The organism is Paenibacillus sp. HGF5, assembly GCF_000204455.1.
Classification (GTDB): Bacteria; Bacillota; Bacilli; order Paenibacillales; family Paenibacillaceae; genus Paenibacillus_AQ; species Paenibacillus_AQ lautus_A.
Window position 1 is genome coordinate 57,318 of record NZ_AEXS01000167.1, and the last position, 55,868, is coordinate 113,185.

65 protein-coding genes and 1 other annotated feature (2 of these 66 cut by a window edge) are annotated in these 55,868 nt (G+C 51.1%); of the genes, 3 read left to right on the top strand and 62 right to left on the bottom strand.

The features are described from left to right. The 4 genes from HMPREF9412_RS27610 to HMPREF9412_RS27625 all read right to left on the bottom strand — a co-directional run. Positions 1-249: the 5' portion of a ubiquinol-cytochrome c reductase iron-sulfur subunit gene (locus HMPREF9412_RS27610; protein ID WP_015734548.1), read on the bottom strand. Its footprint begins 297 nt before the window's first position; 249 of the gene's 546 nt are visible here — the first part of the coding sequence; its start codon is at positions 247-249; its stop codon lies off the left edge, out of view. Positions 250-418: 169 nt separating this feature from the next. Continuing rightward, positions 419-856: a DUF2487 family protein gene (locus HMPREF9412_RS27615; protein WP_009595159.1), complete on the bottom strand. Its 438-nt coding sequence runs from the start codon at positions 854-856 to the stop codon at positions 419-421. A gap of 104 nt (positions 857-960) precedes the next feature. Further along, positions 961-1,140 carry an IDEAL domain-containing protein gene (locus HMPREF9412_RS27620; protein ID WP_009595190.1) on the bottom strand — a complete coding sequence of 60 codons (180 nt, stop codon included), beginning with the start codon at positions 1,138-1,140 and terminating at the stop codon, positions 961-963. 107 nt (positions 1,141-1,247) lie between these two features. Continuing rightward, positions 1,248-2,402: a hypothetical protein gene (locus tag HMPREF9412_RS27625; RefSeq protein WP_009595128.1), complete on the bottom strand. Its 1,155-nt coding sequence runs from the start codon at positions 2,400-2,402 to the stop codon at positions 1,248-1,250. A gap of 364 nt (positions 2,403-2,766) precedes the next feature. On the opposite strand from HMPREF9412_RS27625, the gene HMPREF9412_RS27630 reads away from it, so the two are divergent. Next, entirely contained in the window at positions 2,767-3,525 is a 759-nt protein-coding gene (locus HMPREF9412_RS27630; RefSeq protein WP_009595231.1) for a class I SAM-dependent methyltransferase, read from the top strand. 71 nt (positions 3,526-3,596) lie between these two features. On the opposite strand, the gene HMPREF9412_RS27635 is transcribed toward HMPREF9412_RS27630, so the two are convergent. From HMPREF9412_RS27635 to HMPREF9412_RS27850, 45 genes are all read right to left on the bottom strand, one after another. After that, the gene (locus HMPREF9412_RS27635) at positions 3,597-4,184 is read right to left on the bottom strand and encodes a histidine phosphatase family protein (RefSeq protein ID WP_009595148.1); all 588 of its coding nucleotides are present in this window, start codon (positions 4,182-4,184) and stop codon (positions 3,597-3,599) included. Between the two features lie 28 nt (positions 4,185-4,212). Continuing rightward, positions 4,213-4,815: an anti-sigma factor family protein gene (locus tag HMPREF9412_RS27640; protein ID WP_009595201.1), complete on the bottom strand. Its 603-nt coding sequence runs from the start codon at positions 4,813-4,815 to the stop codon at positions 4,213-4,215. Continuing rightward, a complete protein-coding gene (locus HMPREF9412_RS27645; protein WP_015734542.1) occupies positions 4,812-5,405 on the bottom strand; it encodes an RNA polymerase sigma factor in 594 nt (197 codons plus the stop codon). Before HMPREF9412_RS27645 ends, HMPREF9412_RS27640 begins: the two co-directional genes overlap by 4 nt. Positions 5,406-5,812: 407 nt before the next feature. Beyond that, positions 5,813-6,901, bottom strand: a complete 1,089-nt coding sequence (locus tag HMPREF9412_RS27650) for a prephenate dehydrogenase (protein WP_175320817.1) — start codon at positions 6,899-6,901, stop codon at positions 5,813-5,815. 53 nt (positions 6,902-6,954) lie between these two features. After that, the gene (gene hisC, locus HMPREF9412_RS27655) at positions 6,955-8,052 is read right to left on the bottom strand and encodes a histidinol-phosphate transaminase (protein ID WP_009595218.1); all 1,098 of its coding nucleotides are present in this window, start codon (positions 8,050-8,052) and stop codon (positions 6,955-6,957) included. Between the two features lie 40 nt (positions 8,053-8,092). Continuing rightward, entirely contained in the window at positions 8,093-8,899 is an 807-nt protein-coding gene (gene trpA, locus HMPREF9412_RS27660) for a tryptophan synthase subunit alpha (protein WP_009595142.1), read from the bottom strand. Further along, entirely contained in the window at positions 8,896-10,092 is a 1,197-nt protein-coding gene (gene trpB, locus HMPREF9412_RS27665) for a tryptophan synthase subunit beta (protein WP_009595226.1), read from the bottom strand. Before trpB ends, trpA begins: the two co-directional genes overlap by 4 nt. Next, complete coding sequence (locus tag HMPREF9412_RS27670; RefSeq protein ID WP_009595209.1) at positions 10,089-10,763, bottom strand: phosphoribosylanthranilate isomerase; 675 nt, start codon at positions 10,761-10,763, stop codon at positions 10,089-10,091. Before HMPREF9412_RS27670 ends, trpB begins: the two co-directional genes overlap by 4 nt. Positions 10,764-10,775: 12 nt before the next feature. Further along, the gene (gene trpC, locus HMPREF9412_RS27675; RefSeq protein WP_009595123.1) at positions 10,776-11,585 is read right to left on the bottom strand and encodes an indole-3-glycerol phosphate synthase TrpC; all 810 of its coding nucleotides are present in this window, start codon (positions 11,583-11,585) and stop codon (positions 10,776-10,778) included. After that, complete coding sequence (trpD, locus tag HMPREF9412_RS27680; protein ID WP_009595156.1) at positions 11,575-12,615, bottom strand: anthranilate phosphoribosyltransferase; 1,041 nt, start codon at positions 12,613-12,615, stop codon at positions 11,575-11,577. The genes trpC and trpD overlap by 11 nt, the downstream gene beginning before the upstream one ends. 19 nt (positions 12,616-12,634) lie before the next feature. After that, positions 12,635-14,188 (bottom strand): anthranilate synthase component I, encoded by a 1,554-nt coding sequence (trpE, locus tag HMPREF9412_RS27685; RefSeq protein ID WP_009595247.1) that lies wholly within the window; start codon positions 14,186-14,188, stop codon positions 12,635-12,637. A gap of 357 nt (positions 14,189-14,545) precedes the next feature. Further along, the gene (gene aroH / locus HMPREF9412_RS27690) at positions 14,546-14,920 is read right to left on the bottom strand and encodes a chorismate mutase (protein WP_009595253.1); all 375 of its coding nucleotides are present in this window, start codon (positions 14,918-14,920) and stop codon (positions 14,546-14,548) included. Between the two features lie 2 nt (positions 14,921-14,922). Continuing rightward, positions 14,923-16,017, bottom strand: coding sequence for a 3-dehydroquinate synthase (gene aroB / locus HMPREF9412_RS27695; protein ID WP_009595250.1), 1,095 nt, complete (start codon positions 16,015-16,017; stop codon positions 14,923-14,925). A 1-nt stretch (position 16,018) separates the two neighbouring features. Beyond that, entirely contained in the window at positions 16,019-17,188 is a 1,170-nt protein-coding gene (gene aroC / locus HMPREF9412_RS27700) for a chorismate synthase (RefSeq protein ID WP_009595116.1), read from the bottom strand. A 168-nt stretch (positions 17,189-17,356) separates the two neighbouring features. After that, a complete protein-coding gene (locus HMPREF9412_RS27705; protein WP_009595164.1) occupies positions 17,357-18,160 on the bottom strand; it encodes a CheR family methyltransferase in 804 nt (267 codons plus the stop codon). Between the two features lie 42 nt (positions 18,161-18,202). After that, positions 18,203-18,646: a nucleoside-diphosphate kinase gene (gene ndk / locus HMPREF9412_RS27710; RefSeq protein ID WP_009595207.1), complete on the bottom strand. Its 444-nt coding sequence runs from the start codon at positions 18,644-18,646 to the stop codon at positions 18,203-18,205. 119 nt (positions 18,647-18,765) lie between these two features. Beyond that, entirely contained in the window at positions 18,766-19,740 is a 975-nt protein-coding gene (locus tag HMPREF9412_RS27715) for a polyprenyl synthetase family protein (protein WP_009595187.1), read from the bottom strand. Positions 19,741-19,896: 156 nt separating this feature from the next. Further along, on the bottom strand, positions 19,897-20,499 hold the full coding sequence (locus HMPREF9412_RS27720) for a UbiX family flavin prenyltransferase (RefSeq protein WP_009595255.1): 603 nt from the start codon (positions 20,497-20,499) through the stop codon (positions 19,897-19,899). After that, complete coding sequence (locus HMPREF9412_RS27725) at positions 20,499-21,371, bottom strand: UbiA-like polyprenyltransferase (RefSeq protein ID WP_009595147.1); 873 nt, start codon at positions 21,369-21,371, stop codon at positions 20,499-20,501. Before HMPREF9412_RS27725 ends, HMPREF9412_RS27720 begins: the two co-directional genes overlap by 1 nt. After that, the gene (locus tag HMPREF9412_RS27730) at positions 21,364-22,122 is read right to left on the bottom strand and encodes a demethylmenaquinone methyltransferase (RefSeq protein ID WP_009595260.1); all 759 of its coding nucleotides are present in this window, start codon (positions 22,120-22,122) and stop codon (positions 21,364-21,366) included. Before HMPREF9412_RS27730 ends, HMPREF9412_RS27725 begins: the two co-directional genes overlap by 8 nt. Before the next feature lie 9 nt (positions 22,123-22,131). Then, positions 22,132-22,992, bottom strand: coding sequence for a heptaprenyl diphosphate synthase component 1 (locus tag HMPREF9412_RS27735; protein ID WP_009595141.1), 861 nt, complete (start codon positions 22,990-22,992; stop codon positions 22,132-22,134). A gap of 103 nt (positions 22,993-23,095) precedes the next feature. Continuing rightward, positions 23,096-23,647, bottom strand: a complete 552-nt coding sequence (locus HMPREF9412_RS27740; protein ID WP_009595239.1) for a hypothetical protein — start codon at positions 23,645-23,647, stop codon at positions 23,096-23,098. 112 nt (positions 23,648-23,759) lie between these two features. Continuing rightward, a complete protein-coding gene (locus tag HMPREF9412_RS27745) occupies positions 23,760-24,722 on the bottom strand; it encodes a 1,4-dihydroxy-2-naphthoate polyprenyltransferase (RefSeq protein ID WP_009595162.1) in 963 nt (320 codons plus the stop codon). Positions 24,723-24,843: 121 nt separating this feature from the next. Beyond that, positions 24,844-25,422, bottom strand: coding sequence for a DoxX family membrane protein (locus HMPREF9412_RS27750; RefSeq protein ID WP_036673808.1), 579 nt, complete (start codon positions 25,420-25,422; stop codon positions 24,844-24,846). Between the two features lie 176 nt (positions 25,423-25,598). Beyond that, on the bottom strand, positions 25,599-25,823 hold the full coding sequence (gene mtrB / locus HMPREF9412_RS27755) for a trp RNA-binding attenuation protein MtrB (RefSeq protein WP_009595134.1): 225 nt from the start codon (positions 25,821-25,823) through the stop codon (positions 25,599-25,601). Positions 25,824-25,908: 85 nt separating this feature from the next. Continuing rightward, entirely contained in the window at positions 25,909-26,181 is a 273-nt protein-coding gene (locus HMPREF9412_RS27760; protein ID WP_006209463.1) for an HU family DNA-binding protein, read from the bottom strand. 259 nt (positions 26,182-26,440) lie between these two features. Continuing rightward, positions 26,441-27,919, bottom strand: coding sequence for a stage IV sporulation protein A (spoIVA, locus tag HMPREF9412_RS27765; protein WP_009595160.1), 1,479 nt, complete (start codon positions 27,917-27,919; stop codon positions 26,441-26,443). 606 nt (positions 27,920-28,525) lie between these two features. Beyond that, on the bottom strand, positions 28,526-29,278 hold the full coding sequence (locus tag HMPREF9412_RS27770) for a hypothetical protein (protein ID WP_009595110.1): 753 nt from the start codon (positions 29,276-29,278) through the stop codon (positions 28,526-28,528). Positions 29,279-29,674: 396 nt separating this feature from the next. After that, positions 29,675-30,034, bottom strand: a complete 360-nt coding sequence (locus tag HMPREF9412_RS27775) for a 2Fe-2S iron-sulfur cluster-binding protein (protein WP_009595225.1) — start codon at positions 30,032-30,034, stop codon at positions 29,675-29,677. Between the two features lie 60 nt (positions 30,035-30,094). Next, a complete protein-coding gene (locus HMPREF9412_RS27780) occupies positions 30,095-30,685 on the bottom strand; it encodes a hypothetical protein (protein WP_036673810.1) in 591 nt (196 codons plus the stop codon). 43 nt (positions 30,686-30,728) lie between these two features. Continuing rightward, a complete protein-coding gene (locus HMPREF9412_RS27785) occupies positions 30,729-30,908 on the bottom strand; it encodes a DUF2768 family protein (protein ID WP_006209457.1) in 180 nt (59 codons plus the stop codon). A gap of 144 nt (positions 30,909-31,052) precedes the next feature. Further along, a complete protein-coding gene (locus HMPREF9412_RS27790) occupies positions 31,053-31,328 on the bottom strand; it encodes a stage VI sporulation protein F (protein ID WP_009595189.1) in 276 nt (91 codons plus the stop codon). A gap of 63 nt (positions 31,329-31,391) precedes the next feature. After that, positions 31,392-32,432: an NAD(P)H-dependent glycerol-3-phosphate dehydrogenase gene (locus tag HMPREF9412_RS27795; RefSeq protein ID WP_009595244.1), complete on the bottom strand. Its 1,041-nt coding sequence runs from the start codon at positions 32,430-32,432 to the stop codon at positions 31,392-31,394. Next, entirely contained in the window at positions 32,425-33,051 is a 627-nt protein-coding gene (gene plsY / locus HMPREF9412_RS27800; protein WP_009595194.1) for a glycerol-3-phosphate 1-O-acyltransferase PlsY, read from the bottom strand. The genes HMPREF9412_RS27795 and plsY overlap by 8 nt, the downstream gene beginning before the upstream one ends. Positions 33,052-33,062: 11 nt before the next feature. Further along, the gene (der, locus tag HMPREF9412_RS27805; protein WP_009595099.1) at positions 33,063-34,385 is read right to left on the bottom strand and encodes a ribosome biogenesis GTPase Der; all 1,323 of its coding nucleotides are present in this window, start codon (positions 34,383-34,385) and stop codon (positions 33,063-33,065) included. Between the two features lie 211 nt (positions 34,386-34,596). Next, entirely contained in the window at positions 34,597-35,814 is a 1,218-nt protein-coding gene (gene rpsA / locus HMPREF9412_RS27810) for a 30S ribosomal protein S1 (RefSeq protein ID WP_009595202.1), read from the bottom strand. Between the two features lie 120 nt (positions 35,815-35,934). Then, complete coding sequence (locus tag HMPREF9412_RS27815; RefSeq protein WP_009595120.1) at positions 35,935-36,525, bottom strand: lysophospholipid acyltransferase family protein; 591 nt, start codon at positions 36,523-36,525, stop codon at positions 35,935-35,937. Between the two features lie 21 nt (positions 36,526-36,546). After that, positions 36,547-37,221, bottom strand: a complete 675-nt coding sequence (gene cmk, locus HMPREF9412_RS27820; protein ID WP_175320818.1) for a (d)CMP kinase — start codon at positions 37,219-37,221, stop codon at positions 36,547-36,549. Positions 37,222-37,403: 182 nt separating this feature from the next. Further along, the gene (locus HMPREF9412_RS27825; protein ID WP_036673814.1) at positions 37,404-37,691 is read right to left on the bottom strand and encodes a DUF5359 family protein; all 288 of its coding nucleotides are present in this window, start codon (positions 37,689-37,691) and stop codon (positions 37,404-37,406) included. A gap of 65 nt (positions 37,692-37,756) precedes the next feature. Further along, complete coding sequence (locus HMPREF9412_RS27830; RefSeq protein WP_009595205.1) at positions 37,757-38,419, bottom strand: flagellar brake protein; 663 nt, start codon at positions 38,417-38,419, stop codon at positions 37,757-37,759. A gap of 212 nt (positions 38,420-38,631) precedes the next feature. After that, on the bottom strand, positions 38,632-39,981 hold the full coding sequence (gene ypeB, locus HMPREF9412_RS27835) for a germination protein YpeB (protein WP_009595103.1): 1,350 nt from the start codon (positions 39,979-39,981) through the stop codon (positions 38,632-38,634). A gap of 89 nt (positions 39,982-40,070) precedes the next feature. Next, positions 40,071-40,217, bottom strand: a complete 147-nt coding sequence (locus HMPREF9412_RS33045; protein WP_009595221.1) for a hypothetical protein — start codon at positions 40,215-40,217, stop codon at positions 40,071-40,073. A gap of 73 nt (positions 40,218-40,290) precedes the next feature. Then, complete coding sequence (prsW, locus tag HMPREF9412_RS27840) at positions 40,291-40,986, bottom strand: glutamic-type intramembrane protease PrsW (protein ID WP_009595146.1); 696 nt, start codon at positions 40,984-40,986, stop codon at positions 40,291-40,293. A gap of 57 nt (positions 40,987-41,043) precedes the next feature. Continuing rightward, entirely contained in the window at positions 41,044-41,655 is a 612-nt protein-coding gene (locus tag HMPREF9412_RS27845) for a genetic competence negative regulator (RefSeq protein WP_009595249.1), read from the bottom strand. A 201-nt stretch (positions 41,656-41,856) separates the two neighbouring features. Beyond that, positions 41,857-42,228: a hypothetical protein gene (locus HMPREF9412_RS27850; protein ID WP_009595177.1), complete on the bottom strand. Its 372-nt coding sequence runs from the start codon at positions 42,226-42,228 to the stop codon at positions 41,857-41,859. 93 nt (positions 42,229-42,321) lie between these two features. Between HMPREF9412_RS27850 and HMPREF9412_RS27855 the strand changes: the two genes are divergently transcribed. After that, entirely contained in the window at positions 42,322-43,248 is a 927-nt protein-coding gene (locus tag HMPREF9412_RS27855; protein ID WP_036673817.1) for a polysaccharide deacetylase family protein, read from the top strand. Positions 43,249-43,300: 52 nt separating this feature from the next. Here the strand turns inward: HMPREF9412_RS27855 and HMPREF9412_RS27860 are convergent, their stop codons facing one another. The 3 genes from HMPREF9412_RS27860 to HMPREF9412_RS27870 are packed head-to-tail and all read right to left on the bottom strand — an operon-like array spanning position 43,301 to position 45,112. Then, on the bottom strand, positions 43,301-44,119 hold the full coding sequence (locus tag HMPREF9412_RS27860; RefSeq protein WP_036673820.1) for a metallophosphoesterase: 819 nt from the start codon (positions 44,117-44,119) through the stop codon (positions 43,301-43,303). Next, entirely contained in the window at positions 44,116-44,526 is a 411-nt protein-coding gene (locus HMPREF9412_RS27865; RefSeq protein WP_036673822.1) for a hypothetical protein, read from the bottom strand. The genes HMPREF9412_RS27860 and HMPREF9412_RS27865 overlap by 4 nt, the downstream gene beginning before the upstream one ends. Next, positions 44,513-45,112 (bottom strand): CPBP family intramembrane glutamic endopeptidase, encoded by a 600-nt coding sequence (locus HMPREF9412_RS27870; protein WP_009595100.1) that lies wholly within the window; start codon positions 45,110-45,112, stop codon positions 44,513-44,515. Before HMPREF9412_RS27870 ends, HMPREF9412_RS27865 begins: the two co-directional genes overlap by 14 nt. A 225-nt stretch (positions 45,113-45,337) precedes the next feature. Continuing rightward, positions 45,338-45,567, top strand: a binding site (T-box leader). 192 nt (positions 45,568-45,759) lie between these two features. Here HMPREF9412_RS27870 and serA point away from each other — a divergent pair. Further along, the gene (gene serA / locus HMPREF9412_RS27875) at positions 45,760-47,352 is read left to right on the top strand and encodes a phosphoglycerate dehydrogenase (protein ID WP_009595252.1); all 1,593 of its coding nucleotides are present in this window, start codon (positions 45,760-45,762) and stop codon (positions 47,350-47,352) included. 112 nt (positions 47,353-47,464) lie between these two features. Here the strand turns inward: serA and HMPREF9412_RS27880 are convergent, their stop codons facing one another. The 10 genes from HMPREF9412_RS27880 to HMPREF9412_RS27925 form a co-directional block, all read right to left on the bottom strand. Continuing rightward, complete coding sequence (locus tag HMPREF9412_RS27880; protein ID WP_009595229.1) at positions 47,465-48,898, bottom strand: ATP-binding protein; 1,434 nt, start codon at positions 48,896-48,898, stop codon at positions 47,465-47,467. A 1-nt stretch (position 48,899) separates the two neighbouring features. Next, complete coding sequence (locus HMPREF9412_RS27885; protein ID WP_009595176.1) at positions 48,900-49,616, bottom strand: response regulator transcription factor; 717 nt, start codon at positions 49,614-49,616, stop codon at positions 48,900-48,902. 100 nt (positions 49,617-49,716) lie between these two features. After that, entirely contained in the window at positions 49,717-50,970 is a 1,254-nt protein-coding gene (gene ccsB / locus HMPREF9412_RS27890) for a c-type cytochrome biogenesis protein CcsB (protein WP_009595211.1), read from the bottom strand. Continuing rightward, complete coding sequence (gene resB / locus HMPREF9412_RS27895; RefSeq protein WP_009595213.1) at positions 50,957-52,660, bottom strand: cytochrome c biogenesis protein ResB; 1,704 nt, start codon at positions 52,658-52,660, stop codon at positions 50,957-50,959. The genes ccsB and resB overlap by 14 nt, the downstream gene beginning before the upstream one ends. Then, complete coding sequence (locus HMPREF9412_RS27900; RefSeq protein WP_009595122.1) at positions 52,657-53,184, bottom strand: redoxin domain-containing protein; 528 nt, start codon at positions 53,182-53,184, stop codon at positions 52,657-52,659. Before HMPREF9412_RS27900 ends, resB begins: the two co-directional genes overlap by 4 nt. A gap of 125 nt (positions 53,185-53,309) precedes the next feature. Then, a complete protein-coding gene (locus HMPREF9412_RS27905) occupies positions 53,310-54,065 on the bottom strand; it encodes a pseudouridine synthase (protein WP_009595165.1) in 756 nt (251 codons plus the stop codon). A gap of 21 nt (positions 54,066-54,086) precedes the next feature. After that, positions 54,087-54,425, bottom strand: a complete 339-nt coding sequence (locus HMPREF9412_RS27910) for a hypothetical protein (RefSeq protein WP_009595254.1) — start codon at positions 54,423-54,425, stop codon at positions 54,087-54,089. Between the two features lie 148 nt (positions 54,426-54,573). Beyond that, on the bottom strand, positions 54,574-55,107 hold the full coding sequence (locus HMPREF9412_RS27915; RefSeq protein WP_009595151.1) for a spore maturation protein: 534 nt from the start codon (positions 55,105-55,107) through the stop codon (positions 54,574-54,576). A gap of 6 nt (positions 55,108-55,113) precedes the next feature. Beyond that, positions 55,114-55,746, bottom strand: coding sequence for a nucleoside recognition domain-containing protein (locus HMPREF9412_RS27920; protein WP_009595212.1), 633 nt, complete (start codon positions 55,744-55,746; stop codon positions 55,114-55,116). Between the two features lie 59 nt (positions 55,747-55,805). Further along, positions 55,806-55,868 carry the end of a D-alanyl-D-alanine carboxypeptidase family protein gene (locus HMPREF9412_RS27925; protein ID WP_009595175.1) on the bottom strand. Its footprint extends 1,122 nt past the window's final position, so only the last 63 of its 1,185 coding nucleotides appear in the window; its start codon lies off the right edge, out of view; it ends in the stop codon at positions 55,806-55,808.

The following is a 55,868-nucleotide window of genomic DNA, read 5'->3' on the forward strand; positions in this document are numbered from 1 at the left end:
GAGCTCGAAATGGAATTCCTGTGGATCGTTGGTAATTTTGCTCTCTTCCGCGACTTTTACAAAAGACCCTTCTTCCTTATTTTGAAGAATCGGATCAACGGCAAAGCGGAGCATTGGCAAAACTACTCCAGCAGCCATATAAGCTGTGGCACCGCCCAACGTGTATGTAAGAAATTGTCTGCGGGACATCTCTTTCTGTCGGGGTGGATTGTGCGATTCTTCATGCTCGTCATTGTGGTTGCTGCTCATTCTGTGTTCAACCCCCTTTGTCAACCGTTCTTAAGTGTCATCAATGATTAAAATCACACGACTTACTAGGACATACTAATAATATCTTAGGCACCCAAGACCGTCAAGAATTTGAATCCCAAATTTGGGTTCGCTTCCAATAGCCCTTTCATAAATTGTTGGTTTTTTGTCACAATTCAACACGGCTTTCCTGCTGCCACATTTCGCTGATCTGTCCGGATACGATGGCAGGCATAGGGATCGAGTCGCTGCCTTCCAGCCTGCGGCGCGACAGGACAAGCGTACTTTCGGGCACATCCTCTATGGAGAGCTCGGAATCGGCTGTCATGACCACCACGAACTTAAAGCCGATGGATTTGACATTGTGACAAACTTCATTTAGAAGCTTCATATCTTCAGTATTTCCATATTGTACGGCAGGATATGTAACCAATCTTCCCTTAAACGGAATTTCTGCCATATCCATAAAATCCCGGAGCCGTTCCAGCGCGGCTGTCGCCTCCCATGGCGTTTCCGTACCCGAAAGTCCGGTGAACGGAATCAGGCAGGTATCAAAATAAGGTTTCAGCTCCGGCCACGTCTGCTCTTCCACTTCACTAAATTTCATGCAAGATACATTCCTTTCTGCTCACTCATCATGATTTTGTCTTCATTATACGAGTGAAAGGTCAGGTTAGGCAAAAAAAAGAAGAAATGCGATAAAGCATTTCTTCAATTCAAAGTCCTCAGTTCATCCGTCAGGGTTCGGAAAGCCACTTCGTCGCCGGAAGCCAGCGCTTCGTCGATTTCCTTGTACAGCTCTTCGCTCCGATGCTTGCGCAATGCCTCGTCCCACACCATTTCGGCCGCCAGACCTAACATAACCTCGTAAGTAACCTTCATCTTATCCATTAGGATGCACCTCCAAACTAAATTTGCGTATAGCTTATATTCTTTCCCTTTAATTGCTTAACTTCCAACATATTTACGGCTGCTGCGAACTTGTCCAAACAACCATGCTAGAGGATCAAATCATCATTCGAATCGCTGATATGTATGCCGGCTTCCGCTGCCTTCAATCCAAGCGCGGTCATTTTGTATGATGTTCCCATGCTCTGGCTCTCCCCTATTCTGAGCATCCCCAAATGCATCAGCATACGGATAATCCGCTGCTCCAAGATGTTTTGCGGACTATCATAATAGAAAGGACGGATTAGCCAGCCCAGCGATTCGTAAAGCGAGGCTGCCGTGACCCAATCTCTTGCGCATTGACTTATCCAGTAAACAAGAGAAGATATATTGGGAATTGCGCCTTTATACAGTCTTAACCAAAAGCGGAATATCTGTATCACGCTAACTTGATTTCCTTCCTCAAGAAACGAGGTTCCGGTTTCACTCAGGATCAACCGCGCATGGTTTTCCCTGATCCATTTTTTGGCGTAGGCATAATCGTACAGCAGCGCAAACCGGTCGGGATACTCAATGCAGGAACGACCATACCCGAACCGCCACGCTCCCTTGGTAATCAACGGCTCCGAAATATGCAGCGTACTCATGAGCTGCTGCTGATTGCGCCTATACATGAATCCTTCCTGGTTCAACTCGATATCGTGCCCGCCTACATATTTAAGAATCAGCTTGAGATCTTCAGCAGCTAGTCCCTGCTCATCCCGGTACGCCTCCGGATCATGCGGCAAACGCTCCAGATTTTGATGAAGCCGCTCCCGCAGCACATCGCGGAACCGCTCCTTCAAATCCGAGGGGACTTGAAACAAATACTTGGTCGAATGAGTAAAACCGTTAAACAGCCAGCCGCTCCGGCGATAACGTGCGACCGCCTCCCGCGGACTTTCCGTTTTGGCCGCAGCTGCCTTCTTGTTTGAAGAAGCTTTATCTTCTTTCTCCTCCAAATCCGCCGTATGACGGATGGCGGCCGTCAGTTCTTCCAGGCTGTAGCCTGTTCGTGTGTCAAAGACCAGATTGTTCAGAAAACGCAAATCGCTTGGTGACAAGCTGCTGACCTGCTCCTCGAAAAACTCTCTTCGCCCGAGCTTGGACAGGATGCTCTGGATCAGTTCGTGCTTCGAATTTCGCTTAGCGTCACAATCATAGTGATTCGCTATATTGCTAAGCTGTCCAATATCGGCATATGTGAGCATATCCGCTAGATTCATCTTCCATCGCCTCGCCGTTTTACAACCATTATGGGAAGGTTTTGGACTTTTGATACCTGATGCACCTCGGTTTGATGAAATATTTTTGATTATTTCTATATAGAAATGACTATGCTCTCTTATTAAATGATAGAATACATTCAAAAGGTTACAGGAAACAGCACTTGATGTTTTTATAACGAATACAAAATGAAGCCCAGCTTTTTTTTAAGACGGGCTGATTCCATTAATACAGGAGGATCACCATGATAAGAACGCCGGAACACGAAATATAACTTGGTGCGAATCGAATCCGCGGACCTCCCTTAAGAGCGTTTTATATGAAGAAACTTATTCATGATAAATGACTCGGAGGTTAAGAGAGATGATAAATGATGCTGAATTTTTAAACTTCATTCAAAACATGGATCACCATTTTTCGGGATGGGACTTTTCGCGTATTACCGCTTCCGGCCGCATGCAGTCCCACGCTCTCCCCTGGTCTTTGGGCAGCGCGGTGCTCCCTTTGATGCGAAATGCCGCTACGATGCTGGACATGGGGACGGGAGGAGGAGAATTCTTGTCCTCCCTGCAGCCGCTCCCCAAAACCGTTTATGCCACCGAAGGGTACAAACCGAACGTTCAGATTGCGAAACAAAGACTTGAGCCGCTGGGCGTAAACGTTGTCTATTTTGAAGAAGATTCCTCGCTTCCTTTCAAGGATCGTTATTTTGACCTGATCATCAATCAGCATGAATCCTATTCGGCAGCGGAAGTAAGAAGAATATTGAACGAGCGTGGGGTGTTCGTAACCCAGCAATCCGGCGGAACCGATTGTTATGGGATAAACGAATCGCTTGGCGTTCCGCTGAATGAAGAGTTTGCTCATTGGAACCTGGCGATAGCGGCTCAAGAGCTGCATGATCATGGTTTCAAGGTTACCTTCAGCCGCGAGGACTTTTTACCGCAGCGATTTTACGACATCGGCGCACTGGTTTATTACTTGATAGCGATTCCCTGGCAGATTCCGAATTTTACGGTGGAGCGCTATATCGAGCCTTTACATCATATTCACCGGATGATCCGGACCAATGGCTACTTCGAGGTCCAGCAGCACCGGTTTATTCTAATCGCCGAAGTGTAAACGTCAACCTAGCCAACATAAAGAAGGAGCCTTCCCGGCGGAAGGCTCCTTCTACTAATACACGCTCATATTTACGATTGGTTCGTCAACAGATGCTTGGTACAGTTAAACAGCAAGGGTGACCAGTCATCCTCTTTTCTCTCCAGGACGGTGAGCGACAGATTGCCGATCCGTTCGCTCAGAGCGCCACGGCACACCAGCTTGTATAACTGCGCTAAAAAACCGCCATGACTGACAACCAGAATATTGGCTTCCGGATGTTTATGCCACATATCATCGAGAAAGACAAGCCCTCTGGACTGAAGCTCCAGATCCGTTTCCTGACCCAGATCCAACATGTGCCAATCGGCACCGAACCGGGTTTCACGCTCTTCCGCTGTCAAGCCTTCCACCTGACCGTACTTACGCTCACGCAAGCGGTTATCCGGCGGCGCCAAGGGAATGTTCAGCATGGACGAAATGATCTTCGCGGTTTCTTCAGCGCGGGAGAGCCCGCTGCTGATCGCGAAGTCCCATCGGTAAGGCTCCTGCAGAAGTCTTTCCCCAAGCAAACGCGCTTGACGACGGCCTTCCTCATTCAGTGGTATGTCCGTTTGGCCTTGGATTTTGCCTAAAGCGTTCCAATCCGTTAATCCATGGCGAACCAAGCCGATCTGCATGCCGCCTCTCCTCCATCCTATCCATATTTTATCTTCTGACCCGATTTAGTCTTTTTAGGAAAAACAAAGCGCATCCGATTCCCAAAAGGGAAAGTATCATCCAGTATTCTGGCTGAGTGGGACTCATATCAACCACAAAAGGATCAATAATGCCGCTGTTGGTTTTTGGGATGTTGTAATCGTCCTTGGCATTCAAGCCTTGGGCCGTATCCGCTACTCCTGTAGGGATAATCCCTGTCGTTACGGCTTCCGGAACCGGATCAGGCTGATTGCCCGTCGCTGCAAAATAAACAAAGCTGCAAACGAACAAGGCCAGAAAACCGGCAATCATCAGCGTCAGCCGCTTCCGGAACACCCGGCTAACCGCCCGGCTCTTGGACGTTTCCTCCACCAGCCAGGGAAAATCGCGATAAATGCGGTCCATCACATTGCGGTTGATCTGTTCAGCGTCCATGTCGGGAAGCTCATGCTCCAAGGCATGAACCATGTTCTGGCTTTCCACCCACATTTCGTACTCCGCTGCACATGAACTGCAGGTTTGAACATGCGCAATCAGCCGTTGTCGCCGCAGATCGTTGTCCGGTAAATCCCAGACCGTTTCCATCAGCTCTTGGGCTTCATTGCAAGTCATCTGTTCTTCATCCCTCTCAGATCCTCAAAAACCGGCTCATAAAAATAGGGTTCGAGCTGAATTTTTACGCTGCCGCGGGCTCTGAACAACAGTGACTTAACCGAACTGACGCTTTGACCTAAAATATCTGCGATTTCCTGGTAATCCAGTTGATCATACTCCCGAAGAATCAGCGCCGATCTCTGCTTCTCCGGTAAATTGTTAATCGCTTCCCTTACCATATGTACTCGTTCACTGCGCAGGATCGCCTGCTCCGGAGCGACCTCCAGCGGCGCCACTGGCACGACCCCGCTCTCTTCCAGGGGCAATGTGCCGCTGCGATGCTTGCGAAGTTCGCTCAGCACGGTGTTGCGCGCAATGGTGTAGAGCCAAGTCGAGAAGGATGCATCCACTTCCCGGAAGGAATGCAGGCTCCGGAACGCCTTGTAGAACGTTTCCGAGCATAAATCTTCGGCCATTAGCTCCATGTGCGAGCTTTTTAACATATGATAGACAAATGCCAATATTTTTCTCTGATAACGCCGCATTAATTCGGAATAAAGTTCGGTATTGCCTTGCTTAATTTCTTGGATTAGTTGGGAATCCGTCATATGATTTTTCGTTCCTCCTTCACCCACCGGTGCCCATTCCTTGTCAATTCCACCTTCATGAGGAAAATCAAGGATTTGTGCAAAAGTACCGTCAAACCATATATAGTTACGCCTCATGTTGTCTGACTATTCTATGTATTTGGCAATTTCCCCAAATCTTCTACACTAGCACTCTAGCATTATAGCACATATTGGAGAAAAGTTCAGGTTTGTGGCAGAAGGTTTTCCACGGATAGGAAAATAGGCAAAAAAAATCCGCCTTCAACATTGAAGGCGGTTGCACAAAGTGCAATATTTTGGATAGGAGTGGAGAGAAACCATACTGTACTTTTATTATATGTATACGTTTTCATTTTGTCAACACTGAAAACGCATTTATTTCCGGTTGTTTAAAAACAACCGGAAAATTACTGATACACCGAGTGTCCTTGCGATAACAACAGCTCTTTAGCCCGCTCCTGTTCGATTTCATTGCGGAAGGAAAGCCTCATCACGCCCGGCACATCTTCCCGACTCTCGATAATCTGCATGTTGCTGAGGTTGATGCTGTTCGTCCCGAGCTCCGTCGCAATGCGGCCGATGATGCCCGGATGGTCAGGCACGTCCAAATACAGATCAAATTGGGACACAATCATGCCCTTGCGCCGCTCAGGCAGGACGCTGCGGAATTCTCCTGCCATGCGGAAAGCCTCTTCGATCGCAGCACCGTCCTTCGACTCCAACATATCCATGAATCGCCGGATCCCTTCATTCCAGTCTTGCAGCAGCGTCAGCATGACCCTGCGATTGTTTAATAGAATGTCCCGCCATACGACCGGGTCGCTGGAAGCGATGCGGGTTATATCCCGAAAGCCCCCTGCGGCCAAGGTGCGGTACAACGGATTATCGTCATTATAGGAGCTGATCTGATTGACTAACGCCACTGCGATCACATGAGGCAGATGGCTGATCGCTCCAACGATCTCATCGTGAAGTCTCGGCTCTACCTTCACAATATGGGCACGCGTGTGAGACAAAAGCTCTACAAGCACGTTCAGCTTATCCTGAGGGACATCGTCCGGCGGAGTAAGCACGTAATATGCATTCTCGAACAATACGGTGGAGGCAGCTCCAACACCGGACCGCTCCGAGCCCGCCATCGGATGACCACCGATGAAATACGCATCCTTAAGGGCAAGCTGGGACGCGCATTCGGCAATGCTTGCTTTGGTGCTGCCAACATCCGTAATAATGCATCCCGGCTTCAGCCGCATTTCGCTCAAACGTTTCATGTACATCTCAAGACTGCCTACGGGAACGCATAAAAAAATGACGTCCGCGTCTAGGGCAGCTTCTTCTACCGAAAGCGTAACCTTATCAACGACGCCTTTAGCAATGACCTGGTCGGCATATTCTTGGGTGTGGGCATAACCGGTAACGGTTATGCCAGGTTTTCCTTTGAAGTTTAAAGCTAACGAACCGCCGATCAAGCCGACGCCGAATATGGAAATTTGCATTGTCATGTTCTCTCTCACTCGTTTCAAGCTGCGATTATTGTTGTGTCATTCGATCAGGCTTGCGCATTCACTTCGCTCAGCACTTGTTCCAAAGCGCCGATAAAAGCCTTATTCTGTTCTTCGGAGCCTACGGTTACGCGAATATAGTTCGGGTACAGTTCAAATCCAGGCCGTACGATAATGCCTTTGCTAAGCAGAGACTTAAACACTTCGGTGCCTGGCTTCTTCACATCCACCATAATGAAGTTTCCGTTCGCAGGAAAATAAGATAGTCCAAGACGATCAAATTCCCCTTGTACGTAATGGATCCCATCGGCATTCATTTGACGGCATTTCGCTACGAACTCCTGATCTTTCAGGGCTGCCTTCGCCGCTACTTGAGCCAGGCGTCCCGTATTAAACGGCTCACGTACCCGATTGATCAAGGAAATGACTTCCTGCTGCCCGATGCCGTAGCCGATCCGGAGGGCGGCTAAGCCGTATATTTTGGAGAAGGTACGCAGGATGACCAGATTCGGATAACGCTCCATTAACTTGATGCTGTCCGGGTACGAAGCGTCCGTTACATATTCATAATAAGCTTCATCAAGCACAACCATTACGTGGGCCGGGACTTCATCCAGGAAAGAAACCAGCTCGCTTTCGGAAACGATGGTTCCGGTCGGATTATTCGGATTGCACACCCACACGATTTTGGTTTTGTCCGAAACGGCTTTGGCCATGCCCGGCAGATCGTGCTTACCGTCCACCAGCGGCACCTCGATGCATGTCGCACCTTCGATATCCGCGTTCGTTTTATACACCGAGAAGGTCTGATCCGCCATGATGGTTTCATCCCCCGGTTGCAGGAATGCCCGGATAATGAGGGCAATAATTTCATCGGATCCGCAGCCGAAAATAATCTGATTGCGTTCAATTCCCAGCTGGCCAGCAAGCTCCGCCGTTAAATCGGCCGCACTTCCGTCCGGATACAGGCTGAGCGTTCCCAGTTCGGCGGTAATCGCTTCGGTTGCGCGCGGCGAGCAGCCGTACGGATTCTCGTTAGAGGCCAGTTTAATGACGACATCCAGCCCTAATTCCTTTTTGACTTCTTCGATCGGTTTCCCGGGCTGATATACGGGAAGATTAACAATTTGCGCTTTCGGTTTCATACGATATTCGCCTCACCTTTCATAACTGCTATGGACAACACTATCCTTTTAATTGTGCCACAAACTCCCTGATTTGCAAAAGTCCCTGCTGTCTTGTCTCTTCCTTCTCCAGCAGAGGAATGGTTGATTCAATCTGACGCACAATCGCGCTGCCGACAACGACGCCGTCGCAGATTTTTGAGAATCTGGCCACCTGCTCACTGGATGAAATGCCAAAGCCGATCGCGATCGGCACGCTGCTGTACTGCCTTACCGTCTCAAGGAAAGACTCCACCCCCGAGTAAAAATCGGTACGCTCGCCAGTCACGCCAAGCGAGGATACGCAGTACACAAAGCCGGTCGCTTCGGAAGCGATGTTCGCGATCCGCTCATGGGAGGTAGGGGCCACCAGCGGAATCAGATGAACTCCCGCCGCGTGGGCGCGTTTCCGAACCTCCTCGGATTCTTCCACCGGAAGATCGGGAATGATCAAGCCGCTGATGTCATGCCTTACCACTTCCTCGAAGAAAACGTCCAGTCCGGTTTGCAGTACCGGATTGTAATACGTGAACAGGATGAACGGCAGCTTGCTGCCCCGCTCTCTTGCCAGGCGCGCTGTTTCCATGCAAGTGCGAATGGTCACCTTGCTCTTCAGCGCGCGCTCGGAAGCGCGCTGGATGACCGGTCCGTCGGCAAGGGGATCCGAGTAAGGAACGCCGAGTTCAATAATGTCGGCTCCCGCGATTTCAAGCTCATGGATGATATCCAGCGTCGACTTCACATCCGGATCTCCGACAGTGAGATAAGGGATCATGGCGGTCTTGTTTTGTTGCTTCAACGACGCAAAGGTCTGATCGATTCGGTTCATTCGGTTTTCCCTCCCGTGTAAGCCATGATGGACTCCACGTCCTTATCGCCGCGACCGGATAAATTAATCACGACGATATCGTTCTCGGTCCACGTTGATGCCATCTTTACGGCTTGCGCTACGGCGTGCGCGGATTCCAGGGCAGGAATAATGCCTTCCGTGCGGCATAACAGCTGCAGGGCATCAAGCGCCTCTTGGTCGGTTATCGGTACGTACTGCACGCGTTCAATGTCTTTTAAATAGGAATGCTCCGGACCAACGCCGGGATAATCGAGGCCGGCTGAAATGGAATGCGCCTCCTGTACTTGTCCGTACTCGTCCTGCAGCAAATAACTCATCGAGCCTTGGAATACGCCTTGTGTCCCCTTGGACATGGTAGCCGCATGAAAATCGGTATCCACTCCCTTGCCTGCCGCTTCGACGCCGATCAATCCGACTTTCTTGTCTTCAAGGAACGGATAGAACATGCCGATCGCATTGCTACCGCCCCCGATCGGCGCAAGAATGACGTTTGGAAGCCTTCCTTCCGTCTCCAGTATCTGCCTCCGGGTCTCGTCACCGATAATGCGCTGGAAGTTCCGCACCATCATCGGATACGGATGCGGCCCTACAGCGGAGCCCAGCACATAAAAGGTATCCTCGACGTTGCTGACCCAGTAGCGAAGCGCCTCGTTGCCGGCATCTTTCAGCGTTCGGCTTCCCGACGTCACCGGAATTACTTCGGCACCGAGCATTTTCATGCGGAATACGTTCAACTGCTGCCGCTTGGTATCTTCCTCGCCCATAAATACCTTGCATTCAAGACCCAGCAGAGCGGCTACGGTCGCGGTCGCTACGCCATGCTGTCCGGCGCCCGTTTCGGCAATGACCTTGCCTTTGCCCATGCGCTTGGCTAACACGCCTTGTGCAATGGCATTGTTGATTTTGTGCGCGCCGGTATGGTTCAAATCCTCGCGCTTCAGGTAAATTTTAGCCTTGCCGAGATGTTGGCTGAGCCGCTCCGCGTAATAAAGCGGCGTTTCCCTTCCGGAATACTGTTTCAGCAAATAGGCGATCTCCTCTTTAAAAGCAGGGTCCTCCGAAAAACGATTATATTCTTGCTCAAGCTCTATTAAAGCGTTCATCAGTGTTTCCGGCACGAACCGGCCTCCAAACACCCCGAAACGTCCATTACGGTCAGGAAGCTGTGTCATTTCCCCTTCACCCTTTCTACAAATGCGGTCACTTTGTTTATATCCTTCACGCCAGGCTCGCTCTCTACGCCGCTGGATACATCCACCCCGTACGGAGCGTACTGGCCGATCAAATGAGCAACATTATCCGGATCGAGCCCGCCGGCTACAAACAAGGGAATCCCTTGCCGTTCAGCCCATTGCTGGTACGCCGGGATCAGATCCCAGGCAAACGTCTTGCCCGACCCTCCGCCGTACATCGGATCATAGGTGTCGATCAGCAGTACGTCGATGCAGCCCGCATACGAATCCAGTGCCGACAGACGTTCTGCTTCCGGACGGTCACTTCCGATCGATACCGCCTTAAAAACGGAAACCGGGAAGCGCTCCTTCACTTCCCGGCAAAATTGCGGCGATTCCTGACCATGCAGCTGCACGACGTCAAGCGCCGTTTTTTGAAGAAGCTCTGCGAGCTCGCTCAAATCAGGGTTAACCAAGACGCCGACAGCAGCGGGAATCTTGTCATGCTCCCATTCCCGCAATACTTGCACCAACTGCGCAGCCTGCTGCGGCGTTACCCGCCGCCGGCTCTTTGCAAATACGAATCCGATATAATCCACAGGTAAGTTTATCATAGATTTTAGCACTTCAACGCTTTGAAGTCCACATATTTTTAGAGCCGTACTCATCATCGCATGTCCCCTTTATTCCATGTCTGCAGCTATCGGCAGAGGTCCCATCAGATCGTTCACAGCGCGGAACACGTCCTGCTGGCGCATGAAATGTTCCCCGACCAGAACCCCATGTGCCCCAACATAATGCAAGTAGGAAATATCGGCGGGGCCTGATATTCCGCTCTCGCTGATCAACGTAACTCCCTGCGGAACTTGTGCCGCGATATCTGCCGTTGTCTGCAATGAGGTCTCAAAGGTCCGAAGATTACGGTTGTTAATCCCGATCAGACGGGCCGTTCCCAGTCCGAGAACCGATTCCAGCTCTTGCCCATCGTGAACCTCAATCAGGCAATCCAATCCGATCGAGCCTGCAACGTCAATGAACTCCGCGATGCGCTGCGGCGCAAGTATGCTCGCAATCAAGAGAACGGCATCCGCACCCAGCAGGCGCGCTTCGTAAATCTGAGTCTCGTCGATAATGAAATCTTTGCGCAGCAGCGGGATGTTGACGGCCGCCCTTACCGCTTGCAAATATTCTCCACTTCCCTGAAAGTAATCCTTATCCGTCAGCACGGACAGACAATCGGCATCGGCTGCTTCGTAAGCCTTGGCGATCATAACCGGGTCAAAGTCGGGACGAATCAACCCTTTGGAGGGCGAAGCCTTTTTGACCTCGGCGATTAACCCCATGCTGCGTTTGCGTCCCATGGACAACGCCTTCTCAAACCCGAGAGTCGGAGGCAAATCCGCTATTTGCCTCTCTGCTTCCGAGATGCTGAACGTTTCTCGCAGCTGTGCAACCTCATTGCGTTTCGTTTCTACGATTCGATCAAGATACATAACTCATTTCCCCCGTTCTTGAGATCAGCTGCTCCAACTTGGACTGCGCCAGACCGGAATCAATCGCTCCCGCTGCACGCTGGACGCCTTCGGCCAAACTATCCGCAAGTCCCGACACATAGATGCAGGCACCGGCATTGGCAAGCACGATGTCCCGATAAGCACTGCGTTCTCCGCGCAGTACCGAGCCGATGATGGCCGCATTCTCTTGTGCGTCGCCGCCCAGGATATCGTTCATCGGATGAACCGACAGACCCAAATCATGGGGGTGGATATCATAAGTGCGGACTTCTCCGCCCCGGAGCTCCGATACCCGGGTAGGCGCCGAGACGCTGATTTCATCCAGCCCATCGTGGCTGGTCACCACCATGGCCCGCTTCAAACCGAGCTCTTTGAGGACCTGCGCAATGGTTTCCGTTTTGTTCATATCGTATATCCCGAGCATCTGCCGGTCAGCGCCCGCAGGGTTCGTCAGTGGCCCCAGCATGTTAAATACGGTTCTGACCCCGAGCTCTTTGCGAGGAGCAGCCGCATGTTTCATCGACGGATGATAAATTTGGGCGAACAGGAAGCAGATTCCGATATCGTTCAGGCAGGCTGTGGCTTGTTCTGCGGTCAAGTGGATATTGACGCCAAGCGCTTCCAGCACATCGGCGCTGCCCGCCCGGCCCGATGCCGAACGGTTGCCGTGTTTGGCCACTCTGACCGAAACCGAGGAGGAGATAATGGCGGATACGGTAGAAATGTTAAACTTGTGAATGCCGGATCCTCCGGTGCCGCATGTATCGAGCAGCTGGTTCCGTTCGGTAACGACACGTCCGCCCGCGCCTCTCATCGCTTCGGCAAATCCGGTTATCTCTTCTACGGTCTCTCCCTTCATTCTTAAGGCCGTCAGCAGCGCGCCGATTTGAGAATGGGTCGCATGGCCTTCCATTATGGTCTGCATAACCCCGCGAGCCTCTTCCCGGCTCAGATCCTGACCGCCGATCAGCTTTGAAAGGCTGGATTGCATCGTCTCCATCACGTTCATTACGATCTCCTCCTTCATGTTAAGGTGTATATTGATACAGATAATCCTGATTGATTAAGTCGTTGGCCCCCGTGCTGGACGGAAACATCGCTTCCGCGACGCGGATCGCCTTCAGCATCCCTTTGGCTTTATTAATGGTTTCCTCATACTCCTTCTCGGGAACCGAGTCCCATACGATTCCGGCCCCTGCCTGAACATAAGCTTTGCCCTGGCGAAAAATGATCGTGCGGATCGTAATGCAGGAATCCATATTGCCTCCAAAGCCCAGATAACCGATGGCCCCGGCATATGCGCCTCTCGCTTCCCGCTCCAATTCGGCAATGATCTCCATTGCCCGCAGTTTCGGAGCTCCGGATACCGTTCCTGCTGGCAAACAGGACAGAAAAGCATCAAAGAAATCCTTATTCTCGCTCAGCTGGCCGGATACGCTGGATACCATATGCATCACGTGGGAGTATTTTTCAATCTCCATGAACGTATCGCATTTCACCGTGCCGAACTCCGATACGCGGCCCAGGTCGTTGCGGCCGAGATCCACCAGCATCAAATGCTCCGCGCGTTCCTTCTCGTCCTGCAGCAGATCATCCGCCAGCGCCTGATCTTCGGCTTCGTCGCTGCCCCTCGGCCTTGTCCCCGCGATCGGTCTTGTTTCCAGCCTTCGTCCTTCCACCTTCACCAAGGCTTCAGGAGACGTCCCCACGATAATGTCGTCGTCCATTTTGAGGTAATACATGTACGGCGAAGGATTCAGCGTTCTCAGTACCCGGTAGACGTGAAGCGGCGATACATCGGTTTCGATATGGAAGCGCTGGGACAAGACAACTTGAAAAATGTCGCCTGCACGAATATATTCCTTCGCTTGCTCCACATTGGAGAGATACTTCTCTTTGGTCATGTTGGATTTAATATCGCCCATGTCGACATCGGCCGGAATGCCTCTGGAGTTTACGTTCTCCCGCGGCCCCTGATCCTGAAGCTGTTCGGCCGCCGCTTCCAGGGTACGGCAAACATCCATATAGCTCTGACGGATGGTGTCGTCCGAATCTCCAGGTTTCACGTGCACGTTGCCGACCAGCATGATCTGCTGCTTCACGTGGTCGAAGACAATGACTTGATCGCAAAACATGAACCGGATATCATCCATCCCGAGATCATCCATCGCGTGTGCAGGCAGCTTCTCGTAATATTGAAGCAGATCATATCCGAAAAATCCGATGGCCCCTCCGGTAAAAGGAGGCATCTCCTTCAGCTGCGGGCTGCGGTACGTACGCAGCAGCGCTTTAAGCTCCTCGACGGGCTTGCCTTCCAGCAAGGAACGCTCCCCATTCTTTTCAATCTCAATCTTGCCTTTTTTACCTGTTATCATTAAGAAGGGGTCTGTTCCGATGAACGAATACCGTGCCCACTGTACGCCGCCCTCAACGCTCTCTAGTAAAAATGCCCGTTTCCGCTCCGCATACCGCTGAAAAATGCGAATCGGGGTTTCCATATCGGCTAACAGTCTGATCGCTACCGGAATCAGGTTGTATTCACCTGCCATTGCCACCACTTGCTCCATTGATGGATTCGCCATGTCAATCCCTCCTTAATGAATGTATACAACAAAAAAACCTCTACCGAAGTAGAGGTTAACGTTCAGAATAAGTCTATGAAAAAAGAGCGCGGTCAAAGGACATTCAACCCGTTCATCGACAACCTACAGCGCTGAATTTCCATGGAACGGAAACAAGAAATAGACCTGTATCCGGACGTACGAAAATGCCGTAAGATTCATCATGAAATCAAGTGTATCCTAAAACCCGATGATGTTACTCCCTAAAATGCCTCAGCTCTTCTCAACTCAACTCATCTGTAAAACCTAACTCTACTCAGCTATTCTGATATCACTATACAGGATAATGCCGTGTTACCGCAACCCTAAATTTCAACATCAAGCGTTTGAGCCTGATAAATCCGGACGCAGCCGCTTGGCTTCGTTCAAATACACATGCTTGATCTCGCTCTGGCTTTTGTCCGTATTGACCTGCACCATAAACCGGATGCAGCGCGGCAAACTGCCCTGAACGGGGATTTCAACCGAACACATCAAAGGGACGAGATCCCAGCCCTCCAGCTGGCGTATCGCCTTGGCCGGGAACGTTGCATCCAAATCCTGCGTCATCGTAATCCATATGTTGCTGATATATTCAGGCTGCAGCTCGTTGCGTCTCACCATCTCTTCCAGCAGTCGCAGCGTCTCCTGTACGATCTCCTGCTCATCGTTGCGGGTGACGGTTGTCGCCCCCCGGATTCCCCGATTCATCATGACTATCCCTCTCCCTTCAACTGTTCGACCACGGATCGAACAGCTTCTACCGGTACATCCTTAACGATGCTGACGGAACCGATGGATTCCGGTACGATAAATACCATTTGCCCCTCGGCGAACTTCTTATCATGCTGCATGGCATCCATGATGCGATCGACCGAGACGTCATCCGGCAAGATTACCGGCAGATTCACCGCCTTCAGCATGCTCACCGTCTCTTTGTGCAGACCCGCGGGTCTGCCAAGCTTCTCAGCAAGTCGGGCCGATCCCGCCATGCCGATTGCAATCGCCTCGCCGTGCAAGAATCGGCCGTAACCGCCAACGGCTTCGATGGCATGGCCAATGGTATGCCCCAGATTAAGAATGGCGCGCAAGCCGCCTTCCCGCTCATCCTGGGATACCACGTCCGCCTTGATCGCGCAGCCGCGCTCCAAGCCGTAGATCAAAGCTTCCGGCTCCAGGCTCTGCAGCTTAGAGCCGTTCTCACGGCACCAGTAGGCAAAATCCCGGTCCAGGATCAAGCCATGCTTCACCATTTCCGCAAGGCCAGAAGACACCTCGCGCGCCGGCAGCGACATCAGCGTATTCACGTCATAAACCACCATGACGGGCTGATGAAAAGCGCCAATCATATTTTTGGCCAGAGGATGGTTCACCGCCACTTTGCCGCCTACGCTGCTGTCATGGGCAAGGATCGTGGTCGGGATCTGAACAAACGTCACGCCGCGCATGTATGTCGCCGCGACGAATCCGGCCAAATCGCCCACAACGCCTCCACCCAGCGCGAAGACTGCCGAGCTGCGGTCCAGCTTGCCGTTGATGGCCGTGGTCATAACCTCTTCATAGACCTGTAGGGATTTGGAGGACTCGCCGGAAGGGACGATATGGGAAATGACCGTGTACCCTTCCGATTTCAGCTGCTCCTCCACTTGCGCCAAATAGTGAGGCGCCACTTGATCATCCGTTACGATCAGATGCGGGCTCTTGCGGGTTATGCCATGCTTCGCGCTCAGCTCGCCGAGGGTATTCAGAATCCCCGCACCGATATAAATCGGATAGGAACGCTCTCCCAGTTCCACATGTAATGTCCTCATATCAGTAGTTCTCCAGCTGTTTCAGGTAGTTTTGGTAATTCGCATGGATTTCCTCCATCGAATCGCCGCCGAACTTCTCAAGGAACGCCTTCGCTACCTCCCAGGTCACAACGTGCTCCATCACGACGCTGGCTGCCGGAACCGCACAAGCATCCGAGCGTTCAACCTGAGCCGTAAAGGCTTCCTTCGTGTCGATATCCACGCTTTGAAGCGGCTTGTACAGCGTCGGAATCGGCTTCATGACGCCGCGCACGACGATCGGCATGCCGTTGGTCATTCCGCCCTCGAATCCTCCCAAGCGGTTGGTCGCACGGTGGTATCCGCGTTCCTCGCTGTACATAATCTCGTCATGCACCTGGGAGCCGCGCAGCTCGCCTGCTTCGAATCCGATGCCGACCTCAACGCCCTTAAAGGCGTTAATCGACATCACGCCCTGCGCGATGCGTCCATCCAGCTTGCGGTCATATTGGACATGGCTGCCCAATCCGACCGGCAATCCTTCGATGATGCATTCCACGATGCCGCCGATGGAGTCGCCTTCTTTTTTGATCTCGTCTATGTAGGCTTCCATCTTCTTCTCGGTCTCTTCGTCCACCACGCGAACCGAAGAAGCTTCCGTACGCTCGATCAGCTCATCGATCGAAAGATGGTGCGGGGGAGCCTCGATTTCGCCGATCCGGATGACCTGGCCAGCCACTTTGACGCCAAACTGCGCCAGGAATTGTCTGGCGATAGCGCCAACGGCAACGCGGACCGTGGTTTCACGGGCACTGGAGCGTTCCAGCACGTTACGCAGATCCTTCAGGTTGTACTTCAATCCGCCGTTCAGGTCGGCATGACCCGGTCTTGGACGATGTACCCGTCTCTTCGCCTCGTCGTTGCCCTCTATCGGCTCCACGTTCATAATGTTCTGCCAATGCTTCCAATCGTTATTCTGGACGACCAGCGCGAGCGGCGCACCGGTTGTATAACCGTGACGCACACCGCCAAGGATTTGCGCGGTATCCTTCTCGATCTGCATGCGGCGTCCCCGGCCGTAGCCCTTCTGTCTACGATGGAGCTGAAAGTTCAGTGCGTCGAAATCAAGCTCCAAGTTGCTTGGAAGCCCTTCGATTATAGTTGTCAGCTGAGGCCCGTGCGTCTCCCCAGCGGTTAAAAACCGTAAGCTCATGATGCTTTTCCCCCTTTAGGCTTTTAAGCGTTAAACCGCTAAACTCCGCGAACATCTTCTGCTCATTATAGTATAGGTCTAACGCTTTGACAAGAATGTCGACAAACGAGCAAAAGCGCCTCTCATCCTGCGGATTGAAAAGCGCTTTATGCGTTAAGACTGCCGTCTCTATTGAATTTTACGGTAGAAAAAGGTCTCGTTGCTTTCCAGGCCGTACTGTCCCGGATTAAAGATCTGTTCGGTGCTGCCCACAAACAGAAATCCGCCCGGTTTCAGGCTCGCGGCAAATTTCTGATACAGCTTGTGCTTGGCCCCTTCCGTGAAATAAATCATCACGTTCCGGCAGACAATCAGATCAAACCCGGCTTCGAACCGGTCCGTGAGCAGATTCTGCTTGTGGAAGGAGACCTCCTTCTTCAAGTTCTCGCTGAATCGATACAGCGAGCCCTCTTCCTTAAAATAGCGGGCGGCTACTCCGGAAGGGACGTCCTTGAGTGACCTCTCGACATACAGACCTTCCTTCGCTTTATGTAACGCACCGTCATCGATATCGGTCGCCATGATGCGCGCCCGGTCCAGCATGTTTTGTTCCGCCAGGATCATGGCAAGCGTATAGGGCTCTTCGCCGGTCGAGCAGGCAGCGCTCCAAACCTTCAACACCCCGGGATTCTGCTTGGCCAGCTCCGGCAATATTTTGTCCCGGAGCACTTCCCACCGGTTCGGGTTGCGCCAAAACTCTGAGACGTTAATTGTCATCCGGTCCAAAAACTCATGAAAGAGCGGCTTGTCCTTCATCATCGCATCGTAAAAGGCCGAAAAGGTTTCAAACCCCTTCTTCATGCGCAGCGTCGTCAGCCTTCGCTTCATCTGCGCTTCCTTGTAATCGGCCAGGTTGATCCCCGTGCTTCGCTCGATGCTGCGAACAAAGCCGATATAATCGGGATCCTCCAGTACTGGTTCATGTTCCGTCATCGTATCATCCTGTTAATCAGATTATTCCGCTTCCCGCTTCGCTTACAGCCAAGGGGACAGCGTCTTGTTGTACTCAACCAGTTCCCGATCATCAAAAAAATTGGCGATCTCGCGCTGCGCGCTTTCAGGCGAATCCGATCCGTGAATCAGATTATGCGGCGTATGAGCTGAAAAATCCCCGCGTATCGTACCTGGCAGCGCATCCTTCACATTCGTTTTGCCGATGACCTGGCGAGACAAAGCGATGATGTCGTCACCTTCCCAAACCATCGCAAACACCGGTCCTGACGTGATGAACCCTACCAGGTTATCGAAAAAATCCTTGCCTTCATGTTCCGCATAATGGCGCTTGGCCAGCTCGTCCGAAATCTGCATAAACTTGCCCGCAACCAGCTTGAATCCTTTATCCTCCAAACGGCCGACGATTCGGCCAATCAGCCCACGCTGCACACCATCGGGTTTAATCATCAAAAAAGTACGTTCCATAGGCCTCATCACGCTTCCCCTCATCCTAGGTAATTGAACAATTGAACCTTCATTCCATGCTCAAGTGATGTTACATGTTTGTACCCGTATTTTAACAGAAAGCAACCTCTTGGGTAAGGCTAATATGACCGCTTTGTAATAAAATTTGCGATATCTCTAAGCTGTTTTTTGGTCTTGATGTCAGGCAGCGTATCCAATGCAGCCAATGCTTTACCTATATACCGATCAGCCAGCGCCTCGGATCTCGATATGCCTTCGCTTGAGGTTACAAGCTTTACGGCGCCCGACACATCGCACTGGCCATTTAGTGCATGAATCCGTTCCAGCTCCTGCAGCAGCGGTTCTCTCCGCTGGCTGTCCTCGAGAGCAAAAATGACGGGCAGCGTAATGTTTCCCTGTCTCATATCGCTCCCCGGAGGCTTGCCAATCTGCTTCTCCGTCCCGCACAGATCCAGGAGATCGTCCTGAATCTGAAATGCCATGCCGACGTTATATCCGAATCGATACAGGCTGTTGGCCACCTTGCGGTCCGCATCCGCAGCCAACGCGCCGAGTTGGCAGCTGACGGCAATCAGGAGCGACGTCTTGCGGCGAATGCGGAGAAGATATCTTCTGACGTCCTGTTCGGTATTAAAGAAATCACGAATCTGCTCCATTTCGCCAATGGACATCTCAACCATGGCCTTGGCCAGAATCTGATGAATTTCAGGCTGTTTCAGGTGAGTCGTCAACTGGAGTGCCTTACCATAAATATAATCGCCGGTATACATGGCGATCCGGTTGTCCCACTTGGCCTTCACCGTGGGTTTGCCGCGCCGCGTGTCCGCATCGTCAATCACGTCGTCATGAACGAGGGAAGCGCTGTGGATCAGCTCCAGCGGAACGGCCACATGCTTCAGCTTATCAATGTCATAGTCGCCGAATTTGCCGCCCATCAGGACAAAAACGGGACGGAGGCGCTTGCCGCCTGCTCTAAGCAGATGCAGGGAAGTCTCTGTCAGCTCGGGACTGTCGCCTTCGACGCTGAGATAGAGCTCCCTTTCGATAACGTCCATATCTTTTTTTAATGTTCCGAATATGTCAAATCGTTTCATCTCTTCACCCGTATGCTTAGATTCTCATTCCATAACTCCGGCGCTACCTTGCGATTTCAGCAGGCCAAGCTCTGATGCGAACTTGAAATATAAGCGTAACCCTTCCTGTTGTCGTTCATCAAATCGCAGCACAGGTTAATGCCTGAACCATTGTTGCTAGTCACCCCATCTGGTGTACAATTCATGTTCGATGCGTAAGCTGTCCAATACCTTGCCGACCAAAAAATGGACGATATCATCAATCGTTTTCGGTCCGTGATAGAAGGCTGGCATCGCCGGAATGATTTTGACCCCAAGCTTGGCCAGCGTCAGCATGTTCTCCAGGTGAATGGCATGCAGCGGCGTTTCTCTCGGGACAAGCACCAGGGGACGGCCCTCCTTCATCATGACGTCGGCGGCGCGGCCCATCAGGTTATCGGAAGATCCGTGCGCCACCGAGGATAACGTGCCCATTGAGCATGGCATGATAATCATGCCTTCCACCAGGTAAGAGCCGCTGGCAATCGTAGCTCCGATGTCGGAGATCGGATGGTATATCACGTTCCCCTCGAAACCGCCGAATTTCTCGGCCAGCACTTCCTCGCGGTTGCCCGCCTGAAAGCCCATTTCCTCCTTCAGCACGCGCCAGCCCGCATTAGAGATAATCAATTGCACATCGTAGCCCAGCGAGAGCAGGGACTCCGTGAGACGAACCCCGTATATGCTGCCGCTGGCCCCCGTAATGCCGACAACCCAGCTCTTTCTGCGCATGGATTTCATCAGATGTAACGCACCACCAAATCAATGAGAGTGAATACGAACAGAATGATGCTCAGCGTACTGTTCATGGTAAAGAACGCGGTTTGCAGGCGGCTCATATCATTTGGCGACAAGATGTAGTGCTGATAGAACAAAATTCCGCAAGCGATCACCATGCCCGCCAAATACCACCAGCCCACCGGCGTCACAAAGAAAAGAACGATAAAACCGACAGCCGTAACGACGTGGAACCCGCGAGCGAACCAAAGCGCTTTGTGCAGGCCGAACCGGGAAGGAATCGAGTACAGCCTTTCTTTTGCATCAAACTTCTCGTCTTGGCAAGCATAAACGATATCAAATCCGCCCGTCCAAAACGCAAGCGCGATATAAAACACCATCGCCTTCCAGTCGATTTGACCGGTTACCGCAACCCATCCGCCCAGCGGGGCAAGCGCCGTTGTAAGGCCGAGCACCAGATGGCATAACCATGTGAACCGTTTGGTAAAGGAATAAATGATAAGCATGAAAATAGCGATAGGCAGCAAACGGAAAGCAAACGGGTCCAGCATGTAAGTAGCCCAGAAAAACACGGCGAAAGACAGAATGATAAATATGATGACCTCCAGCGGCTTCAGCAGGCCTGCCGGAATGGCGCGATTAGCCGTGCGGGGGTTCTTGGCATCGATATGTTGGTCGGTGAGCCGGTTGAGTCCGAAAGCTGCGCTTCGCGCACCGAACATGGCAAGAAAGATCCAGCCGATATCTCCCCAGGACGGTAATCGGTCAAACACGACGGCCGATCCTAGAATCGCCCCCATAAAAGCGAAAGGCAGAGCAAACAGCGTATGCTCCACTTTAATCATTTCAAGATAAGTTCCTATTTTCTTAAACATCCAGATTCTCCTTGATCCCAATATGCAAGGCTGCTATGCCACCAGTCAAGGGAAAGGCCTGAACCTGTTGAAGTCCGGTCTGACGGAAAGCTTCGGCTAACTCCTCTCGTCCCGGGAACAAAGCCAGCGATTCGGGCAGCCATTTATACTGCTCATAACGCTTGGCTACCAGTTTCCCCATCCGAGGCAGCACTTGTTGGAAATAAAAATAATAAATGCCTTTGAACGGCTGCCAAGTCGGCTTGGACAGTTCGAGACATACCACCATCCCGCCGGGTTTAACCACGCGTTTCATCTCACGCAGAACCTGCATGTAATCCGGCACATTGCGAAGACCGAAACCGATCGTCGCGTAATCGAATTGGTTATCTTCGAACGGCAGGCTCATGGCGTTTCCCTGAACCAGCTCGATCTGTGGTTCGAGTCCATGCTTGGCAACCTTCTCCCGGCCGACGTTCAGCATCCCCTCACTGAAGTCGAGTCCGACTATGTGTCCGGATTCACTTGCCTGGGCCATGCTAATTGTCCAGTCGCAAGTTCCGCAGCATAGGTCGATGGCCGTATCGCCATGGCGCATGTTCATCTTTTTCATCGTATACTTGCGCCAGGCTTTATGTCTTCGAAAGCTGAGAATGTCGTTCATCAAGTCGTATTTGCCCGATATGCTTTCGAAGACGGAATGGACATACTGCTCTTTCGGATTTTTCCCGTCATGCTTGATTGCGTCTAACTTGGTTGTTTGATTATCCACTGCATCCCCCTACCCTTCACTTACGACGGACCGATATGTGTTAAGCCGTTTCAGAAACGGGTCCAGCATACCGGCGTACGGGCTCTCACCCACGTGGCCTCCCAGCAGCTGCTGTACGGCGCTGACGGATTCCCGGAGCTTGTCCAGCAGCTTCTCCGAAGCCTTATGCTTCAGAATCAGCTTCCGCCAATCCTTCATATCCGTTTTTCTGCCCACCAGCATTTTCCGTTCCTCGTCGCTCCCCGACTCGATCAGATGCCAGTACGCGTAGCCGCATCTGCCGATGTCAGGCGTCGCACAGCGTTCCATCTCCTGCACAAGCGTTTCACATTCCGTAATTTCCTTGAGCAGCTTCTCCCATGTTTCTTGCACGGACACCTCAAGCAGCGGAGTAAAAGAAAGAAACAGCTGCATATTCAGCTGTACCGTTAGCTGTAGATATTCTTCAGAAGGCAGCAGGTTTTTTTTCATTTTGCCGTATAATCTCATCTTCATCACGTTCACTTCGCTAACCGCTTTGCTCAGAAGCGAGATGACGGCAATTTCGCCCTTAAGGGCCAGGAGCTGATAAAAACGGCTGCTGAAGTAATCCCCTGCGAGCACTTTCAGCTGCCGGGAGCGCATCATTGCCTCTCCTTGATTGCCTTCCGTAACGTCGATGCTTTCATGCGTATCGAGTCCCACCTGAACCAGTGAGGTAACCAGCGCGTACAATTCTTCGTGTCCGGCAATATTCCGTCCCGAATCCATTAAAAATATGTATAACAAATGAACACGGGCATCCGGAAAACCCGGAAGTTCCGTGTGGTTCTGAATCATATCATAGTTTATATATTTCTCTGCCAGTTCTGGTACGCGATACGGTTTCATTCTCAGCCTCCGTGCACTTGATGTTCTTTTGTCCAATTGAGCCCACAATCCAATCTATTATAACACATGTTCAGGGCACGTACATGCCCTGTCATCTACTATTTTACCCCTTTCCAGGGCCGCTGAACTGCTTTGGCCAAAGATTCGTAAAGGTCAGGTTCAGCGCAGCAGCGACGGAAGGCGGCACATCCTCGTTCTCCAGCTGGGTTAGGACTTCCGCATAGCGTGAATCCCATGCTTCCCTGTTCATATTCGAGGCCAGCAGCATATACCGTTTTCCTCCCCAGCGATCGATGGCAACCACCCTGAGATACAGCTGCCTCACATTATCCGTGCCTTCGAACGAATAGGACATAATGCTCGCGATGTCCTCGTAAACCTCGGAGGCCGTTTCCGTGGCATCGTTCAATTTGATATCCAGCGTTAAAGCGCCTTCTTCATAGTCCGCCCGGCTTATCTGAAGATTTAGAGGTAGACTCATCAGGGAATCCACTAAGCCGGCATCGCTTAACTCGCGGCTGTGATATGGTACCGCCGCGGGCACGGCGCCGACCTTATAACGAGCTTGCGAGTGGAGCCCCATCAACAGGCCAAGCAGGATGAATGCAATCGCCGCAGGCAAGAGTACCGCTTGTACGGATTGCCAATGCTTCATGACCGAAACCTCCTCTGTTCCTAGTTTCTTCCGCTCCTCTGAAGTCCATACCTCATTGTATAAAGAAAAAAAGCAGGCTATGCCTGCTTCTGGTAAAACGAACGGGATTCGGTTAGAAGAGCGAAAGCGAGGTCAACGTCACGGCCACAGCCAGCGCCGCGATCCTGGCCAAATTCATGACCACGAAATTTTGCACCGCGATCACGAAGGTTTTCTCTTTGGATGGATGTGCGGTGAATGCGGCTCCTTTTTTATATACCGGGACAATGGTGACGAACACCAGCAGAACCAGCACAGGGTGCACCTTCATCAGAAGAAGAGCCGCCAAGTCCAGATAAGCAAGGCAGTACAGAAGCCGGAACAGTCTCAGCGAATGCTTGAATCCGATATATACCGGCAGCGTATACCGTCTGTTCTCCAAATCCTCATCCATGTCGCAGATGTTATTGGCCAGCATGATGTTGGCAATCCCGAGAATGGCCGGCAACGATACGACCAGCAGCAGCAGCACCTCGGGAAGGTTCACCTGAAGGGAGAGGACGCTCCCTTGAATATCCATAACCGCCAGATGGCTGCCCTCAGCATGGATCCAAGCCGAGATGAAGATAATGACAAACCCCATGAACAATCCGGAGAACAGCTCGCCTAGCGGCATCCGTGAAATCGGAATCGGTCCGAACGAATATAATATCCCTACGGCGAAGGACAATCCGCCAAGCAGCAGAATTAACCAGCCCGTGGACAGGAACAGCGCTATGCCGGATCCGACGGCCGTCAGCAGCAGCAGAGCGATGATAGACACAACCGCCGGCTCTTTCAGGTTATAACGTACAATGGCATTATGCTGCTCGTAACCGAAGCCGTTCTTTTTAATCGCTTTTTTGTAATCGTAATAATTATTGATCGCCGTTGTTGCCATATCAAACGACAGCAATGATGCGAGCATCAGGGCAAAATGATACCCATTGAACTGCTGAAAACGAAACAGCGCATACAAGGTTCCGAACAGGAACGGGATCATGCTGGCAACCTTCGTCTGAATTTCCACCAGTTTAAAAAAAGCACGGATTCCCATGACCATCATCCTTTATCCATATTGATCTGATTTCAGATTAAAGGATTTCTTGGCCGCGGTCTGTTCGAATTGTACTTGACAAACGCGTGATGAAAGTGACGAATGTTACTTTTGGGCAGGATCAAACTTGTTCCGGAATATCCCTATCCTTGCGCTTGCGGCTCCAAGGCGTACCCAGCAGCGGCAGGGCCCAGCGGTCCAAGCCGTACCAGCCCGCGACTTTCCAGGCCAGCACCAGCCATGTCGCCAATATGAACAACAACGGATTGGAGCTTACCGTGCCCGCGAATAAAAAGCTGGCATTCATTAATCCGCCGAAAAACGCGGCAATACCGGTCAGCAGTCCCAAAATCAGCCCGAGTCCTACCAGTACCTCGCCGAAGGCCACCATATAGGCAAACAGCTTGGCATTGGGAAGCACGAACCCTTCAAGGAAAGAAGCATACCATCCGGTGACGTCCTTTCCTTCTTCCGCCTTTGCCAGCGCGCCGCCGACAAAGCCCTTAATGGCCGCTCCGGCTTCGCTTCCCGTCCAGGCTTCGGCCGTCAGCTTTTTCAAGCCCGACGTTAACCACGCGTAACCGAGATACAGCCTTACCAGCAGCCATATCCACGCCGAGCGCGTACTGTTGAACAAAAACATGGATACCGGATTTTCAGGGACCACAATATACTGTCCGTCTCTGTATTGTTTCGCCATGATTTCTTCAATCATCCTTTCGCATTTTTATTCATTCCATTCCCGCTAGTATATCCATTGTTCGACAAAGCGGCAAGTGCCTTTAACAATTTGTTAACACACATTCCGCGCGAATAAACACGAAATACAAAAAAGCCCCACCAAAATGGCGGGGCTATTTCATATGATGATTTTCCTCAGATGCCGGATTCGATCTTCCCGTGTTTGGTCATGATCTCGGCTTTGCCGCGTATTTTCACCGCGGACGTATGATCCGTGAACTGGGCGATGATAACTTCGCCTTTGTCCAGCTTCTCGGTATGATGAAAGCGGGTATCCTGACCGCGGGTAAGACCGATTACCTGCACGCCATGGTCCAGCGCTTTGACAATAAAATAATCGCCGTTCTGAACGTTCTCCATTTTCCAGGCCTCCTCGCCGTAAGCCTAAAAGAAAAGGCCGTGAACGAATTCACGACCTGTGCTCTTAGGTAATATGTAGAAATCTTTATTTGATTCCGTCTTTGAGCGCTTTACCAGGTTTAAATGCAGGAATTTTGCTCGCAGGGATTTCGATTTCTTCACCTGTTTGCGGGTTGCGGCCTTTCCGTGCGGAACGCTCGCGAACCTCGAAGTTGCCAAAACCGACCAGTTGTACCTTGTCTCCACTTTGCAATGCTTCGGAGATTGCATCGAAAACGGCATCAACCGCTTTAGTTGCATCTTTCTTGGAAAGCTCAGTAGATTCAGCTACTTGTGTAATCAGATCCGATTTATTCATTCTTTCACCTCCCTAACAAGGAATGTGCTCCACTTGCTATTCACTGTTTCCGTTTTACCGCAAATTATACGTGCAATCGGGTATTTTACCCCTATCTCGCGTTTAGAATGCATGACGCGGAACAAATTTATAGTAATACAGCCATCTCATAATTTCAAGCGTTTTGCTTTGCTGGGCCAAAGAAAACATGAAAAACAGCCGCTAATCGGGACTTTTGACCCGTTAGCGACTGCATTTTCAACACCTTTCCGGCGCCCACTTAAAGAATGATTGCGATCAAACCGCCGGAGCCTTCGTTAATGATGCGACCCAAGGTTTCCTGCAATTTGTATCTGGCATTGTCTGGCATCATCGCGATTTTTCCTTGGATTCCTTCACGGACGATCGAGTGCAGCGAGCGTCCGAATATGTCGGATTCCCAAATTTTGATCGGATCGTTCTCGAAGTCCTGCATCAGGTAGCGCACAAGCTCCTCGCTCTGCTTCTCCGTGCCGATGATCGGCGAGAACTCGGATTCTACGTCCACCCGAATCATATGAATGGATGGCGCGGTCGCTTTCAATCTTACCCCGAAGCGGGTGCCTTGGCGGATGAGCTCAGGCTCATCAAGCGCCATCTCGGCCAGGGAAGGAGCGGCGATGCCGTACCCCGTCGTTTTGACCATCTCAAGCGCTTCGGCGAAGCGATCGTATTCCCGTTTGGCATGGGAGAACTCCTGCATCAGCTGCAGCAGATGATCCTTGCCTCGGATCTCGACACCCACGACCTCCATCAAGATCCGGTCATACAGTTCGTCAGGCGCGAAGAGATCGATCTCGGCAACGCCCTGACCCATATTCATGCCGCTGAGTCCGGCGTGGTTGATGAAATCATATTCCATGAACTGGCTAACCACACGATCCACGTCACGCAGACGGCGGATATCTTTTACGGTATCTCTCACCGAGTTTTCATAGTTGCTGCGGAGCCAGTGGTTCTCGTTAAGCACCATAACCCAGCTAGGCAGATTGACATTCACTTCATGCACCGGGAACTCATACAATACCTCACGAAGCACACCGGTCACGTCATCATCGGTCATGGTAGCCGCACTCAGCGTCATGACCGGAATGTCGTATTTCTCTGCCAGCTCATTGCGCAGCTGAAGGGCTTCTTCGCTGCGGGGACGCGTGGAGTTAATGACAACGACAAACGGCTTGCCGACTTCCTTCAGTTCCTCGATGACGCGCTCCTCGGCCTCAACATAAGAGCTTCGCGGGATCTCCGCAATGCTTCCGTCCGTCGTGACAACGACGCCAAGCGTGGAGTGCTCCTGAATGACTTTGCGGGTTCCGATTTCGGCCGCTTCCTGGAACGGAATCGGCTCTTCGAACCATGGCGTCGAGATCATTCTCGGGCCATTCTCGTCCTCGTAACCCTTAGCACCTTCAACGGCATAACCAACACAATCGACCAATCTTACGTTGACCTCAAGGCCATCCGTAACCTTGATTTGTACCGCGTTGTTCGGCACGAATTTCGGCTCGGTCGTCATGATCGTTTTCCCTGCAGCACTTTGAGGCAGCTCATCGACAGCTCTTACTCGATCCGCCTCGTTCGTAATGTTCGGGAGAACAACCGTCTCCATAAACCGCTTGATGAACGTTGATTTTCCCGTACGGACGGCACCGACAACACCTAAGTAAATGTCCCCTCCGGTCCGTTCGGCAATGTCCTTAAAAATGTCCACTTTTTCCAAAAGAGATCCCCTCCTCAAATTACTCCGAAGGAAAAATGCTTTAAGAGCATCCGCTTCGTGTTCCACTCATAGCCAAAGCCATTGCAACAGATGAGCAGCCTTTACAATGTCGCCAGCATCCCGCCGCCGGTATTCCATGAGTTTGGATGGAAACGGCAAAGCGGCGTAACTCGTACATGCATTTGGACTAGTAACATCATATGTACCGGGTTCAAAAATATGACGGTTGCCCCTTAAAGTCCGTCCAGTTTTTTTTAAGATATCGAATATGCCTGCAGCTGCCAGACACGCAATCGAATACCGTAAGAAAAACCACCGCTCGGGGCACGGTCTGTCTTCGCGCTGTCACGCCTTTCAGACGCTTTCTAGTGCCTCATGATGTGGGCAACCGGCTCTTGCCCGCACTACTCTTTCAGATTATGAATATGCGCGGACTTTACTAGATATTCCAAAGAGATTCAGCCCTATTCGAAAAAATGATCGAAGAAGAGACTCGAGGATAAAAAAGTAGACCCGCCTTATGGCTGCCATACCTCTTTCTTCAGGCAGAAACCCGCAACCAGGCGGGACCAAAAAAAATACCCGCCGATATCGGCGGGTACGGGTTTAGGATAGGGGTTGAGCCATAGGCTGCCCGTCCTTCCATGCATAGGGTACGGATTTTACGGGTACATAATAGGATTCCTTCTCCAGAAACACCCGTAAATCCTCTCCTTCTTTGGGCTCGGAGCCGTTTTTCTGGATAGCCTGCATAATATCAAAGGCATAATCGGCGTAGACGGTGCCCTCTTCATCCATCATAAAAGGCATTTCCTGGCCCGAGTATACACTCATTAACTTAAGGGATTTGGCCTCGGTTTTCGACAAATCCACCGCCGTATAACCCGGGTAGAGGGCTTCCCCTGCCGGAAGGGCGTTTTCATTCGCCATTTTGTACAGATTCACGGCTCGCTGAACGTCATTCACCTTCTGAGCCGTTGTTAAGTCCATGACCTTCACGGTGGGTTCGGTTTCCTCATTAATAATGAGAAAATAACCGCTGCCGCCTTTCTCGAAAGCCGTATCCGGAATTTGGTCGATATATCCTCGGCCCTTCAGCTGATCCAAATCGACCCGGTATTTCTCATACTTCGGAATTTCCGCGCCTGCCGTAATGATCGGCAGAATTCCTTGCTCTTGATAAAAATCGTCCACGGCCGACTGAATCCGTTTGACACTTTCCCTATAGGAAACCTTGTTCTCCTGCAGCTTCTCGTCAGGATATAGACAACCTGTCAGCAACATCGGAAACAGCACCAGGACTAAGACGGCAGACATCCGCTTCGTACGGCCAGCCGCTTGGGTCATCCAAGTGTTCATACTCAACTAACATCATCCTTCGCTTTAAGAGGTTGTTCAAAAAGTCCGATTTTGATAAGAAAACCAATCGAGGCAAATTCAAGGCTGAGCGAACGCGATTCAGAAGCAGGTTTTCTTGCGATATAGAATTTCATCAACTCCGTTAATAACTTATAAATCCTATATCTAACACGAAGTGAATCAAGAAGCCACTCGGCATCGAATCTTGAATTCAGCCGGGCCTAGGCAAATGCTTACGAAGTATGTTTCCTCCGGAAACATTTTAGGTGCTCACGTACAAACTACGTACGCTCCGCTCCTGACGTCCCTAGCTTCACTCAAATGAAGCGTTTTGAAAAAACGCACATCGGAAGCATAAGCCTCGGTGCTGAAAACCGATCTTTTTGAACTCGCGTTTTAAATAAAGTCATCGGACTCCCGGTTCCTCGCTGCCTCCAGCTGCTTGCGTATCGCGGCTTTAAGGGGATCCTCGGGGATTATCACCTTCAAATGGCTCGTAATCCTCGTCTGGCAGGATAACCGGTAGCCTTGTTCCATCATCGACGTTCCCAGCTTCCTGATTTCCTTGGTCTCAGGAGCAGAGCAATGTCCGCGTTCCTCATCCGGTACCAGGATTTTGCACATTAGACAGCCTGCTTTGCCTCCGCAACGGGTCGGAATGCGTACACCGGCACGACGCGAGGCATCCAGCACATTCGTGTTCGGACGAACCTTGACCTTCTTCTGATCCGGCAGAAATAATACCTCGTACTCCAACGGTAAACCGCTCCTTTTCTTATGTACCCGCTCTTCCATGCTGCCGGTTCGATTACCGTGCTATGGCTGTAGTCCGATTAATCGCTTCAATACCATCCGATGTTCCTCGCTCAACCGGTTTCGGCTTAACAACCGCTGAAGCAGCGGCAAATGTTGGTTCATACCCCTCAATATCGCCTCCGAAATGGCAACGTAACGATCCGGTCTGTCTCGAAGCACATTAAACACCAGTTCGTGGGATAACGGCATCAGCCGTACCGTGACGTCCCGTATGTGACGCGCTGGCGCTGCAGGATAGAGCAATTGATCGATTTCAACGCGATAGGAGGAACCCTCCGAATTCACTTCAAATCCGCCTACAAGTTCAATCGGGACTTTCTCTAATTCATAGTGGCTCAGAATGGAAGAATATATCCCTTCCTGATCGAGTCGGGGAGCGTCTACTGCCAGAAGGGCCAGCGTCTCATGCAGCGGCTGAATCCCCCCTGCATCGGCGTAAATATCGATATCCCTCGGCGGCTTGCCTAATTCTACGCCCTGAAGGAGCAAGCAGCAGCTTCCCCCCAGCAGCCAAGCGACAGGCGCCTGATTCAGTTTGTGAATGGCAGTAGCTAACGCCTTCTCCAATTCCGGCAGATCATTCAGCGTCATGCTGCACCCCTTTACCGTATCATCCCGGAAGCGGCTTCCCATATTAAATGATGGAAGCCAGTCCGATAATAAAACCGAAAATCATCATCATAAAGGCCACAAACGATAGCGTGCCGCGCAGAAAACCTTTGGTCTTGCTTCGCGCAAGCGTAACCACGATGACGGACAGCGCCATAATCAATAATGCGACAAGGGACAGCCACATCTTTTGCATCGGATCCATGTCACGAAACTCTCCAATCTCTCTTCAAATTATTCAACCTATTATATCACGAAAATGATAGTGCCTCACCCTGAGTATGGCGAAAAAAAGAACAAAAGCCGCATTCCGGCAAAGGATGCGTCTTTTGTTCATGATCAGCATATCTTATTTGTTCATCATCATTTTCATCAAGGCTTCCATATTGCTCGGATTCATGCCGCTCTTCTTCACCGCTCCGACAATTTCCTGAATCGTGTCCTCGCTGACAGGTATGTTCGCCATAGCAGATACCTGCTTGATCAGCTGGCGGAGCTGGGCTTCATTTTGCATAGTAGACGGCTTAACCGTGCTAGCCAGCTTATTGACAGCCCCTGAAGAAATTTTCTTTCCGCTTTTCTTGTTAATCGCATTCAGTACATCCTTGTGAAAGCTTTTGCTCATTTCCACCCCTCCTCCGACATCCTCACATCAATATATGAGTCAATCCTCGGAATGGTGAATAAGCTAGGTGTGCCATTGCTCCCAAGTCTCGAGCGGCATCATTTCCATCTCGGTCTTGGGGTCCCGGCCCATTAGGGCTTCCACGGCGACGCGGGGATTCCGGTCTTTAAACAACACATGGTACAGCTGGTCGGCAATCGGCATCTGCACTCCGTATTTCTCGGAAATGGCATGCGCGGCTTTGGTCGTGCGTATTCCTTCCACCACCATCCCCATGGATGCGAGAACCTCATCAAGCTTCTTGCCCTGACCAAGCATCGATCCCGCACGCCAGTTCCGGCTGTGCTGGCTCGTAGCGGTAACCACGAGGTCGCCGATCCCGGCAAGCCCGGCAAACGTCAGCGGATTCGCGCCCAACTCCATGCCGATTCGCAAAATTTCTGCCAATCCCCTCGTAATAAGCGCCGCCTTGGCGTTGTCGCCGAAGCCCAATCCGTCGGACATGCCGGCGCCCAAAGCGATAATATTCTTCAGCGCTCCGGCCAATTCCACGCCGATCATATCCCGGTTCGTGTACACTCTGAAATACGTGTTCATAAACAGGTCCTGGGCGGCGGCAGCCGCCTTGGCGTCCAAGGATGCCACAACGACCGTTGTAGGGCAGCGTCTCACCACTTCCTCCGCATGGCTGGGTCCTGATAGTACGACTACGCGACCTTCCTCGCAGCCCAGCTCTTCGGATATGACGGTCGACATCCGCTTCAGGGATTCAATCTCGAATCCTTTGGTTGCGTGAATCACCAGCATATCTTCGCTCCAATACTGCTTCAGCTGGCCCGAAACCTCCCGCATCGCGGACGATGGTGCAACGATAACCACGGCAGCAGCCGAGGAGAGCGCCTCTTCCATATCGGTCGTGGCGCGAATGTTCGAAGATAACTCCACCCCGGGCAAATAACGGTTGTTGGTATGCAGTTCGTTGATTTCACGGGTCTGTTCCTCCGTTCTCGTCCAGACGACAACATCCAGATCATTCGAAGCGAGAACACTTGCCAAAGCGGTTCCCCAACTGCCTGCCACCAGAACAGCGACTTTGTCAGACAACGCGCTTCCCTCCTTTGTCCTTTCCTTTTCCGGAACCAAGCTTGTTTTCACGTCCCTGTACAAGCTTCACGATGTTCGAGCGATGACGCCAGAAGGCGAATACGCATATGATCAAGCTTGTCCAAAAGATCGGCCAGGAATAATCCGCGATCAAGAGGAAAACAGGGGTAAGCACTACAAAAATAAGGGAACCCAAAGATACATAACGGGTAAAAACAATGGATAGAATGGCGATAATGCCTGCTATAAGCGCTGGAATGAAGCAGAGCGTAGCAAGCACCCCAATGGCGGTTGCAATTCCTTTGCCGCCTCGAAAGCGGAAGTAAAGAGGCCAATTATGACCGATGATGGCGGCAATCCCGCATAATCCCGGCAGCCACGCATTGTCTCCCCCGAGCCATCGTCCGATCCAAACCGCAGCGATGCCCTTAATTACATCCAAAGCCAACACCAGAATGGCAGGTCCTTTTCCCAGGACGCGAAGGGTATTGGTTGCCCCGGCGTTCCCGCTGCCATGCTGACGAATGTCGATCCCTTTCAGGATTTTGGCAAGCAGTACGCTAAAACTCACCGAACCAAGTAAATAACAAACTACAATCGCTACGATCTCCAGAATCAAGCTATTCTCCCCTAACTCTCATCAGACTTTCTTCGAGTAAATATCCTGATGGGTGTACCTTCAAAGTCAAAAGCGGCCCGAATCTTGTTCTCAAGGTAACGCTCATATGAGAAGTGCATCAATTCCGGATCGTTGACGAATACGACCATGGTCGGCGGCTTGACCGCCACCTGTGTTGAATAGTTAATGCGCAATCTTCTTCCCTTATCCGTTGGAGGAGGGTTGATTGCAATCGCATCGGATATGACATCGTTAAGCAGATGCGTCTGCACGCGAAGCGAATGCTGATCGGCCACATGTTTAACGACAGGGAGCAGCTTCTGCAGGCGCTGCTTCGTCTTGGCCGACAAGAATACAACCGGCGCATAGGTCATGAACAGGAAATGGTCCCGGATCTTTTTCTCGAACTGCTGCATCGTCTTGTCGTCTTTCTCGACCATATCCCATTTGTTGACGACAAACAAAGACGCCTTACCGGCCTCATAAGCATAACCGGCGATATGCTTGTCCTGCTCGATAATGCCTTCTTCCCCGTTGATGAGCACGAGAACGACATCCGCCCGCTCGATGGCCCGCATGGCCCGCATGACGCTGTATTTCTCGGTGGTTTCATACACTTTTCCGCGTTTGCGCATGCCTGCCGTATCGATGAGGACGTACCGCTGGCCATCTTTCTCGAATGGCGTATCGATCGCATCGCGGGTAGTGCCCGCAACGTCGCTGACAATGACGCGCTCTTCTCCCAGAATGGCATTGACGAGAGAAGATTTGCCCACATTCGGTCTGCCGATCAAGGCGACACGAATAACATCCTCGTCATATTCGTCATCTTCCAGTTCCGGCAGGTTCTCGACGACAACGTCCAAGAGATCGCCGATCCCTGTCCCGTGGCTGCCTGATATCCCGACAGGATCGCCAAATCCGAGGGAATAGAACTCATAGATATCATCAGCGCGCTTCAAATTATCCACTTTGTTTACGCTGAGTATGACAGGTTTACCGGAACGGAACAGAATCTGTGCAACTTCCTCGTCCGATTGGGTAACCCCCGTCTTCGCATCGCACATAAATACGATGACATCCGCTTCTTCAATCGCAAGCTCGGCTTGCATGCGTATGGATTTCAAAATCATGTCATCGCCGTCGATTTCGATACCGCCTGTATCGATGACACTGAACGCTTTACCGTTCCATTCGGCACTGCCGTAAATCCGGTCACGGGTAATCCCCGGTTTATCTTCAACGATGGCTAATCTGTCGCCGATCAATCGGTTAAATATGGTGGATTTACCGACGTTAGGCCTTCCGACGATAGCCACTACGGGTCTTGCCATAGTCACTCCTCCTGTCAATTCTTACGATTATCATCATAGCAAAAAACGTTACAATTGGCTAACCTTTCATCTGCATTTCTATTATGCTCTACCCCATGTTACAACATCCGTAAACGTTCGTCCCCTAAAAAAACAAATGGCGAACCCAGATTTCTGGGTTCGCCGACTTCGTTATGATAGGTCAATAGACCGAACAAAACTGTTCCCGGGCTTACTTGAATTTGCTCAGCTTATCGCCGAAACGCTCGCCAAGCGTAACGCTCATGCCTTGGTTGTTCAAAGAAACGTTCGGGTTGTCTTTCAGGTCGATTTTAGGACCTTTGGACGGTTTTTCAGCTCGCGGAGCTTGAGCTGGCGCTTCTTCGGTTTCTTTGATGCTCAGGCTGATACGCTGCTCGGAAGTGTTGATGTCAAGTACTTTAACCTGAACTTCTTGGCCTTCCTTCAGTACTTCTTGCGGAGTACCGATATGCTTGTGGGAGATTTGGGAGATATGAACCAAACCTTCTACGCCTGGTGCCAATTCAACGAAAGCTCCGAAGGTAACCAGACGTTTTACGACGCCCGTTACGATGTCGCCCGTGTTGAATTGCTCGCCAGCTGTTTCCCAAGGACCCGGAGCAGCCGCTTTGATGCTGAGGCTGATTTTGCCTTTTTCAGGATCCACTTTCAGCACTTTCACGCGCACTTGATCGCCTTCGGACAATACATCGGATGGCTTGTCAACATGGCTCCAAGCGATCTCGGATACGTGAACCAAACCGTCCACGCCGCCAACGTCAACGAATGCGCCGAATTGCGTGAGGCGTTGCACCGTGCCTTCCAGCACTTGTCCGTCTTGAAGCTCGGACATCACTTTTTGTTTGTTCGCTTCGAACTCTTCTTCCAGAACGTCCTTCTGGGAAAGAATCACTTTGTTGTTCTCGCGGTCCAGCTCTTTCACTTTTACGCGAAGCGTGCGGCCTTTGTAGTCGCTGAAGTCTTCAACGAAGTGACGCTCGACCATGGAAGCAGGAATAAAGCCGCGTGCGCCGACATCGGCTACGAGTCCGCCTTTAACCACGTCAGCCACCGTTACTTCGAATACGTCCTGATCCGCAAAATGCTTCTCAAGCTCTTCCCAAGAATTCTCGGTGTCGATCGCGCGCTTGGAAAGAACCAGGCTTTCCTTGTCGTCGTTGATGCTAACGACCTTGCACTCTACCTCTTGGCCAACCTGAACCGCATCCGATGCATTATCAAGCTGTACAGAAGACAGTTCGCGAACAGGAATTACGCCGTCATATTTATATCCAATGCTTACGTAAGCTTGGTTGTCCTCCAGTTTGACGATCGTCCCTTTCACGGTGTCCCCTTTTTTCAAGGATACGATTTGGTCCAGCTGCTCTTGGTTTTCAGCAGCCTCTTGATTTCTTGTTTCTTCCGACATGTCAAATAACCTCCTCAATTCAAACCCCATTTATTTAAACTCGCATTCGCGAAGTTCAAAACATAATTGCTGTAGTATCTTTCCAACCTTCCCATGCTTTTTATGCATGGAGCGAATAAATCAGTTCACGGTTGGTTTGCCGCTGGCCCGCATTTCGTGAATCTTGGCCATGATCAATTCGGTTGCCCCGTCCAGTGCCTCCGGTGACTTGTCACCTTCGAACCGGGACAGATCCACGGGTGCGCCGTAGATGATTTTTACCTTTCGGAACGGCTTGTAGTCTCCAATGATGGCAGCCGGTACGACCGTTGCCCCACTGCGGAGAGCGAAGCTTGCCGCGCCACGTTTCGCCGCGGTTGCATCCGAATTGCGCGTGCCTTCAGGGAAGATTCCCATAATCTCGCCCGAACGCAAGATCGTAAGAGCGGTTTTGATGGAATCTTTACTCACTCCGCCGCGCTTGACCGGAAAGGCCCCCAGCTGGCGAACCAGCCATCCGAAAACCGGAATGTTGAACAATTCGGCTTTGGCCATGAACTTCACCTGGCGCTTGACGTGAATGCCGACAGAAATCGGATCTCGAACGCTAATGTGATTGCTGCAGATTAGCACGCCGCCTTCCGAAGGTATGTTATGTACGCCGACAGATTCGAATCTGTAGAGAATAGCGAACAAACCGCGGACCACCGCTCTGCAAAAAACGTAAATCATGCCTTTTTCTCCCCATCCCCATTAAGTTTCGCAATATGAAAGAATCGCTTCGACAACCTGATTGATATCCATATGCGTCGTATCCAGTATGATGGCATCCTCTGCGCATCGGAGCGGGGACACTTCACGTTCCTGGTCAAGCCTGTCGCGTTCTGCGATATCTCTTTCCAATTGTTCCAGCGTTATGCCTTCATCACTTAACTCGTGGAAGCGGCGGAGCGCACGTTCCTTGACACTGGCCGTCATGAAAATCTTCACCTCAGCATCCGGCAAAACCGTCGTGCCGATGTCGCGTCCATCCATGACAACGCCCTTATCCAGTGCCATTTGCTGCTGTAAACGGACAAGCTTTATTCGCAAACCTTCGATTCGTGCATATTGGGATACCACTGCACTAACCTGATGTGAACGAATATACGGCGTGACGTCTTCCCCGTTTAGCCAAACCATTTGACCATTTTCATGCAGTTTTAATTCAATCACCATGTTTTGTGCATGTTGAAGCACTTTTTCGGGATTTTCCGGAGAAATCCCTTGGTTCAGCATGAACCAGGTGACTGCCCTGTACATGGCGCCGGTATCCACGTAGATGTACTGCAGCCTGCTGGCTACCATACGCGCTACCGTGCTTTTGCCCGCGCCTGCCGGACCGTCGATGGCAATATTAATTCTGTCGCGATAACCTGTCCCCTGCATAACCAACGGGGCATTCCTCCTCAAACATATACCTCGAAATCGAAAGGGCTTACCATCCGATCAGGGACGGGATCACCGTTCCTCTAGTGAAAATATATAAGAAAGTCCGAGATAAACAAGGCACGATCTCATATTTCAAGAAAAAAGCAGGCGCCCGCCTGCGACGTGAAAATTATACCACACTAGCTAGAGCGATGCAAAAGAGAAGGGGTGTTTTCTCCCATCCAATCGTTTACATTTGGCTCATTAACGGGAACACCCTCCATCTGCTGAATCGGCGAAAGGTAGGGCCGGCTTGGTTCATAATGCAATAGCAGCTGGACGATCACCAAAGCGAATGCGAGCCCTATCAGCAGCTTAAGCAGCACTTGACCGTATCGGTCATGGAGAGCTTGTCCTTTATCGCCCGGCATGGGATCCTGCCTGGTTTTTCGCCGCAGCTGATTTTGATCGTTAGATGACTGGGACATAAGCACACGGTCCTTCCGAGACAAAATTTTCCGCTAGTGTGCCACCGGCTTGTCCATTTTATGCATCAACGGTTGCGAAAATCAAACTGGCGCTCAAAGCAATAACGGATCAGCTTCTGACGCTCCATATCTACGATCTGATTAAATTTCAGCATGACGATGCTTCGGGTGCCTGGCAGCTGCTTGACCCTGACAACTTCGCCTTCAAAAGGGACATGCTCCACCGATCCGTTCTTGAACGGAATAAGGATCCAGCAGCTTAACAAGCTCCCTTCCGCAAACGATTTGTCGGGTTCCAGGTAAAAGGATACCCCTCCGCCGCCGACATCATCGGTTTTGGTCAGCAACCGCGTGCCGTCTTTGGCCATCACCGCTAACTCGAGCTCGGCTTGTACCCTCAGAAAGCTCCTTCTCTGCACCTTCGTGATCTGATCCGGCTCCGGCTTTTTGATGCGAACCAGGCGTATAACGTCTTCATGGTGACTCAGGACATAGGAATTGAAGAAGTTCTTGACTCCGCCCTCCGTCAAAAAATAAGCGGAAAGCTCGTCCCCGATATACAGCTTCTTCAGCCTGCCCGTTCCTTCCTGAAGCGGAACCTCCATATACATCGATTCGTCATCCATGTCGGAAATGCGGGATTTGTAAACAATGCTGGCTTCCTTCTCATCCCCCGTATCCAACTGGATATAGAGGACGTCGTTGATCTTTGGATACAATGCGCTCACCCACTAATTCATCATAATCATTATTTTCCATTATATCACGGGATGACCGGGACCATGGGATAAAATCTTCGAATCCGGTCGATTCATGTCTTTCCCCGGGATACAGATGTATTCCTTAGACACTATACTGGCTGCTCTGCAGCAGTTCTCCGCAAGCAAAAAAAGCCGATTCGGGGAATCCCCGAACCGGCTTATATGACATCAAGATACGACTATTTAATTCCTGCCTGCGCATCCTTAACGACCTCGACCGTTTCTTCCAGGCCCGTATCCGCATTAATGTAAATCCGGTATTGAGAGCCGTTGATCCGTCCGCCGAACTCATAACACAGCACATCTTCGGAACGGTCGTTTTTGATTAAGGCCTTGCGGTGGTAGAGCACCTTGAATTCAGGGTTCAAAACCTTCTCCGCTTCGGCGAGGCTGAGCTTCGGCTGCGGGATATCGCGCTTCACCTGGTGCTCGTAAACAAAGTCGCTCGCCTGAAATCCGATGACCTCACCGTTATCCATGGCCGAGCGCACGGTGATTTTCTCAGGATAAATCAGCACGCCGTCTTCTTCGCGCACAAAAGAGAAGTTGGCCAGGTTATCGTATTGGTCGGCCGATACGACCGTCATGTCGGAATAGCCTTTTTTCGTCAGGAATTGCTGGGCTTTGTCGATGGCATCCTGAACGGATGCTCTCTTCGCGCCGACGTTCCGTTCATCCGTGTAGGAGATCAGCTGGCCGCCTTTTTCGGTGAAATCCATACTGAGCATATGGCCCTTCGGGTGTTTGACTTTGGCCGTGTAGGATACCCACTCGGTGCCGCTACCGTTCTTCGTCACTTGTACGTTGGCTTGATTGCCCGTGTCGGAGAATTTCAGCGCTTTGCGCTTCACATCCTGCTCCGAGACCGGCATGCCTGCCAGCTGCTTCACGGAACGTCTGTCATAAATGCTGCTTACCGATGGGCCCCAATCAAGCTCAGGATAAGACTCTACTTTTTTATCCACCGTTTTGAATCCGTCAATAATCGAGTTATCTTCGACTTTATTCGTAGCCAAGGCCGTTTCAACGTCCATCCAGCGCAGACTGTTAGCGATGACCTTGTTCTGCACATGCTGCAAATCCTTCGTGATTTCGCCGGAGTTGGCATATAACGATTTCAACGTTTTGACTTCATTCTCGCTAAGCGGTTCCTTCGTTAAATCGCGCACGCCCGTTTTGTAGGCAAAATTCGATATCCGGGACAGGAACTCTTCAGTTTTGTTGAACGGAAGCAGCGTTAGCGGCAGTTGACTGATTTCGTTTTGCGCCTGGCTGGTCAGCCGCCATACGTTCATCAGCCCCTTCCGGTGCATCCCTTGGGAGGTCGAGCTGACCGCAAGCGTATTGCCGAGCTCGGCATGAATCCTGTCCATATTGTACGACAAGTCATGGAAAGCCCGTTGATACTGGTTCTCGGCGTTAATCAAAATGGCGTTCTTTTCTTTATTTTCTTGATATCCCCAAACCAGAGCCCCGATCAATAATATGGTGGCTACAGGAAACAGAATAGCGCTTAATCGTTTGTACATGATGCGATAGTCTCCTTTCTTCTACTCACTGCCGTTAGTTTGACTAGAAGAAAGAAGTCTTATGCATCCCTGGATCATTCCTTCATCAATTAGAAATCTTCCTCAATATCGAAGTGATCCCGGTTGTTGCACAGGCACTGCTTAAATCCGGTTTCGATCCGGCCCTGCTCCTTCTTTCCGCGCAATACGAATCGCTCACCGCAATCCTTGCAAAGAATTTTCACTTTTACACGCAAAAAAAGGCACCTCCCTTTCTATGATTCCCTGGCTGTCAGCCAAGGTCTATAGAATGAAGTGTGCCCTGATTTGTTACGTATTAACCTCTTCCTCCCGTTTAATGAAGCGGAAAGGAGAGCGGTTGTTCGCTCTGGAGATTTTGCCCATGCCGCCATACCACAGCAGAACCATTAGCGGAACGATAAACCATACCCATGTGTGCGTCAGCAAATTCAGAATCAGGTCATAAAGACCATGCCACATCCAAGGCAGAACCATGGACAGCACGAGGAAGAATCTTCTTCGCTTCCCTTCCGTGAACCTCGCATGTCCCATGTAGTATCCCATGATGACGCCAAACATTGCGTGTCCCGAAACGGGCAGCAGCGCCCGCATGAACATCGGGCCGAAGGCTGCCTGACTGTACCAGGCGTAAAGCAAATTCTCTACCGTAGCAAATCCCAGCGATATCGCAACTGCATATAGTATGCCGTCATAAGGCTCGTCAAATTCCGTATGATTAAAAATAATATGATACATCACGAACCATTTTAAAAATTCCTCAACGCCCGCCGAAACGAACAGTGAGTTGACTACCGGATTGTCGCCAAGCCATAGTATCATTCCCCGCTGCAAAATCATGACCGGGAAAACGATCAGAACCCCTAGCATGAACACTTTGATCACCATGTGCAGGGGTTCTTGATCATACCTGTCCTTCAGGTAAAAATACGTGAGCAATGCGAGTCCCGGCGCCAAAGCTGACGCAATGATCGAGAACACCAGCACTGAAATTCCCCTTCCGTTAGTTGCGGGCCTGAAGTCCGGCACGCACGCCCACATTGATTAATGCTGACGCTGGAAGTGTGTACAGATAACCTCAACCGCTTGCTGAGGCATCACTTTCTTCCCGTATTCCTCCAGCATAGCCTCCGTCACCGAAGAGGATTCGCCGAACTCGGCCAGCATTGCAATTATAGCCGGCAGCTTCTCGCTATCCAATTCCTCGGGCTCGAAGTACAAAAACCATTTATCCATATAGTGATAGAGCTTGCCCGCTCCGCCTACAAGGTCCTTCAACATATGCGATGCTTCAATGAGCACTTCAAAATCCTGAAAAACATAGACGATGGTATCACTTTGATCCAGCGTTACTTCCATTTCATAAATCTCGTCCGGCATATCTTCTTCGGACAAGCCGCCGAAATGATGATCGTATTTCCCTCTCGTCACAATAACCACCATGCCTTGGGCAGGCAGTGCAAACACCTCAACGGCAAGAGGTCCGGTGGCATCAAATCCGAGTTCACTGTATGCCTGATCCATCATCTCCGTAAACAGGTCATAAACTTTCGGTATTTCCTGCCACATCTCTTCCTTCTGGATCCCACGCTCACTCAGATCGTCAAACGTGAGGAAAATCCGTATCTTATCTTGACTCAAACGCTCTATTTTCATGACAGGATCCTCCTTACGTAAACAAAAGTTTATAACAAATTATGATGTCTGGATTATGACGTGATAAAAATGGTTTTATATAATTGATTTTATCATTTAATACCCACAAATGCACGTAAATATGTAGCTGAAGAAAAAAGAATCATTCACAGGGATTCGTGAGGCCGTTCCCCGAGAATGATTCAAAAAGGTTGATGCCGTTTACAAACCCGGTATGACGGTGTGGGTCTCTTTCAAAATCTGTTCGACTTCGGTCTTCACATCAGGGTTGTTTCGGATGAAATCCTTGACCTGCTTCAGGTTGGCAGCCTTCGAATGAGTCGATGCCTGTACCCCTGCAGTTCCATTGGAATGAGTGGAATCATGTCGGCCTGAACTGGGAGACACGCTTTCTCGGCTGGAGCCGCCAAACTGGCTCTTGTTGCCTTGAATTTTACTCATCGCGGTATTCGCAAACCGGCCAAGATTCGCGTCTTTCATCATCGAGGAGAAGAACATGCCGTTTTTCCGGGAAATCATCCGGGATGCAACGGCACCGATAATGACACCATATAGAAATGACGAAGTCTTCACTAATGATACCTCCTTCTATGATAAACTCGAGTTTATTGTTCTCGCACCGCCAGGAACTCATGCTACATAAATACAGGAAAGTGAGATGGAATCATGGTTAGAACACGAACAGTCCTTCTGTTGGCCTGCTGCCTGATGCTCAGTGCATGCGGCGGCAACGGCGCCGCTCAGAAGCAAGGCGCGGCTACGGGAGGCGGTAATACCCAGACGACGCAGCAAAACGAATCCACCGGGCAGGTGTCCCCTCCGAAAGAAAACACCGATCCTTCGGCCGAACTGGACAAGCCTGAAGACCCATCCAGCACGAGCTCGAGTAAATCCCCGGATTCCCCGGACCCGTCCGAAGAGGCCGTCAAGGATCCGGAAGCAGAGCTCCCGTCCGAACCGAAATACCACATGAACAAGGTGTACCGAATCGTACCAAACGATGAATCCGTACCCGAAAAGGTGGTGCTGCTCACATTTGACGACGGTCCCAAGGATGAAAAAATGATCAACCGCATGATCGATACGCTCGACAAGCATAAAGCCAAAGCCATTTTCTTCGTGAATGGATACCGCGCGAAGGAGCATCCCGAACTGCTGAAGCTGATCCATGACCGCGGTCAAATCATCGGCAATCATTCCTGGGATCATATCGACCTGAAAAAGGAAAGCAAACAAAAGGTCGAGAAACAGATCGGGGACGTCCAGAAAATCGTCAAGGAAGCAACGGGAGCGGAACCGAAGTTTTTCCGGCCTCCGTTCGGCTCCGGCGGAGATACCGTCAAGGAAGTAGCACTGGAGCATGACCTGCTCTTCATGACTTGGTCCAACGGTTCCCTGGATTGGGAAAGCAAAAACAAAAACAAACCCGATGCCGTTGTGAGCAACGTGCTCGAGCAGCTTCATCCCGGCAGCAATATTCTGATGCATGAGCTTCCGTGGACTGCCGAGGCCCTGGACGCTTTGCTGACCAAGCTCGAGGCCAAAGGGTATGGATTCGTTGATCCGCAATGGATCGAGCCTAAAATAAGATAAACCGAAAAACCGGAAAAACCTTAATTCTGCCGTCAAACATGCGACGATCGAATTAAGGTTTTTTGCGTAACGTAATCACATGATATTCCGCCGGACATTTCAAGCGCAGCGGAATATGGGAAGTGCCGAACCCCCGGCTGATCAGCAGCCTGGAGGATTGGACAGACTCGCCTGCCTTCCTCGGCAGCGTATACCATCCGGATTTATACTTCTTGTAAAAGCGCTCCAGACGAACCGCTCCGGCAATCGGCAGCACAATCTGTCCGCCATGGGTATGGCCTGCCAGCAGGAGATCCCCGTGCGTTTCTTCCTTGCCTTTGAGCCAGATTGGATCGTGCACCAGAATGATGTGATACTGGTCTTCCTCTGCATTTCCCCGGAATTTCGTATACGGATGTTTCCTGCTTGCCGGCTGCCTAACTCCGCTAAGAACAAGACATTCGTCATCCCGCTTCAACGTGACGGTCTTGTCATTCATAAGAATGACCCCGCTCTCCCGCAATACCTTACGAACGGCGTCCTTGCCTGCATACAGGTCGTGATTTCCCAGTACGGCATAAACGGGAGCGATGCGGGCCAGAACCGACATATTATGTCTCAACCGCTCAAGAGGCACCCCTTTTTCGGTAATATCCCCGCCCAGGAGCACGCAATCCACCGATGATATATTGGATAATAGCTTCTCTTCAGACAATTGTCTGCGATGTATGTCGGTGATGAACAGCATCCGAAACCCGTCAAACGACCGCGGAATACGCTCAGATACCACTTCCTCTTCACGCAGCCGATAGCCCCGGGCTTCAGCCCTCATCCAGCCGATTGCGCCTGCACCGAGTGCCGCAGCACCCGCTATCCACATCAACACACTCATAATATCTCCTTTAACAATTCCCTTAATGGAGGCGCTCCGATAAGTCCCCACCACAGAAGACCTACCATTAACAATATGAAGATGACAATTAATGAGTTCACAAACCACTTGCTCATTCTTACGCGATAGGAGGAATATGTATTCGTTCGTTTAGGCGCCGAAACCTCTTCCTCTATCGGATTCTGGTTTGACCTTGTCGATCTGGACCGGCTTAATCCATCCGCCGCACTGCCGCCCCGCGTCTTCGGTACCGCAGTGCTTACGGGAGCTTGGGATTTAGATCGACTCCGACTCCCCTCTGCCTGCAGCGGCTTTTCCGCCGCCCTCTTTTCGGATTGAGCCGATGACTTGTTCTTCCGGCCTTTATTTCGGCCCTGATGCCGTTGCATTCTGCTAAGCTCGTTCATGTTCCTCTTTCCTCCGAAACCGTATCAACATTCCCGATATGAAATCTATCAGAAAATGGCACAGAATTGGCGCCCAAATGGTACCCGTTTGTATATAGACGTAGCCCAGACCGTAACTGCTCAAGAAAACCCATCCAGTCGGCAGCCAATGCTTTAAATATCGGACATGGATCAGCGCGAACAAGATGCTTGTCCAATACGGTCCGAACGCATGCTGTATCGCTCCGCGAAACAATAATTCCTCGCAGATGGACACGATCAGGGCGATAACGAATATATGCCAAACCGGCCTTTTCCTGAACAGCATTTCATTGATCCCGCCGTCGTCCATGCTATCCTCCGACACAAACCGGGACAATACAAAGTCCACTGCCAGCATCGCTGCGGCAAGTCCGAGACCCCAATAAACAAACTCGATCTCCTTCGGAAAAACAAATAATCCGAACGGATTTCGGTGCTGAAACAAAATCCAGATCAAACCGACGATAAGCGTTAACGCTTGCGTAAGATACAGATTGATGAGCAGCAGCCGATCGTTCAGCTGGTGGGCTTCGATTCTTTTAACGCGTATTTTAAATTTTTTCATAGAAGATGGGCCTGTCTTTCATCTTGATTTTTAAGATATCTTCGTGTACAACCACAGTAATATAAGTATAATTTAATCATAGGCGGGCATATGCATCATAGCAAATTAACGGCATGACATTCAAGGCTATCCCTTGTTTCTTCCCCTGCTCCTAGGCGGTTGGCCTAAATAAACACCTATTGACACAATGTTAGAGCCATGATACATTATGAAAAAATTAATCTGTGAAAACCGATGACGGAAAAGAGAAACCGTAACGTCCTCAGAGAGCCGATGGTTGGTGCAAATCGGTGGCGTAAAGTATTCTTGAGCGTTCCTGAGATATTTCGCTGAAACTTGGAGTAGGCGCAAATCGGATGATATCCGTTACCAATCATGGTCTGAACAGACCGCTTGAGGCTGCCGCAACTTGGCAGCGAATAAGGGTGGCACCACGAATAACTCTCGTCCCTTACTACGGAGGTAGTATGCGGATTGAGAGTTTTTTATGTTCCTGTCTCTTTGCCACGACACCGCGTCAAACCTGTATAGACCTCTTGCAGCTTTATCGGAATTTCTGGTGTATAACGGAGCGCGCGCTAAGCGTAATCCTTATTCAATATTGCAGTACCGCATTTTATAGTGGATTTTAAGGAGGAAGAGAAACCATGTTTAAAGTATTGGTATCGGATCCGATCAGCGATTTGGGGATCCAGCAGTTAATGGACGCCGCCGATGTGCAGGTAGACAAAAAAACCGGGCTTAACGAAGACGAGCTCACTGCCATTATCGGTGAATACGACGGACTCCTCGTTCGGAGTCAGACGCGTGTTACAGAACGCATCATGAATGCAGGAACCAATCTCAAGGTGGTTGGCCGTGCCGGCGTTGGCGTGGACAACATTGATCTTGAAGCGGCAACAAAGCGCGGGATCGTTGTTATCAATGCACCTGACGGCAACACGATCACGACGGCAGAGCATACGTTTGCTATGATGATTGCCCTCGCCCGCCACATCCCTCAAGCTTATGCCAAAACGGTAGGCGGAACCTGGGATCGCAAATCCTTCCTCGGCGTAGAGCTCCGCAACAAAACGCTGGGCGTTATGGGCATGGGACGGATCGGCAGCGAGGTGGCTAAACGCGCCAAGGCTTTCGGCATGAACATTCTCGCTTTCGATCCGTTCCTGACGGAAGAACGCGCGGATAAGCTGGGCGTGAAGCTTTCCTCCGTGGATAATATTATCCGGAACGCAGACTTCATCACGGTTCATACTCCGCTTACGCCGGAGACGCGCCACATGATCGCCAGACCGCAATTCGAGGTCATGAAACGCGGCATGCGTATCGTGAACTGTGCCCGTGGCGGCATCATTGACGAGCGCGCGCTCGTGGAAGCCATCGATGAAGGCATTGTAGCCGGAGCCGCATTTGACGTATTCGAACATGAGCCGCCTGAAAGCGATCATCCGTTCCTGAACCATCCGAAGGTTATCGTCACTCCGCATCTGGGTGCATCCACTGTTGAAGCCCAGGAGAACGTTGCGATCGACGTTTCCGAGCAAGTGCTGCATATCCTGCGCAACGAACCGTTTAAGAATGCGGTCAACTTCCCGCTTGTAGCCGCAAGCGTCATGAACAAGCTGCAGCCTTACTTCTCGCTCGGCGAGAAATTGGGCAGTGTAGCGGCCCAGATCACCGCACACGCGGTAAAGGAGATTCACGTAGACTATGCAGGAGAGCTGGCTGAAGTCGATACGCAGGCCCTGACCCGCTACATCGTGAAGGGCGTGCTGGAACGCCACCTTGGAAGCGAAGTGAACATTGTCAACTCCATGCATTTGGCGAAGAGCCGCGATTTGCATGTCGTTGTGTCGCAGACGCCAAAAACCAAAGACTTCACCAATCTCGTTACCGTTACGCTGAAAACGCAAAACGGCCTGGAACGAATCGTTGCGGGTACGCTTCTTCTGGGATACGGCGAACGAATCGTCCGACTGGATAAATTCCCTGTCGATATCTCACCTGAAGGCCATCTGATCCTGATCTCCCACAACGATAAACCGGGCATTATCGGACGGGTCGGAACCCTGCTCGGCGAGAACGATGTCAACATCGCCTCCATGCAGGTGGGACGTAAAGTGATCGGCGGCGAGGCCATCATGCTCCTGACGGTGGATAAAGACGTTCCTAAGGACGTTCTGATCAAGCTTACCGGCTTGTCGGAGCTCAACACGGCGCAGCAAATCGCGCTAGGCTAAACTTTAATCCAAGGGGTTAATCATTGTTCCACGTAGAACAAGATTAACCCCTTTATTTCAACAAAAAAACACGCTCCTTGCGAGCGTGTTTTGTCTTTTGCGCGGGCATTCCCTAGGATTCTGCCGCTTTTGTCGGGATCGTCATCGTAAACACGGTGCCTTTCCCCACTTCGCTTGTCGCGTTGATCGTTCCATGGTGCGCGGTCACGATATTTTTCACGATGGCAAGGCCAATGCCGGTTCCCACCGTCTCCCCACGCACACGCGCCTTATCGGCCTTGTAGAATCGTTCGAATACAAAAGGCAGGTCTTCCGGCGGAATGCCGACACCCTGGTCGCAAACCTTCACCTGGAGCGCCTCCGTGTTGGATACGGCGATCCGGTCTGCCGTAATTTGAATTTTCTTGCCTGAAGGCGTATGACGGAAAGCGTTATCCAGCAAATTGGTCAGCACCTGTTCAAGCTTGTCTTCATCCGCCGCTTCGAGCTGAAGATTCGAATGGAGCTTGTTCAGCTGAAGATCGATATCCCGCTCTTTGGCTCGAACCGCAAATTTCCGGAATACCCGCTCGCACAATTCGCCTGCATCCATCTCGCGCAGGGATAACTCGGCATGCCCTGCCTCCATGCGCGTCAAATCAAGCAGATCCTTCACCAGACGCCCCATCCGCAGGGATTCCTCATGAATGACCTGTATGAGCTCCCTGCTCTCTTCGGGTGAAGCTGCCATGCCGTCCAGGAGCGCTTCGCTGTATCCCTGCATCATGGACAGCGGCGTCCGTATTTCGTGCGACACGTTGGCAATGAAGTCCGTCCGCATTTTTTCTAATGTAACCTGTTCGGTTATGTCCCTTAACACCACGACGGCTCCGCGGATCACGTCATCCGAATACAGGGGGGCCATATGGGCTGACCAGATTCCCTGCTTCACATGCAGATCGGCGCTTTGGTCTTTGCCTTCGTTGACGGTGGCGTAATATAACTCGCTGAGCGGTTTTGGCATGACATCGGCCGCCCAGCCTCCGCCCTGAAGCTCATCGTCCCACTGCAGCCCTTTCCAGGTCTTCATGATTTCCAGTCCCGGCGGGTTCACCAGGATGACCTGCCCGTGATTGTCAAACGTAATCACGGCGTCGCTCATGCTTCTCAGCACGCTGGACAGGTGCTCCTTCTCGTGGTTCAAATTGCGGATGTTCGTTTCCAGTTCCGCTGCCATATGGTTAAACGTATTGGCCAGCTCGCCGATCTCATCACTGGTCACAAGGTTCAACCGCGTGCCGTATTTCCCTTTACGGATATCGTTGGCTGCCTCGATGAGCTGCTGCATGGGCTGCGTAATTTTCGTCAGCAGGAACAACCCGAAAAAGGTGGTCATCGAAAAGCCGATAATGGCGACATAAGTAAATAAACGCTTGATGGCATCCGAGTTCGCGAAGGTGGTATCGATATAAGGGAGCAAGAATAAACCGAGCGTCAGCAGTACGCACGCGACCAAACAGGTTATCGTAATCCACAGCTTGCCGACAAGTGATCTCCAAAAACTCACGTTACTTCGGTACCTCCAGCTTGTAGCCTACTCCCCATACGGTCGTAATCATCGCTGCGGACTCCGCGGATACCTTATTCAATTTTTCGCGCAGACGCTTCACATGGGTATCAACCGTGCGAAGATCGCCAAAAAACTCGTAATTCCAAACATCCTTCAGCAGCTCTTCCCGCGAGAACACTTTGTCCGGGGACGAGGCCAAATAGTGCAGAAGCTCGTACTCCTTCGGCGTCAGGCTGATTTCATGCCCGCCGGCCGTCACGCGGTGGGCATCGTGTTCAATGATCAAGTGAGGGAATACGATGCTGTTGCTTGGATTCGGCTCCTTGCTCAGATAAGCCGTCGCGGACGAACGGCGCAATATAGCTTTAACGCGATAGATCACCTCGCGAGGACTGAACGGTTTCACCACATAATCGTCGGCGCCCACCTCGAATCCCTGAACGCGGTTAATCTCCTCGCCTTTGGCGGTCAGCATCAGGATCGGCGTAGACTTCACCTGACGAAGGCGGGTGCATACTTCAACGCCGTCCATGCCGGGCAGCATGACATCCAGAATAACGAGCCCGTAATCCTCCGAGCTTGCTTTGCGAAGAGCAGTCTCCCCATCCTCCGCCTCCTCGATTTCATATCCTTCCTTCTCCAGATACATTTTCAACAAACGGCGAATCCGTTCCTCATCATCAACAACAAGAATGCGATTTCCGTGCTCAGACATTGGCAGCCAACTCCTTCATTTTTATAGGGAAAATCAGAAGTGGCCCTCTTGATTAAGAAAGGGCCCTTCTGATTGTTAATTCACATCTATTCAATTGCCATTAGTCAGTGCCTGCATAGGAATGCAGACCCGCGATAATCAAGTTGACGCCGACCAGCGTGAACATGACCACGATAAAGCCGATAACGGACAGCCAGGACGAATATTTGCCCTGCCATCCGCGCGATAGCCGGAGATGAAGGTACACGCTGTAGAACAACCAAGTAATAAGCGCCCATACTTCCTTCGGATCCCAGCCCCAGAATCGGCCCCATGCAATCTCTGCCCAGATCATGGCGAAGATGAGACCGCCAAGCGTAAATACGGGGAAGCCGATCGCGATGGCTCGATAACTGATTTCGTCCAGATCATCCGGATCCAGTCGATGGAGTGCGGGCTGAATGAATTTAGCCAGCGGTTTGCGCAGGATCAGGCGGAGCAATCCGTAAAGGATCAATCCGGTGACCAGCGACCATACCACCGTATTCAGCTTACGTCCAGCGTTCACGCCGTGCATCCAGGACGGAGCTTCCATGAGTGGAGATTTCATGCCCAAGAAAGACTGCATGCTCTCCGTTTCGCTTTTATAAGGTGCGACAAGCGGAGGCATGTTATATTCCACTTTTACTATTGTACTATTTTCTGTCTTCGGGTCAACCAATGTCTGGTTAAACTCCGCCTGATATCCGCCTGCACGGAAGCTGTATACCGACAAAATAAATCCGATCAGCACCACGATGGCAAACATGACGAGCTCAAGCCAGCGCTGTTCCCTGCGCGCACCCTTGTCCGTTCCGCTAAAGTTAACGGTCCGGAGCAGGTGCATCAAGCCGGCAATAAAGCCGACCGCAAAAAACGCATCGCCCAATGCCGCCAATGTAACGTGGATACCCAGCCAATAGGACTGAAGCGAAGGAATGAGCGGCTGCACCTGCTGCGGGAACACGGCGGCATAGGCCATGATCAGGATTGCCAGAGGCAGTGCAAACAATCCGAGCAGCGATTTTTTGTAGATAAAATAAAGTACGAGGAAGGCAATCATGATTGCCATCGACAAGAAGGACATAAACTCATACATATTGCTGACCGGCACATGCCCCGAGCCCGCCCATCTAGTAAAGAAGTATAGCAAGTGTCCGATCAAACCGATCGTTGTCGTAACAAATGCGATCTTACCCCACTTCGCCAAATGGGCTTCCGGGTCGCGTTTGCGGAACCGGCGTCCCATGACGGCAAGTCCGTACATGATAAATGCCACGCAGTATAAGGTAAAGGCGACGATAAATGCGTCGCCGCTGAAATCAATTAGATTCATGCTTAGTCCCCCTGTTATTCTCCAATGACTTTTCATCGACTTCGATATTCATTTGCTTGAGGATCGCGGAGATCTCCTTGCGAAGTCCAAACCAGTTCTTGTTCGTATGCGCGCCCAGCGTCAGCGTTCCGTTATCAATACGCAGCCAGATCCGGCGATGGGTGAAATAAAAGCCCATGATCAAGCCGATCATACCGATGAAACAACCAACCCAAATGAACGGCATGGCTTTATCCACACGAATATTCAGATAAGTCGTCGATTCCGAAAAGTCCACATCGTCCATGCTGAGCACATCCAGTTTTACGAGTGCCTCCCCACCCGCCAGCTGCGCATTGATCGCTTCTTGATTGAAACGTTCCTTATCGATCTGTTTAGGGAAGTAGAAGTACTGAATGCCTTCCTTCGGCAGATCAGGTCCCTTAATCAGAAATAAGAATGCAGGCGCATTCGGGTTAGGTGACAAGTTGACCGGCTTGCCGTTATCGCCCAGCCCAAAATCGGTAAAGGACTGTGTAAGCGTTAACGTATATTCCCCTGCCTGATATACTCTTTGGGGATCGTTGATGGACAGCGTGATTTTGCCGTATTCCTTACCGCTCTTGCTGTCAATCAGCATCGGCGAAACCGTACGGAGAATCGGGGTCAGATCATAATCGAATTGATAAGCCTTTAACCCTTTGTAATTGAGCGGATGGTTCACTTCGATGTTATGGCGCGTCAATTCCACGAGCTGAGGCTCTTTATCGAGATCGTCGCAATTGGCCTCGCACATATACAGGATGGCCTGGGTTTGGAATTCCTTCGGCAGCACTTTGTTCTTGCCTTTGAATTCTTCAGGCATATCGTCCTCGGTATAGAATTCAACCTTAAAGCCGTCGTTCAATAAATAGTAGCTGGTGTTCTTGATGTGCACAGGCTCATCCTGGGGAAAGGCCATATGCTCGTCCATATGCAGTCCCGGCAGGTTCCGTCCCAAAACAGCGAGAAGGAAGATAATCAGGCCGATATGAAGAACATAAGGGCCCCAGCGGCTGAACCGCTGCTTCTCTGCCAGAAGCGTCCCGCCGTCCGTTCGAACGCGATAGCCCTTTTTCTTAATGATCGGCTTAATCCGCTCAACCCAGTCGGCCCCGTCCTCTTGGACTTGTCCTTGGTATACCACCTTCTGACGGGTAAGAAAGGACATATGCTTCGGAATCCGTTGTCTGCTGAGCGCTTTGTAGAGCGGCAGGACACGGTCAAGACTGCAAATGACAAGCGATGCGCCGATCATGACGAGCAGCAGAACGAACCACCAAGACGTATATGTATGTGACAGCCCGAGCAAGTAATAAATATGCCCCAGCTGTCCGTACTCCTCTTTGTAGTAGACAGAGGGGTCAATGTTAAGGAAAGTGCTCTCCTGCGGAAAGATCGTCCCCAGCGAGGATCCGATCAAGGTTAGCAATATGAGATATATTGCTACTTTTACCGAAGAGAAGAAATTCCATACCCGATCGATAATACCGGGATTTTCTTTCTGCGATCGACGGGCAACGCCGTCATACCGCATTTCCAGAATCGGCTGGGCCTCCGCTTCCTCGGTCAGCGGCTTGCCGCAAGCCTCGCAGAGGACCGTCCCCGTTGGATTCTGGTGTCCACAATCACACTTCGTATTCTGGATCAAAGGCTTGGAACCTTGACTCATTTCGCATTCACCAACTGTTCAATTTGTTTGTCAAGGGTGTTCAAATCCAGTTCGCCTATGCGAATATGGTCAATCTTGCCGGAGGCCGTAACAAAAAAGGTCGTTGGCATCGGCCCAACCCCGAAGCTGGCAACAGCGTTCCGCTTGGGATCCATCAGGATGGGGAATTTCACGCCGGTTTGAGCAACAAAATTCTCTACCGTCATTTTGTTCTCGCCCACATTGATTCCGATGATCTCAACGCCCTGGCTGCTCCATTTTTCCCACTGGGCTTGAAGTGCCGGCATTTCCCGCACGCACGGCGGACAGTAGGTGCCCCAGAAATTAATAACCCTGGCCTTGCCTTCGTATTCACTCATGGTATGTACGTTGCCATCCATGCCTAGAAGTTCGAAATCCGCTGCCTTTTGCCCTACTTTGGGAACCTCATCAGAGCCGAATACAACGGTTGCAACGGCGTACACTCCGATCAGGATGATGGCAAGCAGAATAACAATCTGTACGCTTTTCTTAGATTTGCCCATATAGCAGCAGCTTCCTTTCTATGACATTCATCATATCGCATACTACGGGTGTGAACATCCTATGAACAATTATAACGAAATTTGTCATAAACGCCGCTCGCCATTTTGAATATTATGTGTCGGGTTTAACGTTTTTTCTTCGGTTTCCCACCCGGCTTTGCGGCTTTCGCCATCTGCAGGAGCTGGTTGATTTCGTCCGCCGTCAAATGGCGGTACAAGCCCCGCTTTAAATTTTGCAGCAGCAGATCCCCGTAAGATATCCGCTTCAATCTCAATACCGGATGGGAAATCGCCTCGAACATCCTTCTCACTTGACGATTGCGGCCTTCATGAATCGTGATCGAAATAACGGATTGTTTATTGTCCGGATCCACGTCCTTATACTCCACTTCCGCAGGAGACGTCATTCCGTCCTCCAGCATAATCCCTTGACGAAGCTTGTCCAGCTCGGTGCCGTGGGGCACCCCTTTCACGGTAGCCAAATAAGTCTTGGGCACATGGTATTTGGGGTGGCTGAGCAGATTGGCAAACTCCCCGTCGTTGGTCAGCAGCAAAAGCCCCTCCGTATCGTAGTCCAAACGTCCAATCGGATATACCCGCTCTTTAATGCCTTTGAGATAATCCGATACAATTTTACGGCCTTCGGGATCGGAAGCGCTTGTAATGACTCCCTTCGGCTTATTCAGCATGACATATACCTTTTTCTCATTCTTAATCGGTTTGCCTGAAACCGTAATGATATCCTGGGCTGGATCGGCCTTCGTGCCGAGCTCGGTAACGGTCTCACCGTTTACCTGCACCTTGCCTTCAAGAATCAATTCCTCGCACTTGCGGCGGGAAGCGACTCCGGCCTGTGCCATAATTTTCTGTAATCTCTCCATGTTCGTTAGGTCACCTCATCCCTAATGATAACCATCGACAGGATAAATCACAAGCGCGTTCCATGGAAAATGTGCCCCTGGGCAGGTGTCAGAGTGGGGAAATAAGTAGAGCGGGGAAATATCATGGAGTCTGGACAGCTCCAAAATGATTTTGCTGGCGGTAAACAGCTGCGTTTTCTGGTCCAGCGTCATCGACTCGTAGCTGGCATTGAAGTCGCCCTCCAGACAGATGTGGATCTGTCCCGGTTGGACCAGCACGGAAGAAGCGGACACGGAGCCGTCCTGATGGATTTTAAAATCCCAGTTCCGCGGTTCCTGCGAGCACACGGTATGATGAATAACAAAACCCTCGATTTCCATCCCATCACCCCTACTACAAATTGTGATTGCAGCAGTATATGACATGGCGGAATCAAGGGTATAGGCATACGTCCTGTTACATTGAAAAAACGCACCTTCTTACTATATGCCTTGCTTTCGGCTTTCTAACAGTCGTCCATGAAATCAATTAACCGAACACCAGCAAGCAGACGGCAATCGCCGCAATAAACCCGACCAAATCGGAGAACAGTCCGACCTTCAACGCATAGCGGCCATTGCGGATGCCCACGGCGCCAAAATAGACGGTCAACACGTATAAGGTTGTGTCCGTGCTTCCCTGTATGGTCGAAGCGATTCGGCCGATCATCGAATCCGGTCCGTATGCGCGGATCAGCTCCGTTGTGTAAGCGAGGGAGCCCGTACCTGTCAGCGGCCGTAATATTCCCAAAGGCAGAATCTCGCTAGGTACGCCGAGCGATTGCAAAAAAGGGCCCGTCCAACCGACAAAAAACTCCAGGGCGCCGGAAGAGCGGAATACGCTTATGGCGACCATCATGCCAACCAAATGCGGAATGATCCCGATCGCCGTGGAGAAGCCGTCCTTGGCTCCGTCCACAAACGATTCGTATACGGGCACTTTGCGCGTATAAGCATAAAGAGGAATAAATGCGATAATAATGGGTATTGACCAGGCGGAAACGAGATTAATCCAAGACAGCAAGACTCATCACCCCTTCACGTCCGGGTTCAGGCCTGTACCGATTCCGGGCGGCTTCTGGCGGCGCATCGTTCGTCTGCGATACCATCGGTCGGCGATAATTGCCGCGGCCGTCGCAATCGCAGTGGCCAATAGCGTGGTTCCGACGATTTCCGAAGGATTGGCAGATTCATAATTTAGCCGGATCGCGATCAGCGTTGTCGGTATCAGCGTAATGCTGGCCGTGTTTAACGCCAGGAGCGTGCACATCGCCGGAGATGCCGTTTCCTTATCCGGATTCAATTTCTGAAGCTCCTGCATCGCTTTGATTCCCATCGGGGTCGCCGCATTGCCCAGACCGAACAAATTGGCGCTCATATTGGACAATATGTATCCCATTGCGGGATGATTTTTCGGTACATCCGGGAACAGGAAGCGGACAACCGGCCCCAGCAGCCTGGCCACTTTTTTCAGCAGACCCGCGTCCTCTGCGAGCCGCATCATGCCAAGCCAGAATACCAGTATGCTGATAAGACCGAAGGAGACGGTTACGCCCGTTTGGGCTCCGTCGAATGCGGCTTTCGTGACGCTGTCGATGTTCCCGTTGACGGCCGCAAAACAAAACCCGATCACAATCATCCCCATCCAAATCAAATTGATCATCTCTTCGCCCCCGTTTTGCTGCCCCGCTGTTATGAGAATACACGATTCTTTAGCGAAGGCTAGTTATGTGCGCCCCTGAACAGATGCCGGAGCACTTCTCCTGCAGACTGCCAAAGCGACAA

What these genes read in the sequence shown, in the direction of transcription:
- HMPREF9412_RS27735 (WP_009595141.1), bottom strand. Translation starts at nt 22,992, where the DNA reads ATGAAACCGTATCGCGTACCAGAACTGGCAGAGAAATATATAAACTAT.
- HMPREF9412_RS27625 (WP_009595128.1), bottom strand. Translation starts at nt 2,402, where the DNA reads ATGAATCTAGCGGATATGCTCACATATGCCGATATTGGACAGCTTAGC.
- HMPREF9412_RS27910 (WP_009595254.1), bottom strand. Translation starts at nt 54,425, where the DNA reads ATGGAAATCGAGGGTTTTGTTATTCATCATACCGTGTGCTCGCAGGAA.
- aroB (WP_009595250.1), bottom strand. Translation starts at nt 16,017, where the DNA reads ATGAGGACATTACATGTGGAACTGGGAGAGCGTTCCTATCCGATTTAT.
- aroC (WP_009595116.1), bottom strand. Translation starts at nt 17,188, where the DNA reads ATGAGCTTACGGTTTTTAACCGCTGGGGAGACGCACGGGCCTCAGCTG.
- HMPREF9412_RS27740 (WP_009595239.1), bottom strand. Translation starts at nt 23,647, where the DNA reads ATGAAGCATTGGCAATCCGTACAAGCGGTACTCTTGCCTGCGGCGATT.
- ypeB (WP_009595103.1), bottom strand. Translation starts at nt 39,981, where the DNA reads ATGTACAAACGATTAAGCGCTATTCTGTTTCCTGTAGCCACCATATTA.
- aroH (WP_009595253.1), bottom strand. Translation starts at nt 14,920, where the DNA reads ATGATGAATCGGGGAATCCGGGGGGCGACAACCGTCACCCGCAACGAT.
- HMPREF9412_RS27745 (WP_009595162.1), bottom strand. Translation starts at nt 24,722, where the DNA reads ATGGGAATCCGTGCTTTTTTTAAACTGGTGGAAATTCAGACGAAGGTT.
- ndk (WP_009595207.1), bottom strand. Translation starts at nt 18,646, where the DNA reads ATGGAACGTACTTTTTTGATGATTAAACCCGATGGTGTGCAGCGTGGG.
- HMPREF9412_RS27725 (WP_009595147.1), bottom strand. Translation starts at nt 21,371, where the DNA reads ATGTTTAAGAAAATAGGAACTTATCTTGAAATGATTAAAGTGGAGCAT.
- HMPREF9412_RS27750 (WP_036673808.1), bottom strand. Translation starts at nt 25,422, where the DNA reads ATGGCGAAACAATACAGAGACGGACAGTATATTGTGGTCCCTGAAAAT.
- HMPREF9412_RS27920 (WP_009595212.1), bottom strand. Translation starts at nt 55,746, where the DNA reads ATGATCAATTTGATTTGGATGGGGATGATTGTGATCGGGTTTTGTTTT.
- HMPREF9412_RS27715 (WP_009595187.1), bottom strand. Translation starts at nt 19,740, where the DNA reads ATGAAACGATTTGACATATTCGGAACATTAAAAAAAGATATGGACGTT.
- HMPREF9412_RS27900 (WP_009595122.1), bottom strand. Translation starts at nt 53,184, where the DNA reads ATGGGCAAATCTAAGAAAAGCGTACAGATTGTTATTCTGCTTGCCATC.
- HMPREF9412_RS27825 (WP_036673814.1), bottom strand. Translation starts at nt 37,691, where the DNA reads ATGTCCCAGTCATCTAACGATCAAAATCAGCTGCGGCGAAAAACCAGG.
- trpE (WP_009595247.1), bottom strand. Translation starts at nt 14,188, where the DNA reads ATGGCGAATCCATCAATGGAGCAAGTGGTGGCAATGGCAGGTGAATAC.
- HMPREF9412_RS27760 (WP_006209463.1), bottom strand. Translation starts at nt 26,181, where the DNA reads ATGAATAAATCGGATCTGATTACACAAGTAGCTGAATCTACTGAGCTT.
- HMPREF9412_RS27785 (WP_006209457.1), bottom strand. Translation starts at nt 30,908, where the DNA reads ATGGATCCGATGCAAAAGATGTGGCTGTCCCTTGTCGCATTATTGATT.
- rpsA (WP_009595202.1), bottom strand. Translation starts at nt 35,814, where the DNA reads ATGTCGGAAGAAACAAGAAATCAAGAGGCTGCTGAAAACCAAGAGCAG.
- HMPREF9412_RS27720 (WP_009595255.1), bottom strand. Translation starts at nt 20,499, where the DNA reads ATGAAATCCATGCGCAGAAAGAGCTGGGTTGTCGGCATTACGGGGGCC.
- HMPREF9412_RS27780 (WP_036673810.1), bottom strand. Translation starts at nt 30,685, where the DNA reads ATGACGCTGAATGATCTGCCGGAATTGGAGAAGGCGTTAGCTACTGCC.
- HMPREF9412_RS27630 (WP_009595231.1), top strand. Translation starts at nt 2,767, where the DNA reads ATGATAAATGATGCTGAATTTTTAAACTTCATTCAAAACATGGATCAC.
- resB (WP_009595213.1), bottom strand. Translation starts at nt 52,660, where the DNA reads ATGAGTCAAGGTTCCAAGCCTTTGATCCAGAATACGAAGTGTGATTGT.
- HMPREF9412_RS27670 (WP_009595209.1), bottom strand. Translation starts at nt 10,763, where the DNA reads ATGATGAGTACGGCTCTAAAAATATGTGGACTTCAAAGCGTTGAAGTG.
- serA (WP_009595252.1), top strand. Translation starts at nt 45,760, where the DNA reads ATGTTTAAAGTATTGGTATCGGATCCGATCAGCGATTTGGGGATCCAG.
- HMPREF9412_RS27640 (WP_009595201.1), bottom strand. Translation starts at nt 4,815, where the DNA reads ATGACTTGCAATGAAGCCCAAGAGCTGATGGAAACGGTCTGGGATTTA.
- HMPREF9412_RS27615 (WP_009595159.1), bottom strand. Translation starts at nt 856, where the DNA reads ATGAAATTTAGTGAAGTGGAAGAGCAGACGTGGCCGGAGCTGAAACCT.
- HMPREF9412_RS27620 (WP_009595190.1), bottom strand. Translation starts at nt 1,140, where the DNA reads ATGGATAAGATGAAGGTTACTTACGAGGTTATGTTAGGTCTGGCGGCC.
- HMPREF9412_RS27645 (WP_015734542.1), bottom strand. Translation starts at nt 5,405, where the DNA reads ATGACGGATTCCCAACTAATCCAAGAAATTAAGCAAGGCAATACCGAA.
- der (WP_009595099.1), bottom strand. Translation starts at nt 34,385, where the DNA reads ATGGCAAGACCCGTAGTGGCTATCGTCGGAAGGCCTAACGTCGGTAAA.
- mtrB (WP_009595134.1), bottom strand. Translation starts at nt 25,823, where the DNA reads ATGGAGAACGTTCAGAACGGCGATTATTTTATTGTCAAAGCGCTGGAC.
- trpB (WP_009595226.1), bottom strand. Translation starts at nt 10,092, where the DNA reads ATGACACAGCTTCCTGACCGTAATGGACGTTTCGGGGTGTTTGGAGGC.
- trpC (WP_009595123.1), bottom strand. Translation starts at nt 11,585, where the DNA reads ATGTATCTTGATCGAATCGTAGAAACGAAACGCAATGAGGTTGCACAG.
- hisC (WP_009595218.1), bottom strand. Translation starts at nt 8,052, where the DNA reads ATGAAACCGAAAGCGCAAATTGTTAATCTTCCCGTATATCAGCCCGGG.
- HMPREF9412_RS27855 (WP_036673817.1), top strand. Translation starts at nt 42,322, where the DNA reads ATGGTTAGAACACGAACAGTCCTTCTGTTGGCCTGCTGCCTGATGCTC.
- ccsB (WP_009595211.1), bottom strand. Translation starts at nt 50,970, where the DNA reads ATGAATCTAATTGATTTCAGCGGCGACGCATTTATCGTCGCCTTTACC.
- trpA (WP_009595142.1), bottom strand. Translation starts at nt 8,899, where the DNA reads ATGAACCGAATCGATCAGACCTTTGCGTCGTTGAAGCAACAAAACAAG.
- HMPREF9412_RS27815 (WP_009595120.1), bottom strand. Translation starts at nt 36,525, where the DNA reads ATGATTTACGTTTTTTGCAGAGCGGTGGTCCGCGGTTTGTTCGCTATT.
- HMPREF9412_RS27635 (WP_009595148.1), bottom strand. Translation starts at nt 4,184, where the DNA reads ATGCAGATCGGCTTGGTTCGCCATGGATTAACGGATTGGAACGCTTTA.
- HMPREF9412_RS27705 (WP_009595164.1), bottom strand. Translation starts at nt 18,160, where the DNA reads ATGACGGAACATGAACCAGTACTGGAGGATCCCGATTATATCGGCTTT.
- HMPREF9412_RS27865 (WP_036673822.1), bottom strand. Translation starts at nt 44,526, where the DNA reads ATGAACGAGCTTAGCAGAATGCAACGGCATCAGGGCCGAAATAAAGGC.
- HMPREF9412_RS27770 (WP_009595110.1), bottom strand. Translation starts at nt 29,278, where the DNA reads ATGAACACTTGGATGACCCAAGCGGCTGGCCGTACGAAGCGGATGTCT.
- HMPREF9412_RS27885 (WP_009595176.1), bottom strand. Translation starts at nt 49,616, where the DNA reads ATGTCTGAGCACGGAAATCGCATTCTTGTTGTTGATGATGAGGAACGG.
- HMPREF9412_RS27905 (WP_009595165.1), bottom strand. Translation starts at nt 54,065, where the DNA reads ATGGAGAGATTACAGAAAATTATGGCACAGGCCGGAGTCGCTTCCCGC.
- trpD (WP_009595156.1), bottom strand. Translation starts at nt 12,615, where the DNA reads ATGAACGTGATGGAGACGATGCAATCCAGCCTTTCAAAGCTGATCGGC.
- cmk (WP_175320818.1), bottom strand. Translation starts at nt 37,221, where the DNA reads ATGCAGGGGACAGGTTATCGCGACAGAATTAATATTGCCATCGACGGT.
- HMPREF9412_RS27870 (WP_009595100.1), bottom strand. Translation starts at nt 45,112, where the DNA reads ATGAAAAAATTTAAAATACGCGTTAAAAGAATCGAAGCCCACCAGCTG.
- HMPREF9412_RS27790 (WP_009595189.1), bottom strand. Translation starts at nt 31,328, where the DNA reads ATGAGCAAAAGCTTTCACAAGGATGTACTGAATGCGATTAACAAGAAA.
- HMPREF9412_RS27845 (WP_009595249.1), bottom strand. Translation starts at nt 41,655, where the DNA reads ATGAAAATAGAGCGTTTGAGTCAAGATAAGATACGGATTTTCCTCACG.
- HMPREF9412_RS27650 (WP_175320817.1), bottom strand. Translation starts at nt 6,901, where the DNA reads ATGCAAATTTCCATATTCGGCGTCGGCTTGATCGGCGGTTCGTTAGCT.
- HMPREF9412_RS27860 (WP_036673820.1), bottom strand. Translation starts at nt 44,119, where the DNA reads ATGAGTGTGTTGATGTGGATAGCGGGTGCTGCGGCACTCGGTGCAGGC.